Origin of the sequence: Enterobacter sp. BIDMC 29 (assembly GCF_019378755.1) — a bacterium.
Taxonomy (GTDB): Bacteria; Pseudomonadota; Gammaproteobacteria; order Enterobacterales; family Enterobacteriaceae; genus Enterobacter; species Enterobacter ludwigii.
This window is the reverse complement of sequence record NZ_CP080000.1, coordinates 3204234-3260967: the sequence shown is the minus strand read 5'-3', so window position 1 is coordinate 3260967 and position 56734 is coordinate 3204234. Positions and strand designations below refer to the sequence as shown.

The following is a 56734-nucleotide window of genomic DNA, read 5'->3' as shown; positions in this document are numbered from 1 at the left end:
CCCAACGCGTCGTCGCCACGCAAAAAAGCCGGTTCAAGCCCGGCGGCAAAGTGGTCGCTCAGGTCGATAATCAGCTGCTGCGCCGTCTGTTGCCCGAACGGCACCAGCTTGACGCCTGCCATGACCGCGCTCTCAATCCAGCTGTAGCCCAGGCTCAGGGCCAGCTCATGGGCGCTAATGCCCCAGCGTACTCCGAGCCACGCCATGCCGCTGAGCTGGCTTTGCATAAACAGCGTCCGCCACTCTGCCGGACAGTCCGGCTCCCAGCTTTTGAGCAGGCGCGTAAAGGCCGCCCCGCGGTTGCGTTCCTCTTCACGCAGTTCACGCGTTTCCCGGCAGGCGAGAAGGTAAGCCGTCCAGCGTGTTGCCGTCGCCAAATCGTTTTGCTCGCACGCCTGATAAAGTCGGGAAAACAGCGGCAGATCGACACAGAAAAAGCTCTGCTCCATCTGCAGGATCTGCCAGTTTTTGAACGCCTCAGCATTGGGGACCCAGCCTGCTTCTACGGCCCACTCCAGCCCCTGCGACCAGGTGAATGACCCGACCGGAAGGCTGCTGCTGGAGAGCTGCATCAGGCGCAGCCGCTGGCGGACGTGCTCCATCAGCTCATCAGCGCCAGCAGCGCAGAGACAATCAGCCCGCCACCAAAGGTTTTACGTAACCCGTCGTGACGGCGCAGCAGCAACCCGGCGGCGAAGCTGGCGCACAGCACCGTGGCACTGGCAAACATAAAGCCGCTGGTGAAGAGCCAGAAGTTATGGCCAGACATCTCTACCCCGTGCGCCCAGCCGTGGAACATTGCCAGCGCCGGCACGGCCAACAGCAGGCGATTTTCGGTTTTAAACATCATCGCGCCGCAGACCGCCAGCGAGGCGATAATCAGCATTTCCATGCCGCTAAAGCCGCCAAGCAGGCTGCCTGCAACGGCCCCGGCCAGCATCATGCTGAGAGTGGCAAGGGGCAGCAGCAGCTTGCGCCCGCTCAGGGCCGAAAGTACGCCCGCACCGGTTAGCATCAGCAGATGATCAAGACCCGTCAGCGGATGGAAAAAACCGGCCTGAAAGCTGTCTGTGCCGTGTCCGGGATGCGCCAGGGCAGGAAGAGAAAAGGCCAGCAGTAACAGAGGTAAAAACGTACGCATGATGAATCCTTAATGTGAATGAGCGTGAGAGTGACTATGGCTATGGCTATGGCTGTGGGCATCGCTGGTATACGCCCCTGCTTCCGGTTCAAACGGGAGGGTGGCAAATGTCACCTCGAGCCCGAACTGGCGCAGCATGTCATCGAGCACATGATCGTGGTGGTAGCGCAGCTCGCCAGGCATGATCTGCAGCGGCACGTGGCGGTTGCCGAGGTGGTAGCAGGCGCGGGCGAGCAGGAACGGATCGTCGCAGCGCACCACGGAGACCGATTCCGGCGCGGCGATCACCTCGATCACCTCGCTGCCGTCGTCAGTGGTCAGCAGATCTCCCCCGCGCAGCAGCAGGCCGCGCGGCAGCATCAGCCCGGCTTCGCGACCGTCATTCAGCGTCACGCGGGCACGGCTTTTTACCCGGACATCAATCGGCAGCGTGACGCTGGCGGTTATCGGATGGGCATGGTCAAGGCGTTGGGTCAGGTAGATCATCGTCACTCCTTAAAACAGGAAATAGCGTTGGGCCATCGGCAGAACGTCTGCCGGCTCGCTGGTAATGAGCTCGCCATCAACGCGAACCTCGTAAGTTTGTGCATCAACGGTGATGTTGGGCTGCAGGCTGTTGTGGATCATGTCGGCCTTTTTCACCGTGCGGCAGCCTTTTACGACGGCTATGCCGCTCTGCAGGCTGAGCTGGTGCGAAATGCCCTTCGCATCGGCAGCCTGGGAGACAAACGTCAGCCGTGTCGCATGGCGTGCGGCACCCAGCGAGCCAAACATCGGACGGTAATGGACCGGTTGCGGCGTTGGGATAGAGGCGTTGATATCCCCCATCGGCGCGCAGGCGATCATCCCGCCTTTCACAATGGTGGCGGGTTTGACGCCAAAGAACGCGGGGGCCCAGACCACTAAATCCGCCAGTTTCCCGGCCTCAATCGAGCCCACTTCATGGGCAATCCCGTGGGTTAGCGCCGGGTTAATGGTGTATTTGGCGATATAGCGTTTCACGCGGTAGTTATCGTTGTTCCCGGTCTCTTCCGGCAGTGCGCCGCGCTGAACCTTCATACGGTGCGCCACCTGCCAGGTACGAATAATCACTTCGCCGACGCGACCCATTGCCTGGGAATCGGACGAGGTCAGCGAGAAGGCGCCGATATCGTGAAGGACATCTTCCGCAGCGATGGTCTCCCGGCGAATGCGTGATTCAGCAAAGGCCACGTCCTCGGCGATATCCGGGTCGAGGTGGTGACACACCATCAGCATGTCGAGATGCTCGTCGATGGTATTCACCGTGTAGGGCAGCGTCGGGTTAGTGGAGGAGGGCAGAATATTCGGGTGTGCGCAGGCGGTAATAATATCCGGTGCATGTCCGCCGCCCGCCCCTTCCGTATGGAAGGTGTGAATGGTCCGCCCACCGATAGCCGCCAGCGTGTCCTCAACAAACCCGGATTCGTTCAGCGTGTCGCTGTGCAGCGCCACCTGAATATCCATCTCCTCCGCCACCGCCAGTGAGCAGTTGATGGCGGCTGGCGTCGCGCCCCAGTCTTCGTGGATCTTCAGCCCGATGGCACCCGCTGCGATCTGCTCGCGCAGGGCATCAGGGTTGGAACCATTACCTTTGCCAAGCAGGCCGATATTCACCGGTAGTGTATCGGCCGCCTGCAACATTCGCGCGATATACCAGGGCCCCGGCGTACAGGTCGTGGCGTTGGTGCCTGCCGCAGGGCCCGTGCCCCCGCCAATCATGGTGGTGACGCCAGAGACCAGCGCCTCTTCCGCCTGCTGCGGGCAGATCCAGTGGATGTGCGTGTCGATCCCGCCGGCGGTGACAATTTTCCCTTCGGCGGCGATCACTTCTGTCGCTGCGCCAATCGGGATCGTGACCCCGGGCTGTATATCCGGGTTGCCGGCTTTACCCACGGCAAAGATCCGCCCGTTTTTTACGCCAATATCGGCTTTAACGATCCCCCAGTGATCGATAATCAGCGCGTTGGTCAGCACCAGATCCACGCAGCCGTCGGATGTCATCTGCCCCTGGCCCATACCGTCGCGGATCACCTTCCCGCCGCCGAATTTGACCTCTTCGCCGTAGACCGTGAGATCGTTTTCCACTTCTATCCACAGCTCGCTGTCGGCCAGACGCACTTTATCGCCAGTGGTGGGGCCGAACATATCGGCGTAGGCCTGGCGTGAAATTTCAGCCATTTTTCACCTCTCCCATCACCTCGCCGCGAAAGCCGAAAATACGCTGCGCGCCGCTGACCTGAACCAGCGTCACCTCGCGCTTCTGTCCGGGTTCGAAACGCACGGCGGTGCCTGCCGGAATATTCAGCCGATAGCCTTTGGTGGCTTCCCGGTCGAATTTCAGCGCCGGGTTAATCTCATAAAAGTGGTAGTGCGATCCCACCTGGATCGGCCTGTCGCCATGGTTTTCGACGATCACGTTTTGCGTGTCTCGCCCAACGTTGATCGCAATGTTTCCGGATTGGATCTGGTATTCGCCTGGGATCATTACGCGCTCCTTATACGATCGGGTTATGGACGGTGACGAGCTTTGATCCGTCCGGGAACGTCGCTTCCACCTGAATGTCGGGGATCATCTCCGGTACGCCTTCCATCACCTGGTCGCGCGTCAGGACGTGACGGCCCGCTTCCATCAGTGAGGCGACGGTTTCGCCATCGCGGGCGCCTTCCATAATAAACGCGCTGATCAGCGCGACTGATTCCGGGTAATTCAGTTTTACCCCGCGCGCAAGGCGGCGTTCGGCAACCAGCGCAGCGGTAAACAGCAACAGCTTGTCTTTTTCTCTGGGGGTCAGTTCCATAACGTTTCTCTTATGTCTGCCAGATACGCGGCGAACAGGCGGTTTTGGGGGTTAAAAGCGGGCGAAGCGACTGCCAGATATCACGCATCACCCGCTGGCAAATCAGGTTGTCGTGGGAGAGAAAACGCACCGACAGCAGATCGTCTGTGAGCGTTGCCCCGGCAAAGTGGCTCAGCGGCGTCAGCAGCTCGCGCACCATTTCGAGGTGCGCTTCCCTGGCCGGAAAGAACAGCAGCGTGCCGACCCACGGGAGACCTGCAACGGGCGTGAGATCGCCATTGCTGAGGTGCTGACGTTCAATCAGCCGTGGCTCATCGTTGACCCAGATCTCAAGGCGGCTTTCCAGCGTGCCGTGGCTGAAGGTTTCGCCGATCACCGGGCGACCCAGACAGTACAACTCCCACGCCAGCAGCGTACTGGAAGCCTTCAGATGAAAAACGGAACGCAGGGCGGCATTCGCACCGGGAAAGATAATGGTGTCCTGTGGCAGCCACTCCAGCGTAGCCTCATCGTCGAGCCAGAAGTGCTGATTGAGACAGGCCTGCGGGCCGCTGCTGCGATAGAACTTGCTCGCGCCGGGCATGGTGATCAGCGCATGGCTTTTCGCGTCCAGATGCACCGAAATATCCAGCGTATCGCCGCCGACTATCCCGCCTGGCGGGTGCAGTAAATACAGGTGACAGGTGTCGCCTTCGGGATAAAAAGGTCGCTGTACGGTGAGGGGCCCGATGTGATGAGCAGCGTGCAGGAGGGTTTTCTCAGGGGTGTAACAAAACTGCAGGGCAAGCGATGCCTGCCAGCCTTTGTAAGAATTATCAGTGACCTGAGCTGCTAACATGCTGCATCCATCTGCTCATCATCGGGAGACGTTTCAGTATGCCCTGGCAGAAATGAAGGCTGTCATATGAGTCGCTTATGGATAAAAAAACCGGCTCAAGGAGCCGGTTGAGAAGGTTATCGATAATCCTCTGCATCCACATCATAGCCGGACGGCTCCCAGCGGATCGCCAGCAGCGAAGCCAGCCCGATAAACGGTGCCAGGGCGATCACCCAGAACACGGCGGTATCAAGAGAGGCCACCAGCAGCGGGAACAGAAACAGCGAGAGCGTAGAACTGCTGCGCATCAGCGTCTGGTTAAGGCCCACGCCCACGCCGCGCAGAGAGGTGGGATAGCTCAGGGACGCAAACGTCATGGTATGGGCACCGGGCCCAAATCCCTGACCGAACAGGAACAGCGCCAGCATCGCGACGGCGATAACGCCTTCCGATACGCCTTCCGGACGACCAATCAGCGCCAGCCCCAGCAGAGCAACAAGCTGACAGGCGTAGCCCGCCAGCGACATCCGCCACGCGCCGAAACGCGGAACATAGCGCACTGCCAGCAATCCGCCGACGAAGGCAAACAGCAGGTTTAGCACCAGTGAGATCAGAATAGTGGTCAGCATCGACTGCACAAAGAAGCTGGAGATAATGACCGGCAGACCAAATGCGACGGCGTTATAGGCGAAAGACGACACCACCGAGAGCAGGGTAGCGAGCGTGGTACGTCGCAAATAGACGCCACGGAACAGGTTCAGATAGTTTGCCCACTTCGCCTTGTTGACCACCGGTGCCGGTTGGTTAAGCGCATCCTGCGGCACGTGGGCGTTGATGTTATACGATTGCCGCAAGATAGCGGCCGCCTCTTTCAGGTTGCCCTGATTCGCCGCCCAGACCGGGGACTCGCTCATGTAGCGGCTACGAATGGCGATAATCACCAGCGCAGGCACCGCGCCAAACCCCAGGATTAAGCGCCACAGCCAGTCGCTGTGACTTTCTGGCAGTACGGCGTAGAAGAATAACACCAACAGGTAAGAGATGCTGATTGCGGCATACCAGGTTGGGCACCACATTGCGACGCTGGAGGCCTTGTTTCCTGGGCCTTTGAGCCTGGCGAACTCGCTAAGAAACGCCATCGCCACCGGCAGATCGATCCCCACGCCGAGACCCATCACAAAGCGTGCGCCCGCCAGCGCATATTCGTTGGGTGCCAGTGCACAGGCGATGGCCGCTACCACGAAGAACAGCATATCGGCCATAAAGACGCGGTAGCGTCCGATCTTGTCCGTGAGATAGCCACCCAGCAGCGCCCCGACAATCGCACCAAAGGTAATGGCCGAGGCCACCATGCCGGTACCGGCAGGGGTAAGATTAAATTCGCGGGTGATGTCTTTGATGCCGAACGCCAGCGCACCAAGGTCGTACGCATCGAGGAAAATACCGCCCAGCGCGATACCGACTACGATGCGGGCGTTGGCCCGACCCTGAGAACCGTCGTTGACCAGACGTGAAACGTCAGAGGCGTTACGTACCCACTTGATGTCGCCATCAGGCGAATGTCCTGCCGTTGAAAGGGGAGTTATGTCTGTAATGTCTGCCATTTTCTTTTTGTGTGGTTGTGTTGTGTCATTAACAGTTACCACAGGCAGAGGGTGACCAAAATCACATTTGGTTATAAGGCATAACTAACCCCTTACGGGGCGTCTTTTTTCTTTCTCTTGAGCTTCGACCAGATTTTGGTCTCCTGGCGACGCCACAGGCGCTGAATATTATCGTGATGACGCAGCAGGATGAGGCAGGAGAGCATCGACACCGGGAAGGTAAACTGCGGTTTGAACCACCAGACATAGAATGGCGCGATCAGCGCGCTGACGATGGCGCCCAGTGATGAGTAACCGCTCAGAAGAATGGTCAGTAGCCAGGTGCCAGCCATTACGCCGGTTAAGTCCCAGCCGATAGGGGCAATAGCACCAAAGGCGGTGGCGACGCCTTTACCGCCTTTAAAACCAAAGAATACAGGCCAGATATGGCCGACACAGGCGGCGATAGCAATGAGCCCCAGCCAGAACGGCGTTACGCCCAGCGCATACGCTCCCCAGACGGGTAACATTCCTTTCAGAACATCAAAAATCAATACCGCTACGGCTGCTCCCTTGCCGCCAATTCGTAGTACATTGGTCGCCCCCGGATTCCCGGAACCACTTTCGCGCGGGTCAGGTAACCCGGCAATGCGGCAGACCAGAATGGCGCTGGAGATTGAGCCGCAAAGGTAGGCGAGGAGGATCATTCCAGGCGCGATTGCACTCATAACGCTGTTCCGTTTTGAAAATGTATCTGTATTCTCAGCATCTGTGGATAATACGCATAATTCGCCGGAAGTGGTATCCGGTTTAGCCAAAAAGCAGGCAGGTCGTGATGGATATTGTATTTATAGAGCAACTTTCGGTAATCACCACTATTGGTGTTTACGACTGGGAACAGACCATTGAGCAGAAACTCGTGTTCGATATCGAAATGGGCTGGGATAACCGCAAGTCAGCAAAAAGCGACGACGTGAATGACTGTCTGAGCTACGCCGATATCAGTGAAACGGTCGTGGGCCACGTCGAAGGGCAACGTTTTGCGCTGGTGGAGCGTGTGGCAGAAGAGGTGGCTGAGCTGCTGCTGAGCAAGTTCAACGCACCGTGGGTACGCATCAAGTTGAGTAAACCGGGTGCCGTGGCGCGTGCTGCTAACGTCGGCGTGATCATTGAGCGTGGCACAAATCTGAAAGGGAAGATTTAACGTCATAATAGCTAAACCATTTTAGGTTATACCGGTCTTAAAGCTGTATCTTTCACGGTTGTCCGCGTGGGACACCGTTTTTTTTATATCTTTTTAGGGGTTTATAGATGAGCGATATGCACTCGCTGCTGGTGGCGGCAATACTGGGTGTGGTCGAAGGATTGACGGAGTTTTTGCCGGTTTCCAGTACGGGCCATATGATTATCGTTGGCCATCTGCTGGGCTTTGAAGGCGATACCGCAAAGACGTTTGAAGTTGTCATTCAGTTGGGGTCTATTCTGGCGGTCGTTGTGATGTTCTGGCGTCGTCTGTTCGGGCTTATCGGTATCCACTTTGGCCGTCTTCCTCAGCGCGAGGGTGAAAGCAAAGGTCGCCTGACGCTTATCCATATTCTGCTTGGCATGGTTCCGGCAGTGGTTCTGGGCCTGGTTTTCCACGACACCATTAAATCGCTGTTTAACCCGATTAACGTCATGTATGCGCTGGTCGTCGGCGGTTTCCTGCTGATCGCGGCAGAACTGCTGAAGCCGAAAACGCCACGTGCGGAAGGTCTGGATGACATGACCTACCGTCAGGCGTTTATCATTGGTTGTTTCCAGTGTCTGGCGCTGTGGCCGGGCTTTTCACGCTCAGGCGCGACCATCTCTGGCGGGATGCTGATGGGCGTTAGCCGCTATGCTGCGTCGGAGTTCTCGTTCCTGCTGGCGGTGCCGATGATGATGGGCGCGACCGCACTCGACGTCTATAAAAGCATTGGCTTCCTCACCACGGGTGACATTCCGATGTTCGCCGTGGGCTTTGTCACTGCCTTTATCGTGGCGCTGATCGCCATCAAAACCTTCCTGCAGTTGATTAAGCGTATCTCGTTTATTCCGTTCGCGATCTATCGTTTTATCGTGGCGGCTGCGGTTTACGTGGTCTTCTTCTGACCGATGGCCCTCAGTCTTTAGGCTGAGGGCAATGCTTTACCTTCCAGTCCGACACCGCCTGAATTCGACGTTTCGTCAGCTCTTCCCGGATTTCCGGTCCCTTGAAGCCCGCCTCGACAACCGCTTTAGTCGGTACCGCTTTTGCCACGTCCCACGCTGCGCGTAACAGCCGCCCCTGCGGATAATCGCAGGCTTCAAAACCGGTGCGGCCACGTACGTCGGCTTCGCTGGTCAACGCGATTTGCTCGACGCGCTGGGGTTTGCGCCATGCGTCGATGTTATCAAACAGCTTAACGATGGTGGCCGGTTTGAGGATCGGGAAGGTGTGGATCAGGTCGTGAAATTCCGCCACCAGTCTGGCGAGATCACGGATCTCGTTGGGTACCCGCAGGCGCTGGCAAAGCCCTTCGACCAGCTTCACCCCGGCAGGACCGTGGCCATGGTGGCGCGGCCACATGGCTTTTGGCGTTAATCCTTTGCCGAGATCGTGGCACAGCGTTGAAAAACGCACATCCACCTCGGGGCTGAGCATGGCAGCCATACTCAGGGTCATCAAGGTATGCACGCCGGTATCGATTTCCGGGTGCCATTTCGCCGGGGCGGGCACGCCGAACAGCGCGTCAATTTCCGGGAACAGCACTTTCAGTGCGCCACAGTCACGCAGCACCTGGAAAAAGACCTGCGGGTTGCGGGTAGTAAGGGCGTTTTCCGTCTCTTTCCAGACGCGCTCTGGCGTGAGGTGGGCCAGTTCGCCCGCCTCGGTCATGGCGGTCATCAGTGCCAGGGTCTCATCGGCAATGCGGAAGCTCAGATGCGCGTAACGCGCCGCAAAGCGCGCCACGCGCAGCACGCGGAGCGGATCTTCAGAAAACGCCGGGGAGACGTGACGCAGCAGTCGATTACGCAGATCGTCCTGACCGCCATACGCGTCAATGATCTGGCCGTCTTCGTCCTGCGCCAGCGCGTTGATGGTGAGATCGCGACGCAGGAGATCTTGCTCCAGCGTGACGTCCGGTGCGGCATAGCAGGTGAAGCCGGTATAACCCGAACCGGATTTCCGTTCGGTACGCGCCAGGGCGTACTCCTCACGGCTTTGCGGGTGCAGAAACACGGGAAAATCGCGGCCTACCTGCTGGTAGCCCGCGTTAAGCATCTCTTCAGGTGTGGCTCCCACCACCACCCAGTCTTTATCTTTGACCGGCAGACCTAACAACGCATCACGTACCGCACCACCGACCAGATAACTCTTCACGCCCTGTACTCCCGTTTTCTCTTTTCGCAAGATAATACGTAAGTCTGGCAGAGAAGACGAATTAGTTCATCCAGCGGTCTTTACGCTTACGGCTTGGGATCAGGTGAGGAAGCACCAGACCCAGCACCAGGCCAACGCCCAGCACACCGCCACCGTACATAAACCACTGCATGATGATGGTACGTTGTTTGTCATCAAGTTGCAGATTGGCGGCGTTCACCTTCTTCTGCGCGACAATCAGCTCGTTTTTCAGTTTCTGATTCTCGTCTTTCAGACCGTTAATCACGCTGTCGCTCTGGGCCACCTTCTGCTGCATTTCCGCGGTGCGCTGGTTCCAGGTACCGTCGATATTGTTCAGCTTGTCGGTCAGCGTTTTCACCTGATTTTCCAGATCCGGCACGCGGGTGCGCAGGCTTGGCACCGCGCTCAGCTCTTTCAGTGGGATCCAGGACGTGCGGCCGGTACTGTCGCGAACCTGACCATAATTGGTCTCCGCGTTGGTCTGTAACAGCGTCACTTCCTCGCCGGCATTGACCGTACCCACGAGGCGATAATTATCTCCAGGGCCACTGCGTACCCAGGTGTTCAGTTCGTCAGAAACGTAACGCTTCTCTTCAGCGTGCACGGCGGTTGCGGCGCTAAAAGCGAGGAAAGTAAGTCCAATCAGGCGTAATTTAAGCATCATTAGTCGTTATTTTCATAAATAGTGGAACGATAGTAGTGGCAACAGTGTCTCTACGCAAAGCATTCGTCAGCAATCAGAATCATCTGTGTCACGACCCTAAACATTTACGCCCGTCAAATTGCTCATTGCGTGGCAATTTGGCGCAAAATACTATGTACTGACAAACAAATGGCGAGGAAGTTCGCCCTCATTGACGCGTCTGTGACGCCTGCAAAAGTACAAGGCTATGGCTCAAGAAATCGAATTAAAATTTATCGTCGAAAAAGACAGCGTTGACGCACTCCGTCAGCATCTGCAGACCCTTTCCGGCGAACACCATGAACCGGTACAACTGCTTAATATTTATTACGAAACGCCAGACAACTGGCTGCGCCGCCATGATATGGGACTGCGCATCCGTGGCGCGAACGGGCGCTACGAGATGACGATGAAAATCGCTGGCCGCGTGGTCGGCGGTTTGCATCAGCGCCCGGAATACAATATCGACATCAATCAGCCAGAACTTGAGCTGGATCGTTTCCCGGCAGAAGTCTGGCCGGACGGCGTGCTGCCAGAAACCTTATCCGCCGAGGTGAAACCGCTGTTTAGCACCGATTTCTGGCGTGAAAAATGGCTGGTAACGGAAGGGAAAAGCCGCATTGAAATCGCCCTCGATCAGGGTGAGGTAAAAGCGGGTGAGCTTCAGGAGCCGATTTGCGAGCTGGAGCTTGAACTGCTGGAAGGTGAAGTCCAGGACGTACTGAAGCTGGCGCGTAAGCTGGTAAGTCAGCCGGGCCTGCGTCAGGGCAGCCTGAGCAAAGCGGCGCGGGGGTATCATCTGGCCGCCGGGAATGCGCCGCGCCTGCTGAAAGAGACCACTATTTTGCACGTGCCACCGAAAGCCAGCGTTGAGCAGGGCATGGAGGCGGCGCTGGAGCTGGCGCTCTCACAGTGGCTTTATCATGAAGAGCTGTGGGTGCGTAATGTGAAAAACGCAAAAGCGCACGTGTTAGCGGCGATGAGCCTTGTGCGTCATACCCTGGCGCTGTTCGGCGGCATCGTACCTCGTAAAGCGAGCGCTCACTTACGTGACCTGCTGACCCAGACCGAAGCGCTGCTGCTCTCTGACGTATCCGCACAAACGGCACTCTACAGCCCGCAAAACGCCGCCGCCAGGCTGGCGCTGACCGAGTTTCTGGTGACGCGCAGCTGGCGTGCCTTCCTGGATGCAAAAGCGCAGGCCAAAATTGAAGATAACTTCAAACGTTTCGCCGATATCCATCTTTCACGCCACGCGGCGGAGCTTAAAACCACCTTTGCGTATCCGCTGGGAGACCAGTATGGCGATCAGCTGATCCGCCTGTCGCGCAATATCGACAGCATGCTGCTGCTGTCGGGTGCCTATGACGGCCCTAAAGCGCAGGCCTGGCTGGAGAACTGGCAGGGGCTGAAACATGCTATCGAAACCCGTCAGCACATTGAGATTGAGCATTTCCGTAATGAAGCCATTTCGCAGGAGCCGTTCTGGCTGCACAGCGGAAAACGTTAACTCTGGCAAGGAACCCTATAATGCCGCTTTCTTCGCAGTTACAGCAGCAGTGGCAGACCGTTTGCGAACGTCTGCCTGAGTCATTACCGGCGTCATCGTTAAGCGAGCAGGCCAGGAGCGTGCTCACCTTCAGTGATTTTGTGCAGGAAAGTATCACCGCTTACCCGGACTGGCTGGAGGCGCTTGAGAGCACCCCGCCGCAGGCAGACGAGTGGCGGCATTATGCGGGCTGGTTGCAAACCGCACTTGAAGAGGTCGCGGATGAAGCGACACTGATGCGCGTCCTGCGCCAGTTCCGCCGCCGGGTGATGGTGCGTATTGCCTGGGCTCAGGCGCTGGAACTGGTCAGCGAAGAAAGTACCCTGCAGCAGCTGAGCGAGCTGGCACAAACGCTGATTGTTGCCGCACGGGACTGGCTCTATGCCGCCTGCTGTAAAGAGTGGGGCACGCCGTGCAATGAGGATGGGGTTCCTCAGCCACTCTTGATTCTGGGCATGGGCAAGCTCGGGGGCTGCGAACTGAATTTCTCCTCGGATATCGACCTGATTTTTGCCTGGCCGGAGAACGGCTCCACACGCGGGGGCCGCCGTGAACTGGACAATGCGCAGTTCTTTACCCGTCTCGGGCAACGTCTGATTAAAGCGCTGGATCAACCTACCCAGGATGGTTTTGTCTATCGCGTGGATATGCGCCTGCGCCCGTTTGGCGACAGCGGTCCGCTGGTGCTGAGCTTTGCGGCACTGGAAGATTATTACCAGGAGCAGGGGCGCGACTGGGAGCGTTACGCGATGGTCAAAGCGCGGATCATGGGAGACAGCGACGATGCCTACGCCAACGAGTTGCGCGCCATGCTGCGCCCGTTCGTGTTCCGTCGCTATATCGACTTCAGCGTTATTCAGTCGCTGCGCAACATGAAAGGAATGATCGCCCGTGAAGTGCGTCGCCGGGGTCTGAAGGACAACATCAAGCTCGGCGCGGGCGGCATTCGCGAAATCGAATTTATCGTTCAGGTCTTCCAGCTGATCCGCGGCGGACGTGAGCCTTCACTGCAATCCCGTTCGCTGCTGCCGACGCTGTCAGCCATAGAGCAACTGCATTTGCTGCCGGAAGGCGACGCGCAGATCCTGCGTGAGGCCTATCTGTTCCTGCGCCGCCTGGAAAACCTGCTGCAAAGCATCAATGACGAGCAGACCCAGACTTTGCCAGGCGATGACCTGAACCGGGCGCGGCTGGCCTGGGGGATGCACGTCGACGACTGGTCAACGTTGACCGGGCAACTGGATGCGCATATGGCCGGCGTGCGCCGTGTCTTTAACGCGCTGATTGGTGACGATGAAAGTGAATCGCAGGACGATACGCTCTCTGAACACTGGCGCGAATTGTGGCAGGACGCGCTGCAGGAAGATGACACCACGCCGGTGCTGGCGCACCTGAGCGATGACGATCGCCATCGTGTGGTGGCGTTAATTGCTGATTTCCGTCTCGAACTGAATAAACGGGCCATTGGTCCGCGCGGTCGTCAGGTGCTGGATCATCTGATGCCGCACCTGCTGAGCAACGTCTGCTCGCGTGCGGATGCGCCGGTCCCGCTGTCGCGCATGATGCCGCTGCTGAGCGGGATCATCACCCGTACGACCTATCTTGAGTTGCTGAGCGAGTTCCCGGGCGCGCTCAAGCATCTGATTACGCTTTGCGCCGCCTCGCCGATGGTGGCCAACAAGCTGGCGCGGTATCCGCTGCTGCTGGATGAGCTGCTCGATCCCAATACGCTCTACCAGCCGACGGCAACGGACGCCTACCGTGACGAGCTGCGTCAGTATCTGCTGCGCGTACCGGAAGAGGACGAAGAGCAACAGCTGGAGGCGCTGCGTCAATTTAAGCAGGCGCAAATGCTGCGCGTGGCGGCGGCAGATATCGCCGGAACGCTGCCAGTGATGAAAGTGAGCGATCACTTAACCTGGCTTGCAGAAGCGATCATTGATGCGGTGGTGCATCAGGCATGGATTCAGATGGTGGCGCGCTACGGCCAGCCGAAACACCTTGCTGACCGCGAAGGCCGCGGTTTTGCCGTTGTGGGTTACGGTAAGCTCGGCGGATGGGAACTGGGGTACAGCTCGGATCTCGATTTAATCTTCCTGCATGACTGCCCGGCAGACGTCATGACCGACGGCGAGCGTGAAATCGACGGGCGTCAGTTCTACCTGCGTCTGGCCCAGCGCATTATGCATCTGTTCAGCACCCGCACGTCATCCGGCATTTTATATGAAGTGGATGCGCGTCTGCGTCCTTCCGGCGCGGCCGGCATGCTGGTGACCTCAACGGAGTCCTTCGCTGAGTACCAGAAGAATGAAGCCTGGACGTGGGAACATCAGGCGCTGGTGCGTGCCCGCGTGGTGTACGGCGATCCGTCGCTGAAAACGCAGTTTGATGCCATTCGTCGGGAGATTATGACAACCCCGCGTGACGGCAGCACGCTGCAGACCGAGGTGCGTGAGATGCGCGAGAAAATGCGCGCGCACCTGGGCAATAAGCATCGCGATCGCTTTGATATTAAAGCGGATGAGGGCGGCATTACCGATATTGAATTTATTACGCAATATCTGGTGCTACGCCATGCGCACGCTAAACCGAAGCTGACCCGCTGGTCTGATAATGTGCGTATTCTGGAACTGCTGGCGCAAAACGACATTATGGATGAGCAGGAGGCGCAGGCCTTAACGCGCGCCTATACCACGCTGCGCGACGAGCTGCACCACCTGGCCTTACAGGAGCAGCCTGGCCACGTCGCGCTGGACTGTTTCGCCACTGAACGCGCGCAGGTCACCGCCAGCTGGCAGAAGTGGCTGGTGGAACCGTGCGTAACAAAACAAGTGTGATATTATCGCGCGCAAATTGTGAATCTTTCTGGAGTCAGGAATGAAAGTAACACTGCCAGAGTTTGAACGTGCTGGAGTTATGGTTGTCGGGGATGTCATGCTGGATCGCTACTGGTACGGGCCGACCAGCCGCATCTCTCCGGAAGCACCGGTACCGGTAGTTAAGGTCGACACCATTGAAGAGCGTCCTGGCGGCGCGGCAAACGTGGCGATGAACATTGCCTCTCTGGGCGCGCAGTCGCGTCTGGTTGGCTTAACCGGCATTGACGATGCGGCGCGTGCGCTGAGCAAGTCGCTGGCGGACGTGAACGTGAAGTGCGACTTTGTTTCGGTTCCGACACACCCGACGATCACCAAACTGCGCGTTCTGTCGCGTAACCAGCAGCTGATCCGCCTCGACTTTGAGGAAGGCTTTGAGGGCGTTGATCCTGAGCCGCTGCACGAGCGCATTAACCAGGTGCTGAGCACTATCGGCGCGCTGGTGCTGTCCGACTACGCCAAAGGTGCGCTGGCAAGCGTACAGCAGATGATTCAGCTCGCGCGTAAAGCCAATGTGCCCGTGCTGATCGACCCGAAAGGTACCGACTTTGAGCGCTATCGCGGCGCAACGCTGCTGACGCCAAACCTCTCTGAGTTTGAAGCGGTGGCGGGCAAATGTAAGACGGAAGAAGAGCTCGTTGAGCGCGGCATGAAGATCATTGCTGACTTCGAACTCTCCGCACTGCTGGTGACCCGCTCCGAGCAGGGGATGACGCTGCTGCAGCCTGGCAAAGCGCCGCTGCATATGCCGACCCAGGCGCAGGAAGTGTATGACGTGACCGGTGCTGGCGACACGGTCATTGGCGTTCTGGCGGCGACGCTGGCGGCAGGGAACTCTCTGGAAGAAGCGTGCTACTTCGCTAATGCTGCGGCAGGCGTGGTCGTCGGCAAGCTGGGAACTTCCACCGTTTCGCCGATCGAACTGGAAAACGCGGTGCGTGGTCGTGCCGATACCGGTTTTGGCGTGATGAGCGAAGATGAGCTGAAAGTGGCCGTTGCCGCCGCCCGTAAACGCGGTGAAAAAGTGGTGATGACCAACGGCGTGTTCGACATCCTGCATGCCGGTCATGTCTCTTATCTGGCCAATGCGCGTAAGCTGGGCGACCGTCTGATTGTGGCGGTGAACAGCGATGCGTCGACGAAACGTCTTAAAGGTGAAACGCGTCCGGTGAACCCGCTGGAGCAGCGCATGATCGTGCTGGGTGCACTGGAAGCGGTGGACTGGGTGGTGTCGTTTGAAGAAGATACCCCGCAGCGCCTGATTGCCGGTATTTTGCCGGATCTGCTGGTGAAAGGCGGCGATTACAAACCGGATCAAATCGCAGGCAGCGAAGAGGTCTGGGCTAATGGCGGTGAAGTGATGGTGCTCAACTTTGAGGACGGGTGCTCAACCACCAACATCATCAAGAAGATCCAGAAAGACAGCAAATAAAGTCAGCCAATAAAAAACGGGCCATCTGGCCCGTTTTTTTCACCCTCTCTTTGCAGGAGAGGGTATCTTCGCAAACAGCCCGTTATACGCGGCTGTTATTCTGCTTCATCAACCGGTGGAATGGCCGGTGCCGGTTTTACTTCCGCTGGCGTATTGCGGTTTTCCAGCTCGTTCAGACGCTGCTCCAGCATGGCCAGCTTCTCGCGGGTACGCAGCAGAACCTGCGTCTGCACGTCAAACTCTTCGCGGCTGACTAAATCAAGGCGAACCAACTGCGCCTGCAGCGTCTGGCGGATTTTCTTCTCTACGTCATCCCCAAACTCACGAATACCTTTTGGCATAGACTCATGAACCTGACGCGCAATTTGCTCAATTTTCTTCGGGTCAATCATTGTGGCTTCCCTTGATAAGACGGTGTTAATGAACATTGTAGCGCGTCATGCCCCAGGATAAAGGAGATTTTATGTCTGCGCATTGCCCAGGGTAATCAATCGCGTTATAGTTATCTCGCTTATTCTCAGGGCGGGGCGAAATTCCCCACCGGCGGTAAATCAGCGTAACGCTGAAAGCCCGCGAGCGCTTTGGGTCACCACTCAAAGGACAGCAGATCCGGTGTAATTCCGGGGCCGACGGTTAGAGTCCGGATGGGAGAGAGTAACGATCAAGTCGGGCCTGGCCCGCTCACGTTATCTTTTTGCCGCTAATACGGCGCTCCTAAGACTGCCCTGATTCTGGTAACCATAATGTTAATGAGGTTTTTTTACCATGAATCAGACGCTACTTTCCTCTTTTGGCACTTCTATTGAACGTGTTGAACATGCACTGGATGCACTGCGCGAAGGCCGCGGCGTGATGGTGCTTGACGATGAAAACCGTGAAAATGAAGGCGACATGATTTTCGCCGCCGAAAACATGACCGTTGAGCAGATGGCGCTGACCATCCGTCACGGTAGCGGCATCGTGTGCCTGTGTATCAACGAAGACCGTCGTAAGCAGCTCGACCTGCCCATGATGGTTGAAAACAACACCAGCGCCTTTGGAACCGGTTTTACCGTGACCATCGAAGCGGCACATGGCGTGACCACCGGCGTGTCGGCGGCTGACCGTCTGACCACCGTACGTGCCGCGATTGCCGATGATGCGAAGCCATCAGACCTGCATCGTCCAGGCCACGTCTTCCCGTTGCGTGCGCAGGCTGGCGGTGTATTGACCCGTGGCGGTCACACCGAAGCGACCATTGACCTCGTGACCCTGGCAGGCTTTAAACCTGCGGGCGTACTGTGTGAACTCACCAACGACGATGGCACCATGGCACGTGCGCCGGAGTGCATCACCTTTGCCCGTCTGCATAATATGCCCGTGGTGACGATTGAAGATCTGGTGGAGTATCGCCAGGCGCACGCGCGCAAAGCCAGCTGAAAGGGCTGATGTGAAAAAGCCGGGGAAACCCGGCTTTTTTGTTGTGAGACGTTAATGCGCGATTGTCTTAGCCGATCCCTGCCGTTTGCAGCAGCACCAGGCTCAAGCCCATCACCGACATGCCGCACAGCACGCCATAGCTCGGGTTATTATTCGGATCGATCTCTTTCGCCAGCGGCATCAGCTCATCCACGGAGAGCGCCACCATTATCCCGGCCACGGCGGCCATGATAGCGGCCATCACCACAGGCGAGACCAGGCTGCCCAGAATCAACCACGCCAGCACGCCGCCGAGAATTTCGGCCATCCCCGAGATCCCCGCCCAGAAGACCGCGGTCCGTTTCGAGCCCGTGGCGGCATAAACCGGCCCTGCCACCGCCAGTCCTTCAGGAATATTGTGCAAAGCGACCGCCAGGGCGATACCAAAGCCCATCTCCAGATTGCTGCTGGCGGTGACATAGGTTGCTACGCCTTCCGGGAAGTTGTGCAGGCTTATGCCGAGCGTTAACAGAATGGCCGTGCGCTTAATATTGCGCGGCATCGGGGTCACGCTTTTTTGCATTAAATCCTGCGGATGCGCGTGCGGCAGCATGCGGTCGAGGGCAAAGTAGCCAAGCAGGCCGAATACAAACATGCCATACCCCAGCACCGGAGACATGCCTTCGGTGCCCAGTGCGGCAGGGAGCATCTCCATCAGAGAGATGAGCAGCATGATCCCGGCAGCAAAGCCCAATGAGAAGGCCAGCACGCGGTTAGACGGCTTTTGACCAAGCACACCGAGAATGGCACCGATGAACGTTGCGGCGCCCGCCAGTATAGTCAGGATCAAGGGGACTGACATGCATTGCTCCTTATGATAATGATTATCATTAATATTAATGGTTCATTTCGGTCAAAGCGAGAGGCGAAACCCTGCTTTACACATTCCTTACATTCAAATTTCCTGATGATGATCTTCACGCTTATCAGCGTTCATCCGGGCGAGATTGCGCGTAATGTAGAACCATTAAATTGACACCTTCTGTAAGGATATCACCATGACTTCTTCCCGTATGCCAGCACTGTTTTTAGGCCACGGTAGCCCAATGAACGTTCTGGAAGACAACGTCTATACCCGAGTATGGCGTCATCTGGGCGAGACGCTACCGCGTCCGAAAGCGATTGTGGTGGTGTCTGCGCACTGGTTTACCCGGGGCGCGGGCGTGACCGCAATGGAAACGCCAAAAACCATTCATGATTTCGGTGGCTTCCCGCAGGCGTTGTACGACACGCACTATCCGGCACCCGGCTCGCCAGCGCTGGCTAGACAGCTGGTGGAATTACTCGCGCCTGTGCCTGTGGCGCTGGATAACGAAGCCTGGGGCTTTGACCATGGCTCGTGGGGCGTACTGATAAAGATGTATCCCGAGGCGGATATCCCAATGGTGCAGTTGAGTATCGACAGCACTAAACCGGCGGCCTGGCACCTGGAGATGGGGCGAAAACTGGCGACCTTACGCGACGAGGGTATCATGCTGATCGCAAGCGGCAACGTGGTACACAACCTGCGTACAGCGCGCTGGCACGGTGAGAACACGCCATACCCGTGGGCGACATCTTTTAACGATTACGTGAAAGCAAATCTGACCTGGCAAGGGCCGGTTGAGGAGCATCCGCTGGTGAACTATCTGGATCACGAAGGCGGTTCACTCTCTAACCCGACGCCGGAACACTTTCTGCCGTTGCTGTATGTACTGGGCGCGTGGGATGGTCAGGAGCCGATCAGCATACCGGTCGATGGCATTGAGATGGGAAGCTTAAGTATGTTGTCGGTGCAGATTGGATAACGTATGCATGCCTTTCCCAAAGAGAAAGGGCCGGGGTGAGGGCTTCCGCTCGCACCCCGGCACACCCGATCACTCGACGAAAATGTGCGGATAGAACCGTGACAGATCCTGCGTGATCAGCGCGCGATCTTCGCGGATGCCAATCCCGGCTGGCTGATCGTTGATGAGCCAGCTGCCAATCAGGGTATAGCTGTCACCAAACTTCGGCAGTTGATAAAACGCCTGGACGATCATTCCTTCCTCGCCGTAAGGCCCTTCAACGGCTTCCAGCGTTTTGCCATTTTCAATAATCGACACGTTCGCCCCTTCGCGGGAGAAGATCGGTTTAACGACGTATTTCTCCATCGGCGGGTGATCGTCTTCTGCAAAGTAAGCCGGCAGCAGGTTCGGATGGTTCGGGAACATCTCCCAGAGCATCGGCAGCAGGGCTTTGTTGGAGATAATGCTCTTCCATGCCGGCTCCAGCCAGCGCACGCCGGCGTCTTCCAGCTTGGTGGAGAACATTTCACGCAGCATGTATTCCCACGGGTAGAGCTTGAACAGGTTGCTTATCACCTGATCCTGCAGGTCAGTAAACTGACCTTTCTCACCCAGGCCGATATCTTCGATATAGAGAAACTCGGTCGCCACTTCAGCTTCGGCCGCGCAGTCCTGCAGATATTGCACCGTGCCACGGTCTTCTTCCGTGTCGCGGCAGCAGGCAAGGTGCAGCAGATTAAAACCATGCTGTTCGCGCAGTTCAGCGAAACGCTCAATCAGCTTTTCCTGCAGGCTGTTGAACTGGTCGCTGCCTTGCGGCAGGTTGCCGGCATTGGCCTGGTCTTCCAGCCAGATCCACTGGAAGAACGCCGCTTCGTACAGCGAGGTTGGCGTATCAGCATTGTTTTCCAGAAGCTTAGGATCGCCCACGCCGTCCCACGCCAGATCGAGACGTGAGTAAAGCGAAGGCTGGTGGGTTTTCCACGACTGGCGGACGAAACTCCAGGTGTGCTTCGGAATGCGGAACTTCGTCATCAGCGCGTCGCTGTCGATGACTTTATCCACCACTTTCAGGCACATCTGGTGCAGCTCGGCGGTCACCTCTTCCAGTTTCTCCACCTGGGCAAGCGTGAGCTTATAGTAAGCGTCTTCACACCAGTACGGCTCGCCGTACATGGTGTGGAAGTTAAAACCGTATTCGGTCGCTTTTTCGCGCCAGTCCGGGCGCTCGGTGATACTGACTCGTTCCATGATCAGCCGCCCATTGAGCGAGTGGACGTGCCTGACGCGCTACGCTGCATGCTGGTCTGTTTCGCCACAGACTCACCGAACCCGCCACGGGTAATGGTGCTGGTGGTCGCGGGTTTCGGAGCCATCGCCGTTTTCGGTACGGTTACGGAGCGGCCAGGGGTGGCTGCGCCATAGCCTTTGCCGCTGGCATCGGTATATTGACCATAAGCCGGGCTGGCCGGGTTTTTCGAGCTAAACAGCGGCTGCTGCTGGTAACCCGCACCACCACTCATCAGGCGGCCCATCATGTAACCTGCCATCAGCGGCATCCAGAAACTGCCGCTGGACTGGGCCTGTGCCTGGTTTTCAGGGGCTGTGCCTGCCTGAGCCGGTGCCTGCTGACACTGACCTTCACCGAACTCTGCCACGCAGTCTTCACGTGAAGCATATTTCGGCGCAGTACGTTCCGCCTCTTTCAGGGCGTTGGTATACGCCGTTTTACACTCTGCGGCGTTGCCGGTTGCAGCAGAGCAGTCGTCCGCGTTTTGATAAAGCGAAACTGTTTCATCGCTTTTCTCACAGCCTGCAAGCATAAAGACAGCCGTGACGGCCAGCGCAACAGGGGTGAGATGACGCGCGTTCCAGCTTTTGCGGAACGAAGCGTGATTGATAGATTTTGTCCGTTTCATCGTTGTCTTCCTGGACCCAGTGGTAATAACGCTCAGGATAGAGGATGAGTGGTTGAAAATGAAGCGATGATGGCCGGAATGAGGGGGATCTTTACGTTGGCTTACGTTCAGGTGTGATTTGCGTACGCCCTCTCCCGAAAGGAGAGGGGTATGGCGAAGGCATCAGGCCGCAGTGGGCCCGATGACATGCTTAATTGCGGAACGGATTGTTACCGCTGCTGGCCGGTGCAGTCGTACGTGCGGCAGCTGGCTGCGCGGCAGGTGCAGCACCGTTACCGTTGAAGTTATCAACGGCGGCAACCTGCTCAGGATTCTCTGGCGCGACATTTTCCGGAGAAGTAGAGACAGGTTTACCCAGGGTGCTGTTCAGCATCTGCAGATCCTGCTCGTTCAACGTACCCAGCGCCTGTTTGATGTTCAGCTGGTTAATCAGGTACTGGTAACGTGCGCTGGAGAGCTGCTGTTTCGCGTTGTACAGCGTGGTGGTCGCGTCCAGGACGTCAACGATGGTACGCGTACCCACGGAGTAACCCGCTTCCATGGCATCAAGAGAGCTCTGCGCAGACACAACGGCCTGTTTGTAGGCGTTGATGCTGCTGATAGAGGCATTCACGTTGTTGAAGGACGAACGAACGGTCTGTACCACGTTGCGGTGGGCACTTTCCAGCTGTTCGCTCGCGCCAACAAAGTTGTACTGCGCCTGTTTCACCTGAGAGGTCACCTGGCCGCCCTGGTACAGTGGCAGCGAGAAGTTCAGACCTACTTTGTTCTGACCCATGTTGCTGTCGTCGTACTGGGAGGTGTTCGTTTTAGAACCGCTGTAAGTGGTATCAGACACGCCGGTAGACGCGCTCAGGCTCAGGGTCGGCAGGTGGCCGTCCTGTGCCTGACGGATTTGCTCGCGGGCCAGGTCCTGGCTCAGACGCGCCTGCAGTAACGTCAGGTTGCGGTTTTCCGCTTCTTTCAGCAGGGCGTTAACGGCCTGCGGTTTATCCGTTTTGAAGCTGTCGACGTTCAGAGACGCCAGCTCAGGGTAGTAATTCCCGGTAACCTGACGCAGGGATTCCAGCGCGTTATCGAGGTTGTTACGTGCGGTCACTTCGTTGGCCAGGACGCTATCGTATTGTGAACGGGCGTTCTGAACGTCAGTGATTGCCACCAGACCCACGTTGAAACGCTGGGTGGTTTGATCTAACTGGCGGTAAATCGCCTGTTTCTGCGCTTCGGTGTAGGAGAGCGAGTCAATTGCGCTCAGCACGTTGAAGTATGCGGTGGCGGTGTTCAGGATCAGCGTTTGCTGATCGGTCTGATACGTCACATCCTGGATGCCCGCGCTCTTTTCCTGCAGGGTCAGGGCGCGCCATTTGGACATATCAAACAGCGTCTGTGTTAATTGCAGTGAGGCGCTGGTAGCATTGGAGTTAACGCCATTGGCGTCGCGGAAACCGTTGCTGTAGGTATAATCTGCACCTAAACCTAACTGTGGCAGCAATGGGCTACGCGCTTCGTTAATCTTTTCAAACGCAGCATCACGATCGGCCGCTGATTTACGTAAATCAGGGTTGCCCAGACGTGCCTGCTGGTAGACCTGTAACAGGTTTTCCGCCTGGCTCATTGCACTGAAGCCCGTCAGGCTCAGGCCGATAAGGATGGGGAGCAATTTCTTCATTTGCATTCCTTGTTGTGAAGCAGTATTAGCGCTGATCTAATTAAAAAATAATTGCCGATTCTAACAGAATCTTCCATACCAAAAGGTTGGCGTTACGTGCCATCTGGCGGTAATTTGCACCAATCTACCATATAGCCTTACAAACGGCAGCCAAACAGCCTTGAAATTCATAATTTCATCACCATTGCTACCAGGACTCGACTCATGCAAAAACCAGAAAACTTGCCCGTGACATTCGCGAAAAACGATGTAGAAATTATTGCACGAGAAACGCTTTATAGCGGTTTTTTTTCAATGGAACTTTACCGTTTCAGGCATCGCCTGTTTAACGGCGAAATGAGCGGTGAAATCAGACGCGAAATTTTTGAGCGCGGGCATGCGGCAGTCTTGCTACCCTTTGACCCAGTGCGTGATGAAGTCGTGCTGGTGGAGCAGATCCGTATTGCCGCGTATGACGTCAGCGCCAGCCCCTGGTTACTGGAGATGGTGGCCGGCATGATTGAAGAGGGCGAATCGGTCGAAGACGTTGCCCGCCGCGAGGCGCTGGAAGAGGCGGGGCTGGTGGTTGGCCGGACAAAACCGGTGCTGAGTTATCTGGCAAGCCCAGGCGGCACCAGCGAGCGCTTGTCCATTATGGTGGGCGAAGTGGACGCCACGACGGCGGAAGGGATCCACGGTCTGGCAGATGAAAACGAAGATATTCGGGTTCATGTGGTGAGTCGGGAGCAGGCTTATCAGTGGGTAGAAGAGGGGAAAATCGACAACGCAGCGTCTGTCATCGCTCTGCAATGGCTGCAACTGCATTATCAGACTTTACGAAACGAGTGGAAAAAATGAAGCGTTATACACCTGACTTCCCAGAAATGATGCGCCTGTGCGAAACCAATTTCGCACAATTGCGCCGCCTGCTGCCGAAAAACGACGCACCCGGCGAAACGGTGAGCTATCAGGTGAGCAACGCGCAGTATCGATTAACGATAACAGAATCAACGCGCTACACTACGCTTGTCGAAATTGAACAAACGGCGCCCAGCATTAGCTACTGGAGCCTGCCGTCGATGACGGTGCGCCTTTACCATGACGCGATGGTCGCTGAAGTGTGTTCAAGCCAGCAGATCTTTCGCTTCAAAGCGCGGTATGATTATCCGAATAAAAAGTTGCATCAACGCGACGAAAAGCATCAAATTAACCAGTTTTTAGCCGACTGGCTAAGATATTGTTTAGCACATGGAGCAATGGCGATTCCGGTTTGTTAGCGTCATAAACCTACCTAAGGACACCATTTGGAAAGCCTGTTGAACCTGACTGTTGCTGGTGGGGCACCAGTCAGGATATTACAAATCACCGATACCCACCTTTTTGCCGAAAAGCATGAAACTCTGCTTGGGGTGAATACCTGGGAGAGCTATCAGGCGGTACTTAGCGCCATTCACGCTGAAAATCGCCCATGCGATCTGATTGTCGCGACGGGCGATCTGGCGCAGGACCAATCCTCCGCGGCCTACCAGCATTTCGCTGAAGGCATCGCGAGTTTTAGCGTGCCTTGCGTCTGGCTACCGGGAAACCACGATTTCCAGCCTGCCATGTACAGCTCGCTGCAGGATGCGGGGATCTCTCCGGCAAAATGTGTTTTTGTGGGTGACCACTGGCAGATCCTGCTGCTGGACAGCCAGGTCTTTGGCGTCCCACACGGTGAGTTAAGCGACTTTCAACTCGACTGGCTTGAGACCAAACTGTCTGCCGAACCTGAACGTCATACGCTGCTGTTGCTGCATCATCATCCTTTGCCGGCGGGCTGTAGCTGGCTTGATCAACACAGCCTGCGCAACTCTGCCGCGCTGGACAGAGTGCTGGCGAAATTCCCGCGGGTGCAGAATCTCCTGTGCGGACACATTCATCAGGAACAGGATCTCGACTGGAATGGCCGCCGACTGCTGGCCACGCCCTCGACCTGCGTTCAGTTCAAGCCGCATTGCGCAAACTTTACCCTGGACACCATCGCACCGGGCTGGCGCTGGCTCGAACTGCATCCCGATGGCCTGCTCACCACGGAAGTCTGCCGTTTAACCGGCGCAAAATTCCGCCCGGACACCGCTTCAGAAGGCTATTGATGTCTACGCTCCTCTATCTGCACGGATTCAACAGTTCGCCACGTTCTGCGAAAGCGACGCAGTTTCGCCAGTGGCTGAGCGAACATCACCCGCACGTTGAGATGATTATCCCTCAACTGCCGCCTTACCCGGCGGAAGCCGCAGAAATGCTGGAATCGGTAGTGATGGAACACGGCGGCGAATCGTTCGGCGTGGTCGGTTCTTCGCTGGGCGGATATTACGCCACCTGGCTCTCGCAATGTTTTATGCTGCCTGCGGTGGTGGTTAACCCGGCGGTTCGGCCATTTGAGCTGCTGCGGGACTTTCTCGGGCAAAACGAGAACCCCTACACCGGCCAACAATATGTGCTAGAGTCACGCCATATTTACGATCTCAAAGTTATGCAGGTAGACCCGCTTGAAGCGCCCGATCTTATCTGGTTGCTGCAACAGACGGGTGATGAAGTGCTGGATTACCGCCAGGCAGTGGCGTATTACGCATCCTGCCGCCAGACTATAGAAGAAGGCGGAAACCATGCTTTCACGGGCTTTGAGAATCATTTCACCCAGATTGTCGATTTTCTTGGACTGCACAGCCACTGACAATCAATGCGAACTGCTAGTTTAAATCATGACGCAAACCTATAACGCTGATGCCATTGAGGTACTCACCGGGCTTGAGCCGGTTCGCCGCCGCCCTGGGATGTACACCGATACGACACGCCCAAACCATCTGGGCCAGGAAGTTATTGATAACAGTGTGGATGAAGCGCTGGCTGGCCATGCCAAACGCGTTGACGTCATCCTCCATGCCGATCAGTCGCTGGAAGTCATCGACGACGGACGCGGCATGCCGGTGGACATCCACCCGGAAGAGGGTGTGCCAGCCGTTGAGCTGATCCTCTGTCGTCTTCATGCGGGCGGTAAGTTCTCCAACAAAAACTACCAGTTCTCGGGTGGTTTGCACGGCGTGGGGATCTCCGTGGTTAACGCCCTGTCCAGACGCGTGGAAGTCAACGTCCGCCGCGACGGTCAGGTGTATAACATCGCCTTTGAAAACGGCGAGAAGGTGCAGGATCTGCAGGTCGTCGGCACGTGCGGCAAGCGCAATACCGGAACCAGCGTCCACTTCTGGCCTGACGAAAGCTTCTTCGACAGTCCTCGTTTCTCTGTTTCACGCCTGACGCACCTGCTGAAAGCCAAAGCGGTACTGTGCCCTGGCGTGGAAATTACCTTTAAAGATAACGTCAACAACACCGAACAGACCTGGCGCTATGAAGACGGTCTGAACGACTATCTGTGCGAAGCCGTTAACGGCCTGCCAACCCTGCCGGAAAAACCGTTTGTCGGTAATTTCACCGGTGATACGGAAGCGGTGGACTGGGCGCTGTTGTGGCTGCCGGAAGGCGGCGAGCTGCTGACCGAAAGCTACGTCAACCTGATCCCGACCATGCTTGGCGGTACGCACGTCAACGGTCTGCGTCAGGGGTTGCTGGATGCAATGCGCGAGTTCTGCGAATACCGCAACATTCTGCCCCGCGGCGTGAAGCTGTCGGCGGAAGATATCTGGGATCGCTGCGCCTACGTCCTGTCGGTGAAGATGCAGGATCCGCAGTTCGCCGGTCAGACCAAAGAACGTTTGTCCTCACGTCAGTGTGCGGCGTTCGTCTCCGGCGTGGTCAAAGATGCTTTCACCCTGTGGCTGAACCAGAACGTGCAGGCCGCCGAGATGCTGGCAGAAATGGCCATTTCCAGCGCCCAGCGTCGTCTGCGTGCCGCCAAGAAGGTGGTGCGTAAAAAACTGACCAGTGGCCCGGCGCTTCCGGGCAAGCTGGCGGACTGTACCGCGCAGGATCTGAACCGCACCGAGCTGTTCCTCGTGGAAGGGGACTCGGCAGGGGGCTCTGCCAAGCAGGCGCGCGATCGTGAATATCAGGCGATCATGCCGCTCAAGGGTAAGATCCTGAACACCTGGGAAGTGTCGTCGGATGAAGTGCTGGCCTCGCAGGAAGTGCATGATATCTCCGTTGCGATCGGCATCGATCCGGACAGCGACGATCTGAGCCAGCTGCGCTACGGTAAGATCTGTATCCTCGCGGATGCGGACTCCGATGGTCTGCACATCGCTACGCTGCTGTGCGCGCTGTTTGTGAAGCACTTCAGGACGCTGGTGAAAAACGGTCACGTCCACGTGGCGCTGCCGCCGCTCTACCGTATCGACCTCGGCAAAGAGGTCTACTACGCGCTGACGGAAGAGGAAAAAGCGGGCGTACTGGAACAGCTCAAGCGTAAGAAGGGCAAACCGAACGTGCAGCGCTTTAAAGGGCTGGGCGAGATGAACCCGATGCAGTTGCGCGAAACCACGCTGGATCCAAACACCCGCCGCCTGGTGCAATTGACCATCAGCGACGAAGACGAACAGCAAACCAACGCCATGATGGATATGCTGCTTGCTAAGAAGCGTTCGGAAGACCGACGCAACTGGCTGCAGGAAAAAGGCGATATGGCGGATATTGAGGCCTGATGCCCTCTCTTTACTCCTCTCCCACCGGGAGAGGGGATGGAACGAAGGCCCGGTAGGCGCTAGCGCCACCGGGCTTTTTTACATCAAAATTCCATCTTCACCGTAAACTGCACTTCACGTGGATCGCCTGGCTGGTTGCCGAGGTTATTGGTCGCAATCGACGAGGTGTAGTAGGTCTTATCAAACAGGTTCTTCACGTTGACCTGCAGCGTCACCGGATACTGTAGCTTCATTTTATAGGCCGCAAAGGCATCAGCAACAACGTACCCTGGCAAATAATAATCCGCACCGTTGGTCGCGGAGCGACGGCTCACGCCGTGTCCACCGCCGCCGATTGTCAGGGTATTCCCGCCGATGACGTTGTGAATATCGTACGTCAGGAACAGCGAACCGGTATGGCGCGGCACGTTTGGCAGCGGTTTGCCGGCATAATCCGGGTCTTCCAGCACTTTCGCGTCGGTGTAGCCATAGCTGGCAATAATATTGGTGTTCTCGGTCAGAGAGCCTGCCAGATCCACTTCCACGCCCTGCGAGCGCACGCGGCCAGCGGTTTTAGCAATGTTTTCACCCGCCACGCTTTCGGTGTACAGCACGTTGCGCTTGTGGATATCAAACAACGCGATGTTGGCGGTAATGCCGTTGAACAGGTCAAATTTAGCGCCGACTTCGTAGGCATTGGACGTTTCTGGCGGCAGGTCGCCAATGTAGCTCGCGATGGACGATTGCGGCATAAACGTCTGGGCGTAGTTCGCAAACAGCGAGACGGATGGCGTGAGCTTATAGACCAGCCCCAGCTTCGGCGTCCACTGCTCGTCGCGGCTGTCGGTATTGACGTTGAATGGTCTGCCCTTGCCCGCGTACTGGGTGTAATACTGATAACGCAGCCCGGCGACGGCAATCCATTTATCCGTCAGGTACAGGGCGTCCTGAGCGTAAGCGGAGTAACTCTCCTGTTTGAGCGTCTGATCGCTGTCCGCGGCGGAAACGGTCGTACACTTGCTCAGATTGCCGTAAGACGGATGATAAATATTGAAATCTTTCACATTCTTACAGCGAATCATATCCGTGCGCAGCAGGTCGTAATTCTCATACGACACGCCGGTCAGGATCTCATTGTAAAAGCCCGCGATATCCACGTTCCCCTGTAGGTCTGCACGGGTGGAATGCATGCGCTGCGTTGATCCTTGCGTCGCATCGACACGACGGGTCAGGTTGCCGGTTTTCGCGTCATAGGCCATCACCCGCGCCTGGTTATCGCTGTATTTATCCTGGCTGTAGCTGTAATCGAACTTCGCCGTCCACTGGCTGTTAAGGCGGTATTCCGCGTTGAGTTGCGCCAGATCGGACTGGCCATCGGTAATGTTGAACGGCTCGTCAAACCGGGTTTTACGGTCAACATTCACCGGCTGTTTGGTCGTGAGATCGAAGATCGTACCGCGATCGAACGGCGTCTTATAATCACGATGTGAATAGAGCACGGTCACGGTGGCGTCATCACCAAACCAGGTCAGCGAGGGCGCGATAAAGGTGCTGCGCGCCTTGCCGAAACTTCGCCAGTAATCTTCGTCCTGGTACTCGCCCGTCAGGCGGTAAGCCAGGCGCGTTCCTTCAATGGGACCCGTGACATCGAGCTGGCCGGTACCGCCGCCAAAACTTGAGGAGGTGCCCGAGATCGAACCGCCAAACTGTTTTTCCGGACGTCGGGTGACCACATTGATAAGCCCTCCCGGATCGAGGATGCCGTACAGCGTTGAGGCCGGTCCCTTGAGGACTTCCACACGCTCGGTGGCCGCGTTAAAGCTGCGCGGCAGCACGGTGCGCAGGCCGTTGGTCATGATTGAGCCGTCGCGGTTCGCGCCAAATCCACGGCGTACAAACGCATCCTGCGTGCCGCCCAGCGTGTTGGTCTGCACCACGTTACTGACGTTATAGAGGGCTTCATCCAGCGTGGTAGCGTGCTGATCTTCCAGCACTTTATCGCTGACAGTATTTACCACCTGCGGGATATCCAGCATCGGCATATTGGTCAGCGTGGCGGTGGAGGTGTTCAGCGGCTGATAGCCGTTGGTGGCATCGGCCACGGCATTAGGATCGGCGGTGACGGTAAGCGTTTCACCGTCCTGAGCCGCAGTGTTGTCTGCTGCCTGTACCAGCGGCGTCATAAACAGCAGTGAAAAGAGCGCGCGCCCTTTTACCCCAGAGAGTGAAGGAGTGAACGTAGCCATTACATCTGTTTTCCCGAAATATCCCGCGAATGAAGCGTCACGGAAGAATGTGTGAGTCATTGCCCTTTACGGTCTGCTCGTTAGCCATCGCTGGCATCGAACATGTAATTGAGAATCATTCAATCATGCGCTGGTGTAGTAGTAAATGGAAAAAAGCAAAAATCGACTACAGCAGTACGTCCCCTCTGATACTTAGCCGGGTAAGTAATTAACTTATTGAAAATAAATTAATTAATGCATTTAGCGGTTTTCCCGATCCTGCCCGATAACCCTGGGGTTTTAAGGGTGTTTCTTCTCTTGACTACTACATGGCGCAGCGGCAAACTCTCAAAAGAGAATGAGTTTTATTTTTATTTGTTAGTTTTTTATTAAGTTGGCGTTCACGTGGCTCACAACACGAATAAGTCAGGGCTGGTTCTTGAGAACCTCTCTGCTGGCTATCAGAAAAAAATCATCGTCGATGAGATCTCGCTTGCGATCCCCCCACAGAAAATAACCGTTCTGGTGGGCGCGAACGGCTGTGGAAAATCCACGCTGCTGAGCACGATCGCACGTCTGCTGCAACCGCTCGGGGGAGCTGCGCTGCTGGATGGCAAAGCCATTCATCAACAGCCAACCAAAGCGGTCGCCCGTCAGCTGGGCATTCTGCCGCAGTCACCGCTGTTGCCGGAAGGGTTAACCGTGTTTGAGCTGGTTTCGCGCGGGCGTTTCCCCTGGCAAAATTTTATGCGCCAGTGGAGTGACGAAGACGAGCAGGCCGTGGAAGAGGCACTGCGCCTGACCGGTACGGCGGAGTTTGCCCATTTGCCGGTGGAAAGCCTTTCCGGCGGCCAGCGTCAGCGCTGCTGGATTGCGATGGCGCTGGCGCAGCAAACGCCCTATATTCTGCTCGACGAGCCGACAACGTTTCTTGACCTCCGCTATCAGGTGGAAATCCTTGAACTGCTGCATACGCTGACCCGCCAGCACGGGCGCACCGTCGTGGTGGTGCTGCACGATCTTAACTTCGCGGTGAACTACGGTGATTCCCTGGTCTTTTTACGCCAGGGGAAAGTCGAGGGCGTGCTTCACGAGGGCGATACCTGTACGCCGGAACTGATCAAAGCGGTGTTTGAGGTTGACGTACATATGTCAGTTAATCCGCTCACCGGCAAACCGTTCTTCATGCCGTTTCGCCAGGTCGCAGAAAAATCATGATACGAACGTCACTGGCTTTTCTGCTCTTTGCGTTACTGCTGGTGATGGGCGCAATTGCACACCTGGGCACGGGCGCGCGCGTTATTTCTCCCCTGACGGTCGTGCAGGCTTTTGTCGATTTCGACCCGCGCAATTTCGACCATAACATCATTATCAGGCTGCGCCTGTTACGCCTCCTTGCGGCCATGCTGACCGGCGCTGCACTTGGCGTGGCAGGCGTCTTGCTGCAGTCCGTTATCCGTAACCCGCTGGGTGAGCCACATATTCTGGGGCTGAATGCTGGCGCCGCGCTGGCCGTCGTGCTGACAAGTGCACTCGGGTTCACCCTGCCGTTTGGTCGCCCGTTGATTGCCGCCACCGGCGCCGCCGGGCTGTTTCTGCTGGTACTGATGCTCTCCTCTTCGGGACGCACCGGGTTGACGCCGATGAAAGTCACCTTGTGCGGGGTGGCGATGTCGGCGTTCGCCTCCTCGCTTACCGCCACGGTCCTGATCCTCGATGAGCAGACGCTTCTCGCCTTACGCACCTGGCTGGCGGGGGATTTGGCCGGGATAACAGAAGGGACGCTTCGCAGCGCTTCGTGGGCCGCTGGCGCGGGTTTCGCCCTTGCGCTCTGGCTGTCGCCATCACTCAATATGCTGGCACTGGGAGACCGGATGGCCCAGGGGCTTGGCGTATCGCTTCTCAGGACGCGCCTGTTCGCGCTGCTGGCAATCGCGCTGCTGTGCGGCGCGGCAGTCTCCGTTGCCGGGCCGATTGGTTTTATTGGCCTCGTGGTGCCGCAGCTGATACGGCGTCTGGTGACGGTGGATCTGCGCGTGATGGTGCCGCTTTCAGCCCTGTGTGGAGGGTTGGTTTTGCTGCTGGCGGATCTCGCCGCCCGCGCGCTGTTTACCCCTAATGAACTGGCGACCGGCATTATGACCGCGCTGGTCGGTGCTCCCGTCTTTATCTTTATGGCCTCGAGGGCGTTCAAATGAGCCGGGCCGGACTGCGCGCGTTGCGTATTGGCACCTTTTCAACGCTGGTACGCCCGAGGGCGCTGGCCTGCCTTGCGCTGATTTCACTCACGGCCTTTATCCTGCTCGGGTTTGGCCTGACGCACGGCTCGCTGCCGATCCCGACGTCGGCCATCGGACGGGCGCTGCTGTATCCGCAAAGTCTGGAGGCGGATACGCGCTACATCGTGATGGATATCCGTCTGCCGCGTCTGCTGATGGCGGTGTTATGCGGTGCCATGCTCGGCATGGCGGGGGCAGCGATGCAGTCTGTCACCCGTAATGGCCTTGCCGACCCGGGGCTTATCGGCGTGAAAGAGGGATGTAGCGCGGCGGTGCTGGTGCTGATTTTTCAGTTCCCGGCGCTCAGCCTGGCCTGGCGACCGCTGGCGGGAATGGCGGGGGGCATACTCACCGCGCTGCTGGTGGTGGCGCTGGCGCGCGATATTTCGCGGCCGCGATTTATCCTGACGGGGATCGGTGTTTCCTGGGCGTTTGCCGCGGCAATGGGGGTCTTTATGACCACCGCCGACGTGCGTGACGTGCAAACGGCGATGCTGTGGCTGGCGGGAAGCCTGCATGCCGCAAACTGGACGCTGGTGGGCATTGCGGCAGCCTGGACGCTGCCGGCATTTGCGCTATTGCTGTTGACCGCGCGCGCCGCAGACGTGGCTCTGATGGGCAACCCCACCGCAACGGGGCTTGGCGTACACACCTCACGGCTGGCGCTGCTGCGCGTGCTTGCCCCGGTGGTGCTGACCGCGGCCTGCGTCTCCTGCGTGGGCAGTATCGGTTTTGTGGGACTGATTGCGCCACATATGGCACGCCTGCTGCTGCGCGGCGGACAAACCGCGCTGCTGGCGGGAAGTGCCGTGCTGGGTGCGCTGCTGGTTCTGCTGGCAGATAACGTCGGACGTCTGGCTTTCCTGCCGCTGCAGCTGCCGGCAGGCGTAGTCATTTCATTGATTGGCGGACCGTTTTTCCTGTTGCTGCTCTGGCAGCGACGGGACAGATTTTAGGGGATGGTGATGCGTATACTTTTTTCGATGTTGTTGCTGGTGGGGTTTACCGTGAGTGCGGCGGAGCCGACGCAGACGTTTACCGACGATCTGAACCGCAAGGTGACTGTGCCCCTTCACCCGAAGCGGATTGTCTCGCTGCACGATCTGGATATCACCATTCCGCTGATTGAGCTCGGCGTGCCGCCAGTGGCAAGCCACGGGCGCACGCGGCCGGACGGTAGCCATTTTCTGCGCGCCAGCGGCATGCTGACGGGCGTTGATTTTGATAACGCCGACATCAAATTTATCGGCTCCGCGGATATCGACATCGAGGCCATCGCCGCTGCAAAGCCGGATCTGATCATCACCGAACCAACCCGTAACACGCCGGTTGAACAGCTGGAGAAAATTGCCCCGACGGTGAGTATCGATCATCTCGATGGCGGCGCGCCGGAGATCTACCGCAAGCTCGCACAGCTCACGGGCACCGAAGCCCGGCTGAAGATCCTTGAACGTCGCTATCAGGAGCAGATTAACGCCCTGAAAGCGACCATCGACACCCGCAACATTACCGTGTCGGTGATACAGGCCAACCAGGGCAAAATCAACGCCATGCACAGCTACCACTCGCTGGGGCGCGTGCTGCGCGACGCAGGATTCACATTCCCGCCGCTGATTGAGTCCATCCCTGACGGCGGTCGAATTGACGTCAGCGCCGAGCGTCTGCCCGAGCTGGATGCAGATTTTGTCTTTGCCACCTGGCGCGGGGATACCGGCGGCAAACCGCAGGATGAGCTGGCAGCGATGGATGCCGTGATGCCTGGCTGGTGTCAGTTCCTCAATGCCTGTCGCACCGGCCACTACGTACTGATCTCCCGTGAAGAGGCCATCTCGAACTCCTTTGCCTCCTTAGGCCTGATGGCCGCCCAGGTGCAGTCGCAGATTGCCGGTCGACCGCTGCCGGAGGCGTCACAGTGATCAGAAAAGACAAAGCCCGGGTTGATGTCTATGGCGACCGCTTTCGCTCGCGGGGGCACCAGCTCACGCCGCGCCTGCTGCAGGTTGCGCGTTACATCAATGAAAACCGCGAAGCGGTGATGGAGCAGACGGCGATGGAGATTGCCGCGTTGCTGAAAACCTCGGACGCTACGGTGGTACGCGCCATTCAGGCTCTTGGCTTTGCCGGGCTGCGTGACCTGAAGCAGACTCTGGAGCAGTGGTTTGGGCCGGTGGTCTCCTCCAGTGAAAAAATGTCCACCACGGTGAATACGCTCACCAGCGACGTGAACGCGAGCATCGATTTTGTGCTGGAAGGGCATCAGCATACCTGTAACGTGCTATCCGAGCCGCACAACCGCTACGCAATGGCGCAGGCGGTGTCGTTGCTGGCGCAGGCACGTCAGGTCGCGATCTTTGGGATTGGGGCTTCCGGCATTCTGGCCGAGTACACTTCCCGGCTGTTCAGCCGTATCGGCCTGCCCGCTATTGCGCTCAACCGCACCGGCATTGGTCTGGCAGAGCAACTGATAGCCTTACAGCGCGGCGACGTGCTGGTGATGATGGCGCAAAAATCGGCCCACCGGGAAGGACAAACCACGCTGCGTGAAGCGAAACGGCTGGGTATTCCCACGATATTGCTGACCAATGCTACGGACTCGCGCTTCAGCAAAGAGGCCAGCGTGGTGATCCACGTTCCGCGCGGCGGTGAAAAGGGCAAAATTCCGCTCCACGGCACGGTGCTGCTGTGTCTGGAGATGATCATTTTGTCTGTAGCGTCAACGGAGCCCCAGCGCACCATCAGGTCGATGAAGCGCATTAACGAATTTCATCGCGGGTTAAAACCGGGCAAGAAGAGCGGGTGAGGGGTTCACGCCGCGCCATAATTTTTCCGGTACTGCAGCGGCGTCTCACCAATCCCTTTTTTAAAGGCGCTGATAAACCACGTCACGTCGGAAAATCCCACCCGCGCGGCAATCTCACGCACGCTGGCATCACTGTGCAGCAAGTACTCGCAGGCTTTTCGCAGCCGTAGCGTATTCAGATAGTCGTGGATCTTCTCGCCTGTTTCCGCATGGAATTTTCGCGATACATAGCTGCGTGATTTTCCCAGCTCAGCCGCCAGCGCATCCAGGCGAAATTTCTCCCGATAGTGTTCATCCAGCCAGAACATCACCTGACTTGCCACCCCCTGACTGCTCCCCGGGGCACCGTCGTTATCATCCGGCAGCATGGCAAACAGGCTAATCAACAGCCCGGCAATGTTTTCGCTGTTCAGCGGCGGCTGATAACAGCCAAGAAGATAATCGATATGCTTCTGGCAATGCGCCAGGTCAGCGACCCAGGCCTCGCCGCCACGACGAGACAGCTTCTGCAGACGCTGCTGAGCCTGCGGAAAATCACGCAGGGTTTTCAGTACGGCATGCTGGTCGAGATGAATAATGGTGCGCCTGTAAAGGGCCTCTGCCTTCTCGTCCACCATCACCTTATGCAGGGTAAATGGTGGGAAGAAAAACAGCCGCCCGGGGCGCATGGTGTAATGACGGTTATCGACAATCGCCACGCCAAAGCCTTCTTCCACATAGAGAATTTCCAGACACTGATGCCAGTGGTGATAGCGCACCGTGTTGGCGAACAGGCGGCTAAACGACACCACGGTATCATTTAAGGTAATCAGCTCCAGATGTTCGGATGTTGGCGTGTCGCGCATAGTGCAATAAAACTCAACTTTTCCCCGTCAGAATCTCTTTATAAACCACCTTTTTAAATTTTCTTAACTGCGGGTTTATTCATCGCTCTTACCTGTGACATGGCTAACATTTCTGCCCCGTGTGGATTCACTATGCTTTGCCGCAGTTGATTACGAGGGTGAGCGTATGTGGGCGGCAAACAAAGAAAAATCAAATCCGTTGTCTTCACGCCAGGATATCGTGGCGTCACTGAATACTCTGTTGAGTGCACTGGATAAAGCGTTTGCGCCGGGCAGTTCACGATTTTCGCTGGGTGAAACCTGTGCGCATTACAGCACGGATATCGCGCAGATGGAGGGACTCTCACGTGCGCTATGGGGGCTGTTTCCGCTGCTGGCATCCGGCGATGCCAGCCCCTTTTGCGAAAAATACCTTACCGCGATCAAACTCGGCACCGATCCGCACAGTGACGGTTACTGGGGCGAAACCGGCCCCTACGATCAGCGTCTGGTCGAGATGGCGGCCTACGGTCTGGGGCTTGCCCTGCTGGGGGATAAACTCACCGCGCACTTCACCGGGCGCGAGGTCATGAACCTGCACGCATGGCTCAACCAGATCGCCCATGCGCAAATGCCGGATAGCAACTGGAACTACTTTGCCATTATGGTGCAGCTCGGTTTTAAGCGCGCCGGGCTGCCGTATGACCAGACGGCGATTGACCGACGGTTTGCGATGATGGAGGCCTATTACCTGGGCGATGGCTGGTATTCCGACGGGCCGGGGCGGCCGAAAGACTATTACATCTCGATGGCATTCCATTTCTACGGCCTGATTTACGCCACCCTGAGCGGTGACGAGGAGAGGTCGCAGGTGCTGCGAGCGCGTTCGCGCCTGTTCGCCGAAGATTTTATCTACTGGTCAGCCGCCGACGGTGCCTCGGTACCGTTTGGTCGCAGCCTGACCTATCGCTTTGCAATGGTCGCCTTCTGGAGTGCCGTCGCCTTTTCCGGTCTGGAGGTGTTCACGCCGGGGATTGTGAAGGGCATCGTGCTGCGCCATCTGCGCTGGTGGCAGCAACAGCCCATCACCGATCGGGACGGCATTCTGACCCTCGGTTTTGCTTATCCGAACCTGGCGATGTGTGAGGACTATAACGCCCCCGGCTCGCCATACTGGGCGCTGAAAACCTACCTGATTCTGGCGATGCCGGAGGATCATCCGTTCTGGCAGGCTGAAGAGCAGCCGCTGCCCGCGCTTGCGGAAAAACGCGTCATCCCGCATGCACAGCAGATCCTGATGCATGCCGGTCAGTCGCAGCACGTCACCCTGCTTACCGCCGGGCAGCTTGAGCTGAATAACTACGTGAATACGGAAGCCAAATACACCAAATTTGCCTACTCCAGCCGCTTTGGTTTCACGATTGAGCGCGGACGGTTTGGCCTGAAACATGCCGCCTGCGACTCCATGCTGCTGCTGGCAGACGGGGATAACTATTTCCGCGGTCGCCGCGAGTGTGAAGCGGTGCGGGTCACTGACGATTATCTCTACTCACGCTGGTCTCCGTGGCATGACGTCCATATCGAAACCTGGCAAGTGCCGTTTGGTGAGTGGCACCTGCGCCTGCACCGTATCAACAGCGCCCGTCGACTGAATACGGCGGAGGGCGGTTTTGCGGTGATGAACACCGAACCGCAGATCCGTGAGAACGGATGCTGGCTTGTCGCCGGTAACGGCACCAGCGTGCTGGTCGATCTCTCTCCGGTGGTTAGCCGTGAACCGGACAGCATCGTCACACCGCCGAACAGCAGCATTATGTTCCCGGAATGCGCTGCCATTCCGCTGTTGAAAACCACGCTTGCGCAGGGGGAGAGCTGGCTCTGTTGTGCCGCCGTCGCCGGCGAAAGCCAGCCGGTTATGGCAGTCCCACAACTGAATATTAGCGAGAACCGGGTTGTTATCCGCGAGCCCGGCAGTGAGCGACAGCTGTCGTTCTCATTATAAAAACTCTGACCCTACACGTCGGCGAGGATGATATGAAAAAGACCGCTACAACAAACAGAACTGAATATTACAAAATCAGCAGTTTTATATTTCTCTATTTCTTTACCTGGTCTGCCAGTATTGGCCTGCTGGCTATCTGGTTAGGCCAGAAAGCGAACCTCAGTGGTTCGGTGATTGGTACCGTATTTGCGGTGAACGGGATTTTCTCCGTCATTCTGAAGCCCATCTATGGCTATATTCTCGATAAGATCGGCATGAGCAAATACCTGCTCTATTTTGTAGTGGCAATGTCTGCCCTGATGGCGCCGTTCTTTATTTATGTCTATCAGCCGCTGTTAATGTCCAACACGCTGTTGGGGATTATTATTGGCGCACTCTATTTAAGCTTTGCCTGGTATGCGGGCGTGGCGGCGTGCGAATCCTATTCTGACCGTTTTAGCCGTTTAAACGGCATGGAGTTTGGTCAGATCCGGATGTGGGGCTCCCTTGGCTGGGCAGTGGCGTCCTCCTTCTCCGGCCTGCTCTTTAATCTCTCGCCAGCGTATAACTTTATTATGGGCAGCGTGGCATCGGTGGTGATGCTGATTGTCCTGTTGAGCCTGAAAGTGAACACTAACTCCGCACATGCCGGCGAAGTGCTGACGAAAGAGAAAATTGCCCCGTCAGACGTTTACGCGCTGCTGCGTAACCGTAAATTCTGGGCCTTCTGTCTGTACGTGGCCGGTGTGGCGTGGATGATGTTTATCGCCGAGCAGCAGTTTTCGCGCTATTTCGTGACCTTCTTTGATGATATTCACCAGGGCAATGCGGTGTTTGGTTATCTGGGGACCGTGCAGTCGGGAATGGAGTTTGTCATGTATATGGTGATCCCGCTGCTGGTGAACGCTATTGGCGCCAAACGTGGGCTGTTAATTGTCGGGCTGGTGGTCGGTGCGCGTCTGATTATTTCCGGTCTGTGTGATTCACATCTGTTAATTTCCATTCTTAAGCCGCTGTACGGTCTGGAAATTTGTCTGCTGCTGGTCTCCGTCTTTAAATATATTGCCGAACATTTCGATAAGCGCGTTAACGCCACCATGTATTTGCTGGGATATCAGGCGATGCTGTACGTCGGCAATGTCGTGGTCTCGTCGCCTGCTGGCTATATGTATGACCGCATCGGTTTCGAGAACACCTATATCATCATGGGCGCCACGGCGCTGATCTTCACGTTTATTTCTGCCTTTACGTTATCTGCCTGCCAGAGTAAATGGCGCGGCCCCCGCTCGCTGAACGTAGCAGAACCCTCATCACGATAATTAAGCCGTCAAAGAAGGAACCGAAATATGTTAAGTCGTATCGCAGAGGAACGCCTGCCCGCTATCCCCGTGCCCGTTGATTCGCGCGTATTCCGCGATGAACTGAGTTCAGCACGCGACCATGTCCTTGCGCTGATTAGCCGCCATTTAACGGCGTTTGGTGAGCAGTTCCCGGCGGAAACCTGCCAGCAGGGTTTTTATCCGCTGACCGACAACGTGGAGTGGACCACCAGCTTCTGGACCGGGCAGCTGTGGCTGGCATGGGAGATGAGCGGCGAAGCGAAATTCCGTGCGATGGCGGAAAAACATGTGCGCTCGTTTGGCCTGCGTATCGCCGGGCGCCACGACACTAACACCCACGATCTGGGCTTTTTGTATACGCTCTCCTGCGTGGCGGCCTGGCGACTGACCGGTAACCGTGAGGCGCGTGGCTTCTCGCTGCTGGCGGCAGAGGCGCTGCTGGAGCGCTTCCACGAGAAGGCAAAAATTATTCAGGCGTGGGGCGATCTGGCTGACCCGGAACAGGCCGGGCGGATGATTATCGACTGCAATATGAACCTGCCGCTGCTCTACTGGGCGAGCGAACAGACGGGCGATCCGCGCTTTGCCGATGCCGCCAAAGCACACGTGATGCAGGCAGCGAGGTACCTTATCCGTGAAGATGCCTCAACGTTCCACACCTACTATATGGATGTGCACACCGGCGCGCCGCGCTACGGCAATACTCAGCAAGGCTATGCCGATGACTCCTGCTGGTCGCGCGGGCAGGCGTGGGGAATTTACGGCTTCCTGTTGAGCTACATCTATACCGGTGATGCGACGATGATTGCCCTGTCGAAACGGCTGGCGAACTACTTCCTCAACCGTCTGCCGGAAGATTACGTCTGCCACTGGGATCTGGCGCTGGTCGGCACGGATGCGCTACGCGACGCGTCCTCGGCGGCGATTGCGGTATGTGGCCTGCTGGAGCTGGTGAAGCACCTGCCGGTGACCGATCCGGATCGCGAGCGGTATTCTGAATGGGCAAAAGGAATGATGTCGTCACTGACGAAACACTACCTGATGGGCAAAGATGAGAAGGGCACTGGGCTGCTGAAGCACTCCGTTTATCATCTGGCAAGCAATAAAGGCGTGGACGAGTGCGCGAGCTGGGGGGACTACTTCTACGTGGAGGCGCTGGTCAGGTTTACCCAAAGCTGGAAGTTGTACTGGTAATATGCCTCCCTGACCCTCTCCCGGAAGGGGGAGGGCAGGAATCAGGAACTGGGTAAACTTACACCCCTTGCTCCAGAATGCGGATATGCGTTTCCAGCACATCGCCCTTCACCGCGTCGCTCCACGCTTTCATGTGCGCGGTCTGCAGGTGGGCTTCAAGATGGGCCACGGTTTCCCACTGCTCAATCATAATGATCGAGTCTGGGGCAGTAGCCTGGAAGCTGGCGGTGGTGGTGGCGTCGACCATCGGCGCGTAGCCGTGGCAGCCTTCTTCCTTCAGTACGGTGGGGATAATTTTCACGAACTCATCCAGCACCGCCTGGCGGTGATGTTGGCCTGGACGAGTACGGATTTCAGCAATAACAGTAAGCATGGTTAACTCCTTCTAATTCCAGGTTACCAGTTAAGCAAAAATTTCCGCGAGATGCTTGCGATATTCTGCGATATAGCGCGGGACGTCAGGCATTTTGATGACGTCGTTAACGATAAAGGTTGGCAGCGGCGTCATTCCGAGGAACTGGTTAGCTTTGTGGAACGGCAGATATGCGCCGTCAACGCCCACCCCTTCGAAGAACTGATCTTTCTCGGTGAACGCTTCCAGCGGTGCGTTCCAGGTCAGGGACAGCATATATTTTTTGCCCTGAATCAGGCCGCCAGAACCGTATTTTTTGGAGGCGTCGGAGCGGGTGCGACCGTCGCTGGCGTACAGTGCGCCATGGCCTTCGGTGAAGACATCATCCATGTATTTTTTCACGGTCCAGGGGGCACCCATCCACCAGCCAGGCATTTGCCAGATAATCACGTCAGCCCACAGGAAGTTCTGCACTTCCGCGTTGACATCGTAATCGCTGTCCGCGCGCACGACCTTAACATCATGCCCGGCGTCGCGCAGAAAACCGTCCGCGACCTCGGTCAGGGTGTCATTCAGCTGGCCTTTAGAGTGCGCAAATTCTTTTGCACCGTTGATAATCAGAATGTTGCTCATGAGGTGTCCTCGAAGATGAAAGTATGGCGAGGATTCTACGCGCGCGAGCGATGCGGTTAAATGAGCAAAATGTGCAAAGTCTTTTGCATTAAACGCAATAATCCCTTACCAGCTGACCTTCACTTCGAAGCCGCCTTCTGCCGCATTGCCCAGCGCGACGCGCATACCATGCAGGGCGGCAATGCGCCTGACGATAGATAACCCCAGGCCGCTACCCGTTGCATCCTGTCCCGGTGGGCGATAAAAACGCTCGCCAATACGCGCCAGCGCATCGGTGGAAACGCCGGGGCCGGTGTCACGCACGGTAAAACGCCGGGTGTCCAGCGTGACGTCCACCACGCTGCCATGCGGGCTATAACGCACGGCGTTGTCCAGCAGGTTACGCACCAGCAGGCTCAGCAGCAGCGGCTGGCCCTGACGTGTGACCTGTGGGGCATGAATGTTCAGACGAATATCAATCCCGGCCTGCTGTGCCGGATGCCAGATATCCAGCACCGCCGACTGCAGGAGATCGGCCATCACGATCGGTTCGATATCGTCGAGGTTATCCAGCGAGTCCAGACGCGACAGCGTAAGGAGCTGATCCACCAGCCGGGATGCGCGATCGATACCCGCATGCAGCTGCGCCAGCGCTTTTTGCTGCGCCTGCGGATCGTCCTGATACAGTTGCGCCACGTCGGTTTGCACCTTCAGGGCCGCGAGAGGGCTGCGTAGCTCGTGCGCGGCATCTGAGGTAAAACGACGCTCGCGGGTCATCATCTCCTGAGTTCGCGTGAACAGATGGTTCAGCGAGTCGAGCAGCGGGCGCACCTCAGTGGGAACCCCCTGAGTCGGAAGCGCGTCGGTGGCATCCGGTGAGCGGGAGCGCAGGGTCTGCGCCAGTTTTTTTAACGGTTTCAGTTCCCGGCTCAGCAAAACGATCAGCAACAACAGCATCAGGGGCAGCGCCACCAGCCACGGGGTCAACTGGGAGCTGACCACATCTACCGCCATCTCCTGGCGATACTCCCACTCCTGGCCGACCACCACGCGGTACTTCCCGTCGGGTGAGGTGAGCCATAAAAAACGCCACTCGTCGTTGTCGCCCTGTAGCCGTCCATTATCAAACCCGTCACGGCGATAGTGGTACGGAATGTCCCGCCCGTTTTCGCCGTCATTTAACATCATCTTGCCGTCGGTGGCGTAGATGGCGAAGGCCAGCGCGTCGTCATCCAGACGACCGTGCTTCGCTTTTTTGGGGATCTCACGCATCCGTTCGGGGGCCCGGATCTCATCCAGATCCATGGTCAACAGGCGTTTGGCAAACAGCATCTGCTGCGTATCGAACAGCTTATCCAGCGTGTGGGTGGTCTGCTGCCAGGCGACCAGGCTTGCGGCAAACCACGCCGTCAGCGACAGCACTAAAAAGAGGAGCGTCAGGCGCAGCTTCAGGCTCAGGCGTTGAGTCAGTTTCATGCGTCACCCAGGGTATAGCCGATACCGTGCACGGTGCGGATAAATTCGCTGCCCAGTTTACGACGAAGATGGTGGACGTGGACTTCAACGGCGTTGCTGGAGACGTCGTCGTCCCAGGTGTAGAGCTTTTCCTCGATCAGCTTGCGCGGCAGCACGCGGCCCGCGTTACGCATCAGCAGCTCCAGCAGGGCGAACTCTTTCGGCTTGAGCGTCAGCGTTTCGCCGTCCAGCGTGGCCACGAGACTGGAGGGATCGAGCGTGACCTTTCCATGGTGCAACTCGCTGCGGGTCTGGCCGTGGCTTCGGCGCACCAGCGCCTCAAGGCGGGCAGCCACTTCGATCAGTGCAAAGGGCTTGCACAGGTAATCATCCGCCCCCAGACGCAGCCCTTCGACACGCTGGTTCAACGCATCCCGCGCCGTCAGAATCAATACCGGCTCGCGGCGTCCGCTTTCGCGCCAGGCGCGCAGAATATCCAGTCCGTCGATTTCCGGCAGCGTCAGATCCAGCACTACGGCATCATACGGTGCAGAATGAAGCGCGGTCTGGCCGGTTTTTCCGTCGGTGAACCAGTCCACGCTAAAGCCCATTTTGCTTAAACCCGCCTTGATGCCATCGCCGATCAGCTTGTCGTCTTCAACCAGTAAAATGCGCATGTTCCCTCCTTGATAACGTCAGTAAACCCTCTGCATCAGCCTGCTGTACAGTAATAATAAATAAATTTTTCCCTTAAGAAGTTGTTAAGGTTTACCCTGTTAAATGGACTGCGAAACCACATTAAAGGGAGAGTTAATATGAAAAAATTCGCTGCGATTGCCGCCATCATGATGATGACCACTGCCCCTGTTTTTGCTGCACAGGGCGGATTTAACGGCCCCTCTGCCGCACAAACCCAGGCCCAGACGCAGGCGGGCGGTTTTGTCGATAATGACGCGAACCTCACCACCGCGGTGAAAGTGAAGGACATGAAGGACGACAGCTGGGTGAAGCTGCGCGGGAACATCACTCAGCGCCTGTCTGATGACCGCTACACCTTCCGCGATGAGACCGGTACGGTTAACGTGGAGATTGACCACAAGCGCTGGAACGGCGTGACCGTAACCCCGCAGGATAAGGTGGAAATTCAGGGTAAAGTCGATAAAGAGTGGAACGATTTTGAAATCGACGTGAAGCAGGTTATCAAACTGAACAAATAACCCCGAAAGGGCCGCGGATGCGGCCCTTTTTCTTTGTGACTCAACACGCCAGATAAGGTAGTATCTGCGGCAATATTGCCTGAAACCTTTCGGTTTCTGAGTTGAGGAATCACACATAATGAGCGATATGGCAGAGCGCCTCGCGCTACATGAATTCACGGAAAACGCCTACCTGAACTACTCCATGTACGTCATCATGGACAGGGCGTTGCCGTTTATCGGGGATGGCCTGAAGCCCGTTCAGCGCCGCATCGTCTATGCGATGTCCGAGCTGGGGCTGAATGCGACCGCCAAGTTCAAAAAATCCGCCCGTACCGTCGGTGACGTACTGGGTAAATACCATCCGCACGGCGACAGCGCCTGTTATGAAGCGATGGTGCTGATGGCACAGCCGTTCTCTTACCGTTATCCGCTAGTGGATGGTCAGGGGAACTGGGGGGCGCCGGACGATCCGAAATCCTTCGCAGCGATGCGTTATACCGAATCCCGTCTCTCCCGCTACGCTGAAGTGCTGCTGGGCGAGCTGGGTCAGGGAACCGTGGACTGGGTGCCAAACTTCGACGGTACGATGCAGGAGCCGAAAATGCTGCCTGCGCGTCTGCCGAACATCCTGCTGAACGGCACTACCGGTATCGCGGTGGGTATGGCGACGGACATTCCGCCGCACAACCTGCGTGAAGTGGCGAAAGCCGCCATCACCCTGATTGAACAGCCGAAGACCACGCTGGACGATCTGCTGGATATCGTACAGGGGCCGGACTACCCGACCGAGGCCGAAATCATCACCTCGCGCGCGGAAATCCGCAAAATCTACCAGAACGGCCGCGGCTCCGTGCGCATGCGTGCGGTGTGGACCAAAGAGGACGGCGCAGTGGTCATCACCGCGCTGCCGCACCAGGTCTCCGGCGCGAAAGTGCTGGAACAGATTGCCTCCCAGATGCGCAATAAAAAGCTGCCGATGGTGGATGACCTGCGCGACGAATCCGACCACGAAAACCCGACGCGTCTGGTGATCGTGCCGCGTTCCAACCGCGTGGACATGGAGCAGGTGATGAACCACCTGTTTGCCACCACCGATCTGGAAAAAAGCTACCGCATCAACCTGAACATGATCGGCCTCGACGGTCGTCCGGCAGTGAAAAACCTGCTGGAGATCCTGAGCGAATGGCTGACGTTCCGCCGCGATACCGTTCGCCGCCGTCTGAACTATCGACTGGAAAAAGTGCTTAAACGCCTGCACATCCTTGAAGGTTTGCTGGTGGCGTTCCTCAATATCGACGAAGTTATTGAGATAATCCGTTCCGAGGACGAGCCGAAGCCGGCGCTGATGTCGCGCTTTGGCATCAGTGAAACCCAGGCCGAAGCGATCCTTGAACTGAAACTGCGTCATCTCGCCAAACTCGAAGAGATGAAGATCCGCGGTGAGCAGAACGAACTGGAAAAAGAGCGCGATCAGCTGCAGGCGATCCTCGCGTCCGAACGCAAGATGAACAACCTGCTCAAGAAAGAGCTGCAGGCTGACGCCGATGCATTCGGTGACGACCGTCGTTCTCCGCTGCATGAGCGCGAAGAAGCGAAGGCGATGAATGAGCACGACATGCAGCCATCTGAGCCGGTCACCATTGTGCTGTCTCAGAGCGGCTGGGTGCGCAGTGCTAAAGGTCACGATATCGACGCGCCAGGGTTGAGCTACAAGGCGGGCGATAGCTTTAAAGCCGCCGTGAAAGGTAAGAGCAACCAGCCGGTCGCCTTTATCGACTCGACGGGGCGCAGCTACGCCATCGACCCGATCACGCTGCCTTCTGCCCGCGGACAGGGCGAACCGCTTACCGGTAAGCTGACGCTGCCGCCGGGTGCGACGGTTGACCATATGCTGATGGAAGCCGATGACCAGAAACTGCTGCTGGCGTCTGACGCGGGGTACGGCTTTATCTGTACCTTTAACGATCTTGTTTCCCGCAACCGTGCCGGTAAGGCGCTGATCAGCCTGCCTGACAACGCGCATGTGATGCCGCCGCTGGTGGTGGAAAACGATAGCGATATGCTGCTGGCGATCACTGCCGCCGGACGTATGCTGATGTTCCCGGTCAGCGACCTGCCGGAATTGTCAAAAGGCAAGGGCAACAAGATCATCAGCATCCCGTCAGCGGAAGCGGCGAAAGGGGTAGATGGTCTGGCGCACCTCTTTATTCTGCCGCCGCAGAGCACGCTGACCATTCATGTCGGCAAACGTAAAATCAAGCTTCGACCGGAAGAGTTGCAGAAAGTGGTGGGCGAGCGCGGTCGACGCGGCTCGTTGATGCGCGGCCTGCAGCGTATTGACCGCGTGGAGATTGACTCTCCTGCGCGCAGTACCGCGGGCGACAGCGAAGAGTAACGCCGTTATCTCCCCCTCTGTTCCGGAGGGGGAATTTCAATAAAATTTCCCGTAAAATCGTTGTTAATTCGTGCGTTGCGATTAACAATACGCGCTCGTAATAAAGTCCTTACCTGGCCACAGGTGAAGTATAATTGTCAGCTGTCAGGGCTTCAGAGGTCGCTATGCTATTCATTGTTCGTTTAATTCTTACCATTATTTACTGCATTCTGGTCTGTATTTTCGGCTCTATTTATTGCCTGTTCAGTCCGCGCAATCCGAAACATGTCGCCACCTTTGGCCATATGTTCGGCCGCCTTGCGCCGCTGTTTGGCCTGAAGGTTGAAAAACGCCTGCCGGAAGGGGCTGAGAACTTCGGTAACGCCATCTTTATCGCTAACCATCAGAACAACTACGATATGGTGACGGCCTCCAACATTGTTCTGCCACCGACCGTGACCGTGGGCAAAAAGAGCCTGCTGTGGATCCCTTTTTTCGGCCAGCTGTACTGGCTGACCGGTAACCTGCTGATTGACCGTAACAACCGCGCGAAAGCGCACAGCACTATTGCTGAAGTGGTTAATCACTTCAAAAAGCGCAGGATCTCAATCTGGATGTTCCCGGAAGGGACGCGCAGCCGTGGTCGTGGCCTGCTGCCGTTCAAAACCGGTGCGTTTCATGCTGCAATTGCGGCAGGTGTTCCAATTATTCCTGTGTGTGTTTCCAATACTTCTAATAAGATTAATCTTAACCGCCTGAATAACGGGCTGGTGATTGTCGAAATGCTGCCGCCGGTGGATACCAGCAAATACGGTAAAGATCAGGTTCGCGAGCTGGCAGCACACTGCCGTGAACTGATGGCTCAGCATATTGCGCTGCTCGACAAAGAAGTCGCAGAGAGAGAAGCCGCCGGTAAGAAGTAAGCCGGCGTTAAAAGGGAAAACGAATTCCCGCGTTGTTAGTCGTTTCAGATGGAGCTTATATGTCATTCAGTCGGCGTCAGTTTATTCAGGCTTCCGGGATCGCCCTTTGTGCGGGTGCGCTGCCGCTGACAGCCAACGCCGCCGGGCAGCAACAGCCGCTGCCCATTCCGCCGTTAATAGAATCCCGTCGCGGGCAGCCGCTTTTCCTGACGCTACAGCGCAGCCACTGGTCCTTTACCCAGGGCACGCGTGCGCCGGTGTGGGGCATTAACGGGCGTTACCTTGGGCCGACCATACGCGTGTGGAATGGCGATGACGTTAAGCTGATCTACAGTAACCGTACGACAGAAAATGTCGCCATGACCATCAGTGGTTTACAGGTGCCTGGCCCGCTGCTTGGCGGCGCGGCGCGCATGATGTCGCCTAACGCTGACTGGGCGCCTGTTCTGCCGATTCGTCAGAGCGCGGCGACGCTCTGGTATCATGCCAATACCCCTAACCGCACGGCCCAGCAGGTGTATAACGGCCTGGCCGGCATGTGGCTGGTGGAAGATGAAATCAGTAAATCCCTGCCAATCCCGAACCACTATGGCGTGGATGATTTTCCGGTCATTATTCAGGACAAACGGCTGGATAATTTCGGCACGCCGGAATACAGCGAGCCGGGCAGCGGTGGCTTCGTTGGCGATACGCTGCTGGTTAACGGCGCGCAAAGTCCGTATGTCGAAGTGTCGCGCGGATGGGTACGTCTGCGTCTGCTGAACGCCTCTAACTCGCGCCGCTACCAGCTGCAAATGAGCGATGGTCGCGCGCTACACGTCATCTCCGGCGACCAGGGCTTTTTACCGGCCCCGGTTTCCGTGAAGCAGCTGGCGCTGTCGCCAGGCGAACGCCGCGAAATCCTTATTGATATGACCAATGGTGATGAGGTGTCGATCACCTGTGGCGAAGCGGCCAGCATTGTGGACCGCATTCGCGGTTTCTTTGAGCCGTCGAGTATTCTGGTCTCCACCCTGGTGCTGACCCTGCGTCCTACCGGCCTGCTGCCGTTGGTGACCGATAGCCTGCCGATGCGCCTGCTTCCGCAGGAGATCATGAGCGGTTCGCCGGTGCGCAGCCGCGATATCAGCCTGGGCGACGACCCGGGGATCAACGGCACGCTGTGGGACGTTAACCGTATCGATATTACCGCGCAGCAGGGCACCTGGGAGCGCTGGACGGTTCGCTCGGACATGCCGCAGTCGTTCCATATCGAAGGGGTGAGTTTCCTGATCCGCAACGTCAATGGCGCGATGCCGTTCCCTGAAGACAGGGGCTGGAAGGATACCGTCTGGGTGGATGGGCAGGTCGAACTGCTGGTCTACTACGGACAGCCTTCGTGGCCGCACTTCCCGTTCCTGTTCCACAGCCAGACGCTGGAGATGATGGACAGGGGATCCGTCGGCCAGATGCTGGTCAACCCGGCCCCCTAAACCACGATACGATTCCCGGTTCGCCGGGAATGTTTATGCCCGCCAGAAAAAGCGTGAGCACAGGATCAGCACCGGATAAATTTCCAGACGCCCCATAATCATCGCCGCACACATCAACAGCTTGGCCTCGTCTTTTAACGTCCCGAAGGTTGATGCCGTTTCGCCGAACCCCAGCCCCATATTGTTAATGCAGGCCGCAACGGTGGCAAATGACGTGAACAGATCGTATCCCAGCAGGTTCAGCGCCCAGACGAAAAAGCCCGTTATCATCACGTAGAGAAAAAAGAAGCTCCACACCGAGCGCAGAACGCGTTCATTCACGACGCTTTTGCCGACCTTAATGCTCAGCAGCGCGCGCGGATGCGCGAGTTGATTCATCTCCTGAATACACTGCTTAAACATGATGAGAAAACGCAGCGCTTTGATCCCGCCGCAGGTAGAGCCGACGCAGCCGCCAAAAAAGCTGGCGCTCAACAGCAGGAAAATGGTGTGGGGAGGCCAGTGAGCGTAATCGGCCGTCGAAAGACCATTGTCGGTCATCATGGAGCTGGCCAGAAAGAAGGCATGTACCAGGCTGTCGGTGCCGTTGTACATCCCCGCGTGCCACACCTGCCAGGCGGTGATGGCGATAATGACGGTGGCGGCACCGAGAAAGAATTTCACCTCCGGGCTGCGCCGAATCGGTTTCAGCGTGCGGCGCGCGATGACGACATACCAGAGGGTAAAGTTAAACGCGGAAAGCAGCGAAAAAGCCCCGGCGACAAGCTCAATCGCGTGGCTGTCGTAAAACCCGATGCTCTCACTTCGGGTTGAAAACCCACCCAATGAGACGGTGGAAAGCCCGTGACAGACGGCGTCAAAAAAGGGCATGCCCGCCAGCCAGTACGCCAGCGTGCAGACCAGTCCCAGCGCCAGATAGGTTACCCACAGCGTACGCGCGGTATCGGCGAGTCGGGGCGTCAGGCGTTCCTCCTTAAACGGCCCAGGCATTTCCGACTGATACAGCTTCATGCCACCGATACCGAGCAGCGGCAGGACCGCGACGGCCAGTACGATGACCCCTAATCCGCCAATGAAATTGAGCTGAGCGCGGTAATAAAGGTACGACTTCGGCAGGGCACTGACGTCTCCAATCACCGTCGCCCCGGTGGTGGTGATCCCTGATACCCCTTCAAAGAGTGCATCGGAAAAGGAGAGTTGCAGACCGTCATCCATCCATAACGGCATGGCGCTAATCAATGAAAACAGCAGCCAGAACAGAACGATAATCACGAAACCGTCACGGGTGCGCAGCTGTATACCGGAATGACGTGTTGCCCGCCAGGTAAGTCCGCCAAGGGTAAAAAAGGTCAAAAAGGTGGTTAAAAAAGCAAAGTAGGTTCGCTCTTTATTCAGCAGGGCGATAACCATCGGCGGCAGCATGGACAGGCTGTACAGAAGAACCAGAAAACCGCAGAGGTGAAGCACAACCCGCAGCTGGGACACATGTAACGAATCGTTGAACTTCACAAAGAAACTCCGTGCCAGAATGCATCCCGGTAACTGATTACCGCAAGATAGAGTGGATATTATGATTCAAAATTAACAGTGCGCTGTATTTTAACGGCTTCCAGGATTTTCTGTTTACTTCTTGCATCCTTTTCTTCAAATCCGGCGGACTAACAGCGTATAATCCCGCTCCTTTTGTCTATTTTTTCTTCGGAAGCACTATGAGCGCAATTTCCCTGATCCAGCCGGATCGTGACCTCTTCTCCTGGCCCCAGTACTGGGCGGCCTGCTTTGGACCGGCACCGTTCCTGCCGATGTCCCGGGAAGAGATGGACCAACTGGGCTGGGACAGCTGCGATATCATTCTGGTGACGGGCGATGCCTATGTCGACCACCCGAGCTTTGGCATGGCTATCTGTGGCCGTATGCTTGAAGCGCAGGGCTTCCGTGTGGGGATCATCGCCCAGCCTGACTGGAACAGCAAAGACGACTTTATGCGTCTGGGGAAACCCAACCTGTTCTTCGGCGTGACCGCAGGCAACATGGACTCGATGATCAACCGCTATACCGCCGACCGTAAGCTGCGTCATGACGATGCCTACACGCCGGATAACGTCGCGGGTAAACGTCCTGACCGTGCGACGCTGGTCTACACCCAACGCTGCAAAGAAGCCTGGAAAGACGTGCCGGTTATCCTGGGCGGCATCGAGGCGAGTCTGCGCCGTACCGCGCACTATGACTACTGGTCAGACACCGTGCGCCGTTCGGTGCTGGTGGATTCCAAAGCCGATATGCTGATTTACGGTAACGGTGAACGTCCGCTGGTGGAAGTGGCGCACCGTCTCTCACAGGGTGAGCCGGTGAGCAGCATCCGCGACGTGCGCAACACCGCGATCATGGTGAAAGAGGCGCTGCCGGGCTGGAGCGGGGTGGATTCCCGTATCATTGATATGCCGGGTAAAATCGACCCGATCCCGCACCCGTACGGCGACGATCTGCCGTGTGCGGATAACAAACCGGTAGAGCCAAAGAAAGCTGAAACCAAAGCTATCGTTGTTCAGCCGCCGCGCCCAAAACCGTGGGAAAAAACCTACGTGCTGCTGCCTTCCTTTGAGAAGGTCAAAGCCGATAAAGTCCTCTACGCGCATGCGTCCCGTATTTTGCACCACGAAACCAACCCGGGCTGCGCGCGTGCGCTGATGCAAAAGCACGGCGAGCGCTTTATCTGGATCAACCCGCCGGCCATCCCGCTTTCCACCGAAGAGATGGACAGCGTCTTCGCGCTGCCGTACAAACGCGTGCCGCATCCGGCATACGGCGAGAGCCGAATCCCGGCGTATGAGATGATCCGTTTCTCAATAAACATCATGCGCGGCTGCTTCGGCGGCTGCTCCTTCTGCTCCATTACCGAGCACGAAGGGCGCATTATTCAGAGTCGCTCCGAAGATTCGATCATCAATGAGATCGAAGCCATTCGCGATACCGTGCCTGGCTTCACCGGGGTGATCTCCGATCTGGGCGGCCCGACTGCGAACATGTACATGCTGCGCTGTAAGTCACCGCGCGCGGAACAGACCTGCCGTCGTCTGTCGTGCGTGTATCCGGATATCTGTCAGCACATGGATACCAACCATGAACCGACGATCAACCTTTATCGTCGTGCGCGTGACCTGAAAGGGATCAAGAAGATCCTGATCGCCTCCGGGGTACGTTACGATATCGCCGTGGAAGATCCGCGTTACATCAAAGAGCTGGCGACGCATCACGTGGGTGGCTACCTGAAAATTGCCCCTGAGCATACCGAAGAAGGCCCGCTGTCCAAGATGATGAAGCCGGGTATGGGCAGCTACGATCGCTTTAAAGAGCTGTTTGACACCTACTCGAAGCAGGCGGGTAAAGAGCAGTATCTGATCCCATACTTCATCTCCGCGCACCCTGGCACGCGCGATGAGGACATGGTGAACCTGGCGCTGTGGCTGAAACAGCGTCGCTTCCGTCTGGATCAGGTGCAGAACTTCTATCCATCACCGCTCGCAAACTCAACGACCATGTATTACACCGGCAAGAACCCGCTGGGTAAAATTGGCTATAAGAGTGAAGATGTGGTGGTGCCGAAAGGGGATAAACAGCGCCGTCTGCATAAAGCACTGCTGCGCTACCACGATCCGGCTAACTGGCCGCTGATCCGTCAGGCGCTGGAAGATATGGGTAAAAAGCATCTGATCGGCTCGCGCCGCGACTGCCTGGTGCCTGCGCCTACGCTTGACGAGATGCGTGAAGCGCGCCGCCAGAACCGCCATACGCGTCCGGCATTGACCAAGCACACGCCGATTGTGCATCAGCGTTCAAACGGTAACGCCAGTGCGAAGAAACCCGTGAAACGTAAAGCGTAAAAAATAAAAACCCCGGCGAGCCGGGGTTTTTTTATTCACCCGCCAAACTGATCGGGATCCGGGCCTAAACGCTTGCCCTTGTCCAGCTTCGCAATTTCACTCAGTTCATCTTTATCCAGGCGGAAATCCCAGACGTCGAAGTTCTCAGCGATACGCGATGGCGTGACCGATTTCGGGATCACCACCAGGCCGTTATCCAGATGCCAGCGAATAACGATTTGCGCCGGCGTCTTGCCGTATTTATCCGCGAGATCGCGAATAATTTTCTGGTCGAACACCCCTTCACCGCCCTGTGCCAGTGGGCTCCAGGACTCGGTCTGGATCTTGTGCGTGGCGTTCCAGGCGTGAAGCTGACGCTGCTGCATCAGCGGGTGCAGCTCAATCTGGTTGATAACTGGCGCGACACCCGTCTCGTCAATCAGGCGCTGCAGGTGGTGAACCTGGAAATTACACACGCCGATGCTTTTCACCAGCCCTGCCTGCTGCAGCTCAATCATCCCTTTCCAGGCGTCAACATAGTGATCGATAGCCGGGACTGGCCAGTGCATCAGATAGAGATCGACGAAATCGAGCTGGAGTTTGTCCAGACTCTCCTGCAAGGCTTCGCGGGGGCGTTTTTGATCGTCGTTCCACAGTTTGGTGGTAATGAAAAGATCGTCGCGGGGCATGCCAGCGCTGGCCAGTGCCTTACCCACGCCGTCCTCATTTTTGTACGCGGCGGCGGTATCAATCGACCGATAGCCGACTTCCAGTGCTTTATGAATGGCGGAGACGACCTCGTCGTTACCGGCTTTCCATACACCTAGCCCCAGTTGGGGCATCACGTTGCCATCCTGCAGCTTGATTACGGTTTGGTTTGCCATTTTTCCTCCTTCAGGTGCTCATCGTCGGAGGGAACCCCCGACGATGTGATGTGCATTAAGTCTGGACGAAATGTCAAAAAACGAAAGGCGGGATGTCAAAAACGCTTAGCGTGCCGCTTCGTAGATACGACGGCTCACTTCCAGCGTAATGTCGCCGTGCTCGCCCAACTGGGTCATACCGTGTTCTTCAAGTTTCGCCAGCAGGGCAGGGATGGAGCTGCCATCCAGGCCATAGCCGGACAGACGCGTTGGCACGCCCAGACCTTCAAAGAAGCTGCGGGTTGCTTCGATAGCCGCGTCGATACGCGCATCGTCAGAACCTTCGGTGATGTTCCACACGCGCTCAGCGTATTGCAGCAATTTAGCGCGTTTGGTATCACGTTTTTCGTTCCACAGTGCAGGCAGGACGACGGCCAGCGTTTGTGCGTGATCCAGACCGTGCATGGCCGTCAGTTCGTGGCCCAGCATATGGGTTGCCCAGTCCTGCGGCACGCCGGCACCGATCAGACCGTTCAGCGCCTGGGTTGCCGCCCACATCACGTTGGCGCGCACATCGTAGTTTTCCGGCTCTTTCAGCGCTTTCGGACCGTCTTCAATCAGCGTCAGCAGAATGCCTTCCGCGAAGCGATCCTGAATTTTGGCATCTACCGGGTAGGTAACGTACTGCTCAACGGTGTGCACAAACGCATCGACCACACCGTTCGCGACCTGACGTGCAGGCAGGGTGTAGGTGTAAACCGGATCGAGGATGGCGAATACAGGCTGAACGTGATCGTTCATAAAGGCCTGCTTATCACCCGTGGTTTTACGGGAGATAACGGCACCTTTGTTGGATTCAGAACCGGTCGCAGGCAGGGTCAGCACGGAACCCATTGGGATCGCGCTTTTGATATCGCTGCCGCGGGTTTCCAGAATGTGCCACGGGTCAATACCGTCCGCGTAGTGCGCCGCAGCGGCGATGAATTTGGTGCCGTCCAGGACGGAGCCGCCGCCGACTGCCAGCAGGAAGGTGACTTTTTCATCACGGGCGATCTTGACCGCGTTCATCAGTGTTTCATAAGACGGGTTAGGCTCGATACCGCCGAACTCACGCACGTCCAGACCTTCCAGCGCGCTGTAAACCTGATCCAGTACGCCGGTTTTTTTCACGCTGCCGCCACCGTAGGTGATCAGTACGCGGGCGTCAGCGGGGATCTGTGCGCGCAGGTCGGCGATAGCACCTTTACCAAACAGAATGCGGGTTGGGGTGTGGAGATTAAAATTATTCATTGCTCGTTCCCTTATGTGGGTGAAAAACCGTGGTGGCGCTGAAGGCGACCTGATGCTGCACATTGTGGCCGTCCGGGGCTATCCTCTCAATGCACATTCCTGCCGATGTCTTGCCCATTTCTACAGAACGCTGGAGAAAACACGGTAAACTGCGCACACTGTTAACGTCGGAAACCGTAGCCGGAGTAACGTAAAATGAACCGTGAAGAAATCTGCCTTCAGCTTACTGCGCAGATTAAAAGACTGATTGATAAAGAAAATGGCGTCGGTGACATGTTGCCTGACATTCGTCTTCTGTATGGGACGCAGCCAGGGACACGCACACCGGTCATGTACCAGCCGGGCATCGTTTTTCTCTTTTCAGGCCATAAAATTGGCTATATCAATGAGCGCGTGTTCCGGTATGACACCAATGAATATCTGCTGCTCACAGTACCTTTACCCTTCGAATGTGAAACTTTCGCGACAGAAGCGGTACCGCTGGCGGGCATTCGTTTAAATGTCGATATCCTTCAGCTGCAGGAGCTGCTGATGGAGATTGGCGAGGACGCATTGTTCCGGCCGTCGATGCCCGCGAGCGGGATTAACTCCGCGACGTTATCCGAGGAGATCCTCTGCGCCATTGAGCGTCTGCTCGACGTTATGGAACGGCCGCTGGATGCACGCATCCTGGGCAAACAGATTATCCGCGAAATTCTTTACCATGTGCTGCTGGGGCCGGGCGGTGGGGCATTACTCGCGCTGGTCAGCCGCCAGACGCACTTCAGCCTGATTAGCCGCGTGCTCAAGCGTATCGAAAGCCAGTACACGGAAAACCTGAGCGTTGACCAGCTGGCGGCGGAAGCAAACATGAGCGTCTCGGCGTTTCATCATAATTTTAAGTCGGTGACCAGCACCTCGCCGCTGCAGTATCTCAAAACCTATCGGCTGCATAAGGCTCGTATGCTGATGATCCATGATGGCATGAAGGCCAGCGCGGCGGCGATGCGGGTGGGCTATGAAAGTGCGTCGCAGTTTAGCCGGGAGTTTAAGCGTTACTTCGGCGTCACGCCGGGGGAAGATGCGTCGCGCATCAGAATGATGCAGGGGACCTGAGGGGAGAGCCCAGCCGGGTAAGCGTAACGTCACCCGGCTTTTTTATATCACGCGCTGCAGTATTTCTTCTTAATCACGACCGCAATCGTCCCGAGCAGTCCCGCGACCAGCAGGAAAAGCGGGAGGATCATCAGGAAAGTCATTACCTGATCTTCGTGGTGTTTCACAAAGGGGATCATATTCAGCGCGTAGCCAAGCGTGGTCACCACGCCTACCCATAGCAGGGCACTCAACCAGTTGAAGAACTGGAAGCGGCGGTTTGACAGCCCGGAAATGCCTGCCATGGTCGGCAGCAGCGTGCGAACAAACGCCAGAAAACGCCCGGCCAGCAGCGCCAGCAGACCGTGGCGGTCAAACATGCAGGTCGCACGTTGATGATATTTATGCGGTAACTGCGCCAGCCAGCCTTTCACGACGCGCGTATTGCCGAGCCAGCGGCCCTGCAGATAGCTCAGCCAGCAACCGAGGCTGGCAGCGGAGGTAAGTATGACCATCGTCGGCGTGAAGTCCATGACGCCTTTACCGATTAACGCCCCGGCCAGTAAAAGCAGGCTGTCACCGGGTAAAAATGAGGCTGGCAGTAATCCATTTTCCAGAAACAGGGTTGCGAACATCACGAAATAGACGATACCTACAACGTGAGGGTCCGCCAGCGCGGCAAAATCGTGTTGCCAGAGCGCCGCAATAATATCTTGAATAACAGCCATGGACTTTCCTGTGGAACAGCAGATGCAGATATAGCGCTATTGTACTCCCTAATTCGCCCGTGGGGTTTGATCGCGGGCGCAACTAATGCAGACTTTTCTGGTGGCAGTGTTCACAAAAGCGTCCAGGGAGTACATTTTCAGCATGCACTCTACACGATACGTTCAAACCCTGCCGCTAAA

At 57.0% G+C, this 56734-nt stretch carries 53 protein-coding genes and 1 riboswitch (2 of these 54 only partly in view); of the genes, 26 read left to right on the top strand and 27 right to left on the bottom strand.

Annotated elements, in window-relative coordinates:
- The 9 genes from JTA15_RS14285 to plsY form a co-directional block, all read right to left on the bottom strand.
- Positions 1 to 602 carry the 5' portion of an urease accessory protein UreF gene (locus JTA15_RS14285; protein WP_219372433.1) on the bottom strand. The gene continues 73 nt to the left of window position 1, outside the view, so 602 of the gene's 675 nt are visible here — the first part of the coding sequence; it begins with the start codon at positions 600 to 602; its stop codon lies beyond the left edge, outside the window.
- On the bottom strand, positions 602 to 1141 hold the full coding sequence (locus JTA15_RS14280; protein WP_219372432.1) for a HupE/UreJ family protein: 540 nt from the start codon (positions 1139 to 1141) through the stop codon (positions 602 to 604). Before JTA15_RS14280 ends, JTA15_RS14285 begins: the two co-directional genes overlap by 1 nt.
- 9 nt (positions 1142 to 1150) lie before the next feature.
- A complete protein-coding gene (gene ureE / locus JTA15_RS14275; protein WP_047956114.1) occupies positions 1151 to 1627 on the bottom strand; it encodes an urease accessory protein UreE in 477 nt (158 codons plus the stop codon).
- A gap of 9 nt (positions 1628 to 1636) precedes the next feature.
- On the bottom strand, positions 1637 to 3340 hold the full coding sequence (ureC, locus tag JTA15_RS14270) for an urease subunit alpha (protein WP_219372431.1): 1704 nt from the start codon (positions 3338 to 3340) through the stop codon (positions 1637 to 1639).
- A complete protein-coding gene (locus tag JTA15_RS14265) occupies positions 3333 to 3647 on the bottom strand; it encodes an urease subunit beta (protein ID WP_020883624.1) in 315 nt (104 codons plus the stop codon). Before JTA15_RS14265 ends, ureC begins: the two co-directional genes overlap by 8 nt.
- A gap of 10 nt (positions 3648 to 3657) precedes the next feature.
- Positions 3658 to 3960, bottom strand: coding sequence for an urease subunit gamma (locus JTA15_RS14260; RefSeq protein ID WP_003862556.1), 303 nt, complete (start codon positions 3958 to 3960; stop codon positions 3658 to 3660).
- A 10-nt stretch (positions 3961 to 3970) separates the two neighbouring features.
- Positions 3971 to 4798: an urease accessory protein UreD gene (locus JTA15_RS14255; protein WP_219372430.1), complete on the bottom strand. Its 828-nt coding sequence runs from the start codon at positions 4796 to 4798 to the stop codon at positions 3971 to 3973.
- A 116-nt stretch (positions 4799 to 4914) separates the two neighbouring features.
- Entirely contained in the window at positions 4915 to 6381 is a 1467-nt protein-coding gene (locus JTA15_RS14250) for an MFS transporter (RefSeq protein ID WP_219372429.1), read from the bottom strand.
- A 92-nt stretch (positions 6382 to 6473) separates the two neighbouring features.
- The gene (gene plsY, locus JTA15_RS14245; RefSeq protein ID WP_020883628.1) at positions 6474 to 7088 is read right to left on the bottom strand and encodes a glycerol-3-phosphate 1-O-acyltransferase PlsY; all 615 of its coding nucleotides are present in this window, start codon (positions 7086 to 7088) and stop codon (positions 6474 to 6476) included.
- Positions 7089 to 7195: 107 nt separating this feature from the next.
- Between plsY and folB the strand changes: the two genes are divergently transcribed.
- Both folB and bacA read left to right on the top strand, forming a co-directional pair.
- A complete protein-coding gene (folB, locus tag JTA15_RS14240) occupies positions 7196 to 7564 on the top strand; it encodes a bifunctional dihydroneopterin aldolase/7,8-dihydroneopterin epimerase (protein WP_020883629.1) in 369 nt (122 codons plus the stop codon).
- Positions 7565 to 7671: 107 nt separating this feature from the next.
- A complete protein-coding gene (gene bacA / locus JTA15_RS14235) occupies positions 7672 to 8493 on the top strand; it encodes an undecaprenyl-diphosphate phosphatase (RefSeq protein WP_014171656.1) in 822 nt (273 codons plus the stop codon).
- A gap of 10 nt (positions 8494 to 8503) precedes the next feature.
- Here bacA and JTA15_RS14230 read toward each other — a convergent pair whose 3' ends face one another.
- Both JTA15_RS14230 and JTA15_RS14225 read right to left on the bottom strand, forming a co-directional pair.
- Positions 8504 to 9745 (bottom strand): multifunctional CCA addition/repair protein, encoded by a 1242-nt coding sequence (locus JTA15_RS14230; protein WP_219372428.1) that lies wholly within the window; start codon positions 9743 to 9745, stop codon positions 8504 to 8506.
- Between the two features lie 61 nt (positions 9746 to 9806).
- On the bottom strand, positions 9807 to 10427 hold the full coding sequence (locus tag JTA15_RS14225) for a TIGR04211 family SH3 domain-containing protein (protein WP_025203004.1): 621 nt from the start codon (positions 10425 to 10427) through the stop codon (positions 9807 to 9809).
- Between the two features lie 229 nt (positions 10428 to 10656).
- Here JTA15_RS14225 and JTA15_RS14220 point away from each other — a divergent pair, with 229 nt between their 5' ends.
- The 3 genes from JTA15_RS14220 to hldE are packed head-to-tail and all read left to right on the top strand — an operon-like array spanning position 10657 to position 16305.
- Positions 10657 to 11958 carry an inorganic triphosphatase gene (locus JTA15_RS14220; protein WP_032678982.1) on the top strand — a complete coding sequence of 434 codons (1302 nt, stop codon included), beginning with the start codon at positions 10657 to 10659 and terminating at the stop codon, positions 11956 to 11958.
- Positions 11959 to 11975: 17 nt separating this feature from the next.
- Positions 11976 to 14834 carry a bifunctional [glutamate--ammonia ligase]-adenylyl-L-tyrosine phosphorylase/[glutamate--ammonia-ligase] adenylyltransferase gene (gene glnE, locus JTA15_RS14215; protein ID WP_088202977.1) on the top strand — a complete coding sequence of 953 codons (2859 nt, stop codon included), beginning with the start codon at positions 11976 to 11978 and terminating at the stop codon, positions 14832 to 14834.
- A gap of 40 nt (positions 14835 to 14874) precedes the next feature.
- Positions 14875 to 16305 (top strand): bifunctional D-glycero-beta-D-manno-heptose-7-phosphate kinase/D-glycero-beta-D-manno-heptose 1-phosphate adenylyltransferase HldE, encoded by a 1431-nt coding sequence (hldE, locus tag JTA15_RS14210; RefSeq protein ID WP_219372427.1) that lies wholly within the window; start codon positions 14875 to 14877, stop codon positions 16303 to 16305.
- A 95-nt stretch (positions 16306 to 16400) separates the two neighbouring features.
- On the opposite strand, the gene ubiK is transcribed toward hldE, so the two are convergent.
- Positions 16401 to 16697 carry a ubiquinone biosynthesis accessory factor UbiK gene (gene ubiK, locus JTA15_RS14205; protein WP_219372426.1) on the bottom strand — a complete coding sequence of 99 codons (297 nt, stop codon included), beginning with the start codon at positions 16695 to 16697 and terminating at the stop codon, positions 16401 to 16403.
- Between the two features lie 117 nt (positions 16698 to 16814).
- Positions 16815 to 16965, top strand: a riboswitch (FMN riboswitch).
- Between the two features lie 105 nt (positions 16966 to 17070).
- Between ubiK and ribB the strand changes: the two genes are divergently transcribed.
- Positions 17071 to 17724, top strand: coding sequence for a 3,4-dihydroxy-2-butanone-4-phosphate synthase (gene ribB, locus JTA15_RS14200; protein ID WP_014171649.1), 654 nt, complete (start codon positions 17071 to 17073; stop codon positions 17722 to 17724).
- 67 nt (positions 17725 to 17791) lie between these two features.
- On the opposite strand, the gene zupT is transcribed toward ribB, so the two are convergent.
- The gene (zupT, locus tag JTA15_RS14195) at positions 17792 to 18565 is read right to left on the bottom strand and encodes a zinc transporter ZupT (RefSeq protein WP_014171648.1); all 774 of its coding nucleotides are present in this window, start codon (positions 18563 to 18565) and stop codon (positions 17792 to 17794) included.
- 196 nt (positions 18566 to 18761) lie between these two features.
- On the opposite strand from zupT, the gene ygiD reads away from it, so the two are divergent.
- Positions 18762 to 19550, top strand: coding sequence for a 4,5-DOPA dioxygenase extradiol (gene ygiD / locus JTA15_RS14190; RefSeq protein WP_219372425.1), 789 nt, complete (start codon positions 18762 to 18764; stop codon positions 19548 to 19550).
- A 69-nt stretch (positions 19551 to 19619) separates the two neighbouring features.
- On the opposite strand, the gene JTA15_RS14185 is transcribed toward ygiD, so the two are convergent.
- From JTA15_RS14185 to tolC, 3 genes are all read right to left on the bottom strand, one after another.
- Positions 19620 to 20780: a glutathionylspermidine synthase family protein gene (locus JTA15_RS14185; RefSeq protein ID WP_032680275.1), complete on the bottom strand. Its 1161-nt coding sequence runs from the start codon at positions 20778 to 20780 to the stop codon at positions 19620 to 19622.
- A 2-nt stretch (positions 20781 to 20782) separates the two neighbouring features.
- Positions 20783 to 21448, bottom strand: coding sequence for a DUF1190 family protein (locus tag JTA15_RS14180; RefSeq protein ID WP_014171645.1), 666 nt, complete (start codon positions 21446 to 21448; stop codon positions 20783 to 20785).
- A gap of 190 nt (positions 21449 to 21638) precedes the next feature.
- Entirely contained in the window at positions 21639 to 23117 is a 1479-nt protein-coding gene (gene tolC, locus JTA15_RS14175; RefSeq protein ID WP_020883637.1) for an outer membrane channel protein TolC, read from the bottom strand.
- Between the two features lie 204 nt (positions 23118 to 23321).
- On the opposite strand from tolC, the gene nudF reads away from it, so the two are divergent.
- The 5 genes from nudF to parE are packed head-to-tail and all read left to right on the top strand — an operon-like array spanning position 23322 to position 27730.
- Positions 23322 to 23954, top strand: a complete 633-nt coding sequence (gene nudF, locus JTA15_RS14170; protein ID WP_014171643.1) for an ADP-ribose diphosphatase — start codon at positions 23322 to 23324, stop codon at positions 23952 to 23954.
- Complete coding sequence (locus JTA15_RS14165; RefSeq protein ID WP_014833293.1) at positions 23951 to 24373, top strand: DUF1249 family protein; 423 nt, start codon at positions 23951 to 23953, stop codon at positions 24371 to 24373. The genes nudF and JTA15_RS14165 overlap by 4 nt, the downstream gene beginning before the upstream one ends.
- A 27-nt stretch (positions 24374 to 24400) precedes the next feature.
- Entirely contained in the window at positions 24401 to 25228 is an 828-nt protein-coding gene (gene cpdA / locus JTA15_RS14160; protein ID WP_014171641.1) for a 3',5'-cyclic-AMP phosphodiesterase, read from the top strand.
- On the top strand, positions 25228 to 25809 hold the full coding sequence (gene yqiA / locus JTA15_RS14155; protein ID WP_025203008.1) for an esterase YqiA: 582 nt from the start codon (positions 25228 to 25230) through the stop codon (positions 25807 to 25809). Before cpdA ends, yqiA begins: the two co-directional genes overlap by 1 nt.
- Positions 25810 to 25837: 28 nt before the next feature.
- Positions 25838 to 27730, top strand: a complete 1893-nt coding sequence (gene parE, locus JTA15_RS14150; protein WP_020883640.1) for a DNA topoisomerase IV subunit B — start codon at positions 25838 to 25840, stop codon at positions 27728 to 27730.
- Between the two features lie 83 nt (positions 27731 to 27813).
- Here parE and JTA15_RS14145 read toward each other — a convergent pair whose 3' ends face one another.
- The gene (locus JTA15_RS14145) at positions 27814 to 29955 is read right to left on the bottom strand and encodes a TonB-dependent siderophore receptor (RefSeq protein ID WP_219372424.1); all 2142 of its coding nucleotides are present in this window, start codon (positions 29953 to 29955) and stop codon (positions 27814 to 27816) included.
- A 384-nt stretch (positions 29956 to 30339) separates the two neighbouring features.
- On the opposite strand from JTA15_RS14145, the gene JTA15_RS14140 reads away from it, so the two are divergent.
- The 5 genes from JTA15_RS14140 to JTA15_RS14120 are packed head-to-tail and all read left to right on the top strand — an operon-like array spanning position 30340 to position 35013.
- Positions 30340 to 31152, top strand: a complete 813-nt coding sequence (locus JTA15_RS14140) for an ABC transporter ATP-binding protein (RefSeq protein WP_014171637.1) — start codon at positions 30340 to 30342, stop codon at positions 31150 to 31152.
- Complete coding sequence (locus JTA15_RS14135; RefSeq protein ID WP_219372423.1) at positions 31149 to 32132, top strand: iron ABC transporter permease; 984 nt, start codon at positions 31149 to 31151, stop codon at positions 32130 to 32132. Before JTA15_RS14140 ends, JTA15_RS14135 begins: the two co-directional genes overlap by 4 nt.
- The gene (locus JTA15_RS14130) at positions 32129 to 33169 is read left to right on the top strand and encodes an iron ABC transporter permease (RefSeq protein ID WP_040018823.1); all 1041 of its coding nucleotides are present in this window, start codon (positions 32129 to 32131) and stop codon (positions 33167 to 33169) included. Before JTA15_RS14135 ends, JTA15_RS14130 begins: the two co-directional genes overlap by 4 nt.
- Before the next feature lie 9 nt (positions 33170 to 33178).
- Positions 33179 to 34129: an iron-siderophore ABC transporter substrate-binding protein gene (locus JTA15_RS14125; protein ID WP_073396560.1), complete on the top strand. Its 951-nt coding sequence runs from the start codon at positions 33179 to 33181 to the stop codon at positions 34127 to 34129.
- A complete protein-coding gene (locus tag JTA15_RS14120; protein ID WP_049023318.1) occupies positions 34126 to 35013 on the top strand; it encodes a MurR/RpiR family transcriptional regulator in 888 nt (295 codons plus the stop codon). The genes JTA15_RS14125 and JTA15_RS14120 overlap by 4 nt, the downstream gene beginning before the upstream one ends.
- A gap of 5 nt (positions 35014 to 35018) precedes the next feature.
- Here the strand turns inward: JTA15_RS14120 and JTA15_RS14115 are convergent, their stop codons facing one another.
- Positions 35019 to 35858: an AraC family transcriptional regulator gene (locus JTA15_RS14115; protein WP_219372422.1), complete on the bottom strand. Its 840-nt coding sequence runs from the start codon at positions 35856 to 35858 to the stop codon at positions 35019 to 35021.
- Positions 35859 to 36024: 166 nt separating this feature from the next.
- On the opposite strand from JTA15_RS14115, the gene JTA15_RS14110 reads away from it, so the two are divergent.
- The 3 genes from JTA15_RS14110 to JTA15_RS14100 are packed head-to-tail and all read left to right on the top strand — an operon-like array spanning position 36025 to position 40352.
- Positions 36025 to 37839, top strand: coding sequence for a DUF2264 domain-containing protein (locus tag JTA15_RS14110; protein WP_219372421.1), 1815 nt, complete (start codon positions 36025 to 36027; stop codon positions 37837 to 37839).
- 32 nt (positions 37840 to 37871) lie between these two features.
- The gene (locus JTA15_RS14105; protein ID WP_040018827.1) at positions 37872 to 39137 is read left to right on the top strand and encodes an oligosaccharide MFS transporter; all 1266 of its coding nucleotides are present in this window, start codon (positions 37872 to 37874) and stop codon (positions 39135 to 39137) included.
- Positions 39138 to 39164: 27 nt separating this feature from the next.
- Positions 39165 to 40352 carry a glycoside hydrolase family 88 protein gene (locus JTA15_RS14100; RefSeq protein ID WP_020883650.1) on the top strand — a complete coding sequence of 396 codons (1188 nt, stop codon included), beginning with the start codon at positions 39165 to 39167 and terminating at the stop codon, positions 40350 to 40352.
- Positions 40353 to 40410: 58 nt separating this feature from the next.
- Here the strand turns inward: JTA15_RS14100 and JTA15_RS14095 are convergent, their stop codons facing one another.
- The 4 genes from JTA15_RS14095 to qseB form a co-directional block, all read right to left on the bottom strand.
- Positions 40411 to 40725, bottom strand: coding sequence for a putative quinol monooxygenase (locus tag JTA15_RS14095; RefSeq protein WP_014171627.1), 315 nt, complete (start codon positions 40723 to 40725; stop codon positions 40411 to 40413).
- 30 nt (positions 40726 to 40755) lie between these two features.
- Positions 40756 to 41337, bottom strand: coding sequence for an NAD(P)H-dependent oxidoreductase (locus JTA15_RS14090; protein ID WP_014171626.1), 582 nt, complete (start codon positions 41335 to 41337; stop codon positions 40756 to 40758).
- Between the two features lie 105 nt (positions 41338 to 41442).
- On the bottom strand, positions 41443 to 42792 hold the full coding sequence (qseC, locus tag JTA15_RS14085; RefSeq protein ID WP_014171625.1) for a quorum sensing histidine kinase QseC: 1350 nt from the start codon (positions 42790 to 42792) through the stop codon (positions 41443 to 41445).
- Positions 42789 to 43448 carry a quorum sensing response regulator transcription factor QseB gene (gene qseB / locus JTA15_RS14080; RefSeq protein WP_014171624.1) on the bottom strand — a complete coding sequence of 220 codons (660 nt, stop codon included), beginning with the start codon at positions 43446 to 43448 and terminating at the stop codon, positions 42789 to 42791. Before qseB ends, qseC begins: the two co-directional genes overlap by 4 nt.
- A gap of 138 nt (positions 43449 to 43586) precedes the next feature.
- Between qseB and JTA15_RS14075 the strand changes: the two genes are divergently transcribed.
- The 4 genes from JTA15_RS14075 to ftsP all read left to right on the top strand — a co-directional run bounded on the left by JTA15_RS14075 (position 43587) and on the right by ftsP (position 48739).
- Entirely contained in the window at positions 43587 to 43988 is a 402-nt protein-coding gene (locus JTA15_RS14075) for a YgiW/YdeI family stress tolerance OB fold protein (protein ID WP_020883653.1), read from the top strand.
- A 118-nt stretch (positions 43989 to 44106) separates the two neighbouring features.
- The gene (gene parC, locus JTA15_RS14070; RefSeq protein WP_014171622.1) at positions 44107 to 46365 is read left to right on the top strand and encodes a DNA topoisomerase IV subunit A; all 2259 of its coding nucleotides are present in this window, start codon (positions 44107 to 44109) and stop codon (positions 46363 to 46365) included.
- 164 nt (positions 46366 to 46529) lie between these two features.
- Positions 46530 to 47267: a 1-acylglycerol-3-phosphate O-acyltransferase gene (plsC, locus tag JTA15_RS14065; RefSeq protein WP_020883654.1), complete on the top strand. Its 738-nt coding sequence runs from the start codon at positions 46530 to 46532 to the stop codon at positions 47265 to 47267.
- A gap of 59 nt (positions 47268 to 47326) precedes the next feature.
- Positions 47327 to 48739, top strand: coding sequence for a cell division protein FtsP (gene ftsP / locus JTA15_RS14060; protein ID WP_020883655.1), 1413 nt, complete (start codon positions 47327 to 47329; stop codon positions 48737 to 48739).
- A 33-nt stretch (positions 48740 to 48772) separates the two neighbouring features.
- On the opposite strand, the gene JTA15_RS14055 is transcribed toward ftsP, so the two are convergent.
- Positions 48773 to 50248 carry a TrkH family potassium uptake protein gene (locus JTA15_RS14055; RefSeq protein ID WP_014171619.1) on the bottom strand — a complete coding sequence of 492 codons (1476 nt, stop codon included), beginning with the start codon at positions 50246 to 50248 and terminating at the stop codon, positions 48773 to 48775.
- 200 nt (positions 50249 to 50448) lie between these two features.
- Between JTA15_RS14055 and JTA15_RS14050 the strand changes: the two genes are divergently transcribed.
- Positions 50449 to 52620 (top strand): YgiQ family radical SAM protein, encoded by a 2172-nt coding sequence (locus JTA15_RS14050; protein WP_020883656.1) that lies wholly within the window; start codon positions 50449 to 50451, stop codon positions 52618 to 52620.
- 35 nt (positions 52621 to 52655) lie between these two features.
- Here the strand turns inward: JTA15_RS14050 and dkgA are convergent, their stop codons facing one another.
- Positions 52656 to 53483: a 2,5-didehydrogluconate reductase DkgA gene (gene dkgA, locus JTA15_RS14045; protein WP_020883657.1), complete on the bottom strand. Its 828-nt coding sequence runs from the start codon at positions 53481 to 53483 to the stop codon at positions 52656 to 52658.
- A 105-nt stretch (positions 53484 to 53588) separates the two neighbouring features.
- On the bottom strand, positions 53589 to 54752 hold the full coding sequence (gene yqhD, locus JTA15_RS14040; protein ID WP_044857771.1) for an alcohol dehydrogenase: 1164 nt from the start codon (positions 54750 to 54752) through the stop codon (positions 53589 to 53591).
- Positions 54753 to 54947: 195 nt separating this feature from the next.
- Here yqhD and JTA15_RS14035 point away from each other — a divergent pair, with 195 nt between their 5' ends.
- Positions 54948 to 55847, top strand: coding sequence for an AraC family transcriptional regulator (locus tag JTA15_RS14035; RefSeq protein WP_219372420.1), 900 nt, complete (start codon positions 54948 to 54950; stop codon positions 55845 to 55847).
- A 47-nt stretch (positions 55848 to 55894) separates the two neighbouring features.
- On the opposite strand, the gene yghB is transcribed toward JTA15_RS14035, so the two are convergent.
- Positions 55895 to 56554: a DedA family general envelope maintenance protein YghB gene (gene yghB / locus JTA15_RS14030; protein WP_014171613.1), complete on the bottom strand. Its 660-nt coding sequence runs from the start codon at positions 56552 to 56554 to the stop codon at positions 55895 to 55897.
- Positions 56555 to 56703: 149 nt separating this feature from the next.
- Positions 56704 to 56734 carry the final stretch of a cystathionine beta-lyase gene (metC, locus tag JTA15_RS14025; protein WP_020883660.1) on the bottom strand. It continues 1157 nt past the right edge of the window, so 31 of the gene's 1188 nt are visible here — the last part of the coding sequence; the start codon falls outside the window, past its right edge; the stop codon is at positions 56704 to 56706.

Bases quoted from the DNA above. Each gene is read 5' to 3' on its own strand.
- JTA15_RS14130 (WP_040018823.1), top strand. From the start codon at position 32,129: ATGAGCCGGGCCGGACTGCGCGCGTTGCGTATTGGCACCTTTTCAACG.
- folB (WP_020883629.1), top strand. From the start codon at position 7,196: ATGGATATTGTATTTATAGAGCAACTTTCGGTAATCACCACTATTGGT.
- parC (WP_014171622.1), top strand. From the start codon at position 44,107: ATGAGCGATATGGCAGAGCGCCTCGCGCTACATGAATTCACGGAAAAC.
- JTA15_RS14260 (WP_003862556.1), bottom strand. From the start codon at position 3,960: ATGGAACTGACCCCCAGAGAAAAAGACAAGCTGTTGCTGTTTACCGCT.
- JTA15_RS14280 (WP_219372432.1), bottom strand. From the start codon at position 1,141: ATGCGTACGTTTTTACCTCTGTTACTGCTGGCCTTTTCTCTTCCTGCC.
- qseC (WP_014171625.1), bottom strand. From the start codon at position 42,792: ATGAAACTGACTCAACGCCTGAGCCTGAAGCTGCGCCTGACGCTCCTC.
- JTA15_RS14145 (WP_219372424.1), bottom strand. From the start codon at position 29,955: ATGGCTACGTTCACTCCTTCACTCTCTGGGGTAAAAGGGCGCGCGCTC.
- zupT (WP_014171648.1), bottom strand. From the start codon at position 18,565: ATGTCAGTCCCCTTGATCCTGACTATACTGGCGGGCGCCGCAACGTTC.
- JTA15_RS14105 (WP_040018827.1), top strand. From the start codon at position 37,872: ATGAAAAAGACCGCTACAACAAACAGAACTGAATATTACAAAATCAGC.
- ureE (WP_047956114.1), bottom strand. From the start codon at position 1,627: ATGATCTACCTGACCCAACGCCTTGACCATGCCCATCCGATAACCGCC.
- JTA15_RS14090 (WP_014171626.1), bottom strand. From the start codon at position 41,337: ATGAGCAACATTCTGATTATCAACGGTGCAAAAGAATTTGCGCACTCT.
- bacA (WP_014171656.1), top strand. From the start codon at position 7,672: ATGAGCGATATGCACTCGCTGCTGGTGGCGGCAATACTGGGTGTGGTC.
- JTA15_RS14050 (WP_020883656.1), top strand. From the start codon at position 50,449: ATGAGCGCAATTTCCCTGATCCAGCCGGATCGTGACCTCTTCTCCTGG.
- hldE (WP_219372427.1), top strand. From the start codon at position 14,875: ATGAAAGTAACACTGCCAGAGTTTGAACGTGCTGGAGTTATGGTTGTC.
- yghB (WP_014171613.1), bottom strand. From the start codon at position 56,554: ATGGCTGTTATTCAAGATATTATTGCGGCGCTCTGGCAACACGATTTT.
- JTA15_RS14035 (WP_219372420.1), top strand. From the start codon at position 54,948: ATGAACCGTGAAGAAATCTGCCTTCAGCTTACTGCGCAGATTAAAAGA.
- qseB (WP_014171624.1), bottom strand. From the start codon at position 43,448: ATGCGCATTTTACTGGTTGAAGACGACAAGCTGATCGGCGATGGCATC.
- JTA15_RS14220 (WP_032678982.1), top strand. From the start codon at position 10,657: ATGGCTCAAGAAATCGAATTAAAATTTATCGTCGAAAAAGACAGCGTT.
- JTA15_RS14185 (WP_032680275.1), bottom strand. From the start codon at position 20,780: ATGGAACGAGTCAGTATCACCGAGCGCCCGGACTGGCGCGAAAAAGCG.
- ribB (WP_014171649.1), top strand. From the start codon at position 17,071: ATGAATCAGACGCTACTTTCCTCTTTTGGCACTTCTATTGAACGTGTT.
- yqhD (WP_044857771.1), bottom strand. From the start codon at position 54,752: ATGAATAATTTTAATCTCCACACCCCAACCCGCATTCTGTTTGGTAAA.
- JTA15_RS14115 (WP_219372422.1), bottom strand. From the start codon at position 35,858: ATGCGCGACACGCCAACATCCGAACATCTGGAGCTGATTACCTTAAAT.
- ftsP (WP_020883655.1), top strand. From the start codon at position 47,327: ATGTCATTCAGTCGGCGTCAGTTTATTCAGGCTTCCGGGATCGCCCTT.
- JTA15_RS14180 (WP_014171645.1), bottom strand. From the start codon at position 21,448: ATGAAACGGACAAAATCTATCAATCACGCTTCGTTCCGCAAAAGCTGG.
- JTA15_RS14095 (WP_014171627.1), bottom strand. From the start codon at position 40,725: ATGCTTACTGTTATTGCTGAAATCCGTACTCGTCCAGGCCAACATCAC.
- JTA15_RS14255 (WP_219372430.1), bottom strand. From the start codon at position 4,798: ATGTTAGCAGCTCAGGTCACTGATAATTCTTACAAAGGCTGGCAGGCA.
- yqiA (WP_025203008.1), top strand. From the start codon at position 25,228: ATGTCTACGCTCCTCTATCTGCACGGATTCAACAGTTCGCCACGTTCT.
- JTA15_RS14225 (WP_025203004.1), bottom strand. From the start codon at position 10,427: ATGCTTAAATTACGCCTGATTGGACTTACTTTCCTCGCTTTTAGCGCC.
- JTA15_RS14265 (WP_020883624.1), bottom strand. From the start codon at position 3,647: ATGATCCCAGGCGAATACCAGATCCAATCCGGAAACATTGCGATCAAC.
- JTA15_RS14100 (WP_020883650.1), top strand. From the start codon at position 39,165: ATGTTAAGTCGTATCGCAGAGGAACGCCTGCCCGCTATCCCCGTGCCC.
- JTA15_RS14110 (WP_219372421.1), top strand. From the start codon at position 36,025: ATGTGGGCGGCAAACAAAGAAAAATCAAATCCGTTGTCTTCACGCCAG.
- JTA15_RS14075 (WP_020883653.1), top strand. From the start codon at position 43,587: ATGAAAAAATTCGCTGCGATTGCCGCCATCATGATGATGACCACTGCC.
- plsY (WP_020883628.1), bottom strand. From the start codon at position 7,088: ATGAGTGCAATCGCGCCTGGAATGATCCTCCTCGCCTACCTTTGCGGC.
- plsC (WP_020883654.1), top strand. From the start codon at position 46,530: ATGCTATTCATTGTTCGTTTAATTCTTACCATTATTTACTGCATTCTG.
- tolC (WP_020883637.1), bottom strand. From the start codon at position 23,117: ATGAAGAAATTGCTCCCCATCCTTATCGGCCTGAGCCTGACGGGCTTC.
- JTA15_RS14250 (WP_219372429.1), bottom strand. From the start codon at position 6,381: ATGGCAGACATTACAGACATAACTCCCCTTTCAACGGCAGGACATTCG.
- nudF (WP_014171643.1), top strand. From the start codon at position 23,322: ATGCAAAAACCAGAAAACTTGCCCGTGACATTCGCGAAAAACGATGTA.
- ubiK (WP_219372426.1), bottom strand. From the start codon at position 16,697: ATGATTGACCCGAAGAAAATTGAGCAAATTGCGCGTCAGGTTCATGAG.
- JTA15_RS14125 (WP_073396560.1), top strand. From the start codon at position 33,179: ATGCGTATACTTTTTTCGATGTTGTTGCTGGTGGGGTTTACCGTGAGT.
- ygiD (WP_219372425.1), top strand. From the start codon at position 18,762: ATGACTTCTTCCCGTATGCCAGCACTGTTTTTAGGCCACGGTAGCCCA.
- parE (WP_020883640.1), top strand. From the start codon at position 25,838: ATGACGCAAACCTATAACGCTGATGCCATTGAGGTACTCACCGGGCTT.
- dkgA (WP_020883657.1), bottom strand. From the start codon at position 53,483: ATGGCAAACCAAACCGTAATCAAGCTGCAGGATGGCAACGTGATGCCC.
- JTA15_RS14165 (WP_014833293.1), top strand. From the start codon at position 23,951: ATGAAGCGTTATACACCTGACTTCCCAGAAATGATGCGCCTGTGCGAA.
- JTA15_RS14135 (WP_219372423.1), top strand. From the start codon at position 31,149: ATGATACGAACGTCACTGGCTTTTCTGCTCTTTGCGTTACTGCTGGTG.
- ureC (WP_219372431.1), bottom strand. From the start codon at position 3,340: ATGGCTGAAATTTCACGCCAGGCCTACGCCGATATGTTCGGCCCCACC.